The organism is Bacillus infantis, assembly GCF_008180445.1.
GTDB classification, from domain to species: domain Bacteria; phylum Bacillota; class Bacilli; order Bacillales; family Cytobacillaceae; genus Bacillus_AB; species Bacillus_AB infantis_B.
In genome coordinates, this window is record NZ_VTER01000008.1 from 1 (window position 1) to 57671 (window position 57671).

Below are 57671 nucleotides of genomic sequence, written 5' to 3' on the forward strand. Positions count from 1 at the left end.
AAGCATCGCCTGCATAGACAATTTTTTTAATCCCCTTAGGGTTGTCCATCGCATACCATGCTTTTCTTTTCCATCGGCGAATACTCTCTCGATGGTTTCTTTTCGTCTTTCGTAAATTTCCTTGATATCATCTTGGTGACGAAGATGGTCAGCTTCTTCCAAAGCATCTTGCCAGACATGTCGTTGAATCACCTTCTGGTGATTCTTGCTCAATGTACATTGTGAAAGTAATGGACAATTTTTACAGATTTCTGGTTTAGACTTATACTGACGATATCCKTCCTTCGTCGTGGTGACATACTCCAGCAACTGCCCTTCTGGGCAGATATAACAATCATAGTACTCGTCATAGACAWAATCTTGCTTTTTCAGGAATCCATCTTTTGTGTGGGGACGAGTGTACGGTAATGCTGGTTTAATCTCGTTTCCTAACAAATACTGTGCAATCGCAGGGGTCTTATAAGCAGCGTCCGCGGCTACAGCTTCAGGCTTTCCAACTTTCTCAATTACTCTCTCCACCAAAGGCTCRAGGATATGACTGTCATGCATATTTCCAGGAGTGACAATAGCACCAAGTACAAACCCGTTACGGTCAGCTGCAGCGTGGTAGGAATAGGCGAATTGTTTCGTCCGTTCATCCTTTACATAGTAACCGCTGTCCGGGTCGGTTGTGCTCTCTTTGATTTCCTTGTACTCTTCTTTTTCAAACTTGTCCGGAGGAAAAGGTTTTTTCCCATGAGCCTCACGGTCCTGGTTGATCTCTTCATTCAGTCTTTCCTGATAAGCACGAGTCTCTTTCTGTACAACCTTCTTGGCAAACTTCCTCTTGTTTGCACTTGCTTTTACATGAGTGGAATCAACAAATACGTGCTCAGGTTTGATCANGGTAGGAATAGGCGAATTGTTTCGTCCGTTCATCCTTTACATAGTAACCGCTGTCCGGGTCGGTTGTGCTCTCTTTGATTTCCTTGTACTCTTCTTTTTCAAACTTGTCCGGAGGAAAAGGTTTTTTCCCATGAGCCTCACGGTCCTGGTTGATCTCTTCATTCAGTCTTTCCTGATAAGCACGAGTCTCTTTCTGTACAACCTTCTTGGCAAACTTCCTCTTGTTTGCACTTGCTTTTACATGAGTGGAATCAACAAATACGTGCTCAGGTTTGATCAGTCCTTTGGTGGTAGCTTCATCTAGAATCCTGTAAAAGATCAGTTCAAAAAGGTCACTATCTTTGAAACGTCTCTCATAATTCTTGCCGAATGTTGAGAAATGAGGGACCTTATCATAGAAACCAAAGCCAAGGAACCAGCGATAAGCCATATTTGTTTCTATTTCTTCAATGGTTTTGCGCATGGAACGGATGCCGAATAGGTATTGGATGAACGTCATTTTTATCAATACGACCGGGTCAATACTTGGGCGGCCGACTTCTGAGTACATATCTTTCACAAGTGGATAGATAAATGAAAAATCAATCGCNAACGTCTCTCATAATTCTTGCCGAATGTTGAGAAATGAGGGACCTTATCATAGAAACCAAAGCCAAGGAACCAGCGATAAGCCATATTTGTTTCTATTTCTTCAATGGTTTTGCGCATGGAACGGATGCCGAATAGGTATTGGATGAACGTCATTTTTATCAATACGACCGGGTCAATACTTGGGCGGCCGACTTCTGAGTACATATCTTTCACAAGTGGATAGATAAATGAAAAATCAATCGCAGCCTCAACCTTGCGAACCAGATGGTTCGAGGGTACAAGTTGGTCAAGAGCAATCATTTCAATTTGATCCCGTTGGATTGAATTATTCTTAGTCAGCATTTTTTTCACCTCAAGCATTGGTATATCTTATATTTTATAAAAAAATAGACTGTAGGCAAACCCGAATTTCTTCGAGTTTGTCTACAGTCTGAAGCAAGCGCCGGGCGCTTGCTTTTTTATGTTCTGGGGAAGTCATCCTTAAAGAGCCCTGGCTGCTTAGAGATGATCAGTTTTTTTCGAGTACTGATGCTTCCCGGCTTTTCTGTTTTTCTCGCGCATCATATTTTTCTCATGCCTCAAGGCATTATTGTCCTGTGCTTTTTTATCATTATCTGAAGTGTGCGGCATAGAAAAAACCTCCTTTATTACGGCTTGATCGCCGTCGGTTTAGTGTCTGCCGCAATCAGAAGGAGTATGTAGATTTATGATGCTATTTCATTCAAAAAGAAAAGTGCGATGGTGCCGGCACCGGTGTGGGATCCTATGGCTGCCCCAATGTCAGAGATCAATACCTCTTTGGCTCCGAGCTCCTCGATCAGCATCGCTTTGACTTCTTCAGCGGTTTCAAGATTGTCTGCATGGCTGATGGCAATCGTCTGTCCTGAGAAGCCTTTGCCCCGCTCTTTGGCAACCTCGATCATGCGGCGAAGCAGCTTCTTTTTCCCGCGGATCTTTTCAATAGGAACAAGCTTCCCGTCTTCTACATGAAGGAGAGGCTTGATATTCAGCAGGCCTCCTAGAAAAGCGGAAGCCTTGGAAACACGCCCGCCTCTTGCGAGATAATCAAGATCTTCGACAGTGAAAAGATGTTCCATATGCCGGCTCCGGAAAAGGATATCCTTTTCGATCTCTTCCAGGGATGCCCCTTCGGCAGAAAGCCTTGCCGCCTCTTTTACGATCAATCCGGCTCCAAGAGATGCGCATTTTGTGTCTATTATGGACAAGCTAAGGTCAGGATAATCCTCTTTTACCTGATCCCGCACCATGGCAGCTGTCTGGTATGTACCGGAAAGCTGGGAAGAAAATGCGATGTAGATGCCTTCCCGGCCGCTCCTGGCAAGCTCCCTGAATTCCTTTTCGAAATCCACTGGGGAAACCTGGGGGGTTTTCGGGGTTTGGCCGCTTCTGATGCTATCATAAACTTTTTTTGGTTCAATTGTGATCAAGTCTTTGTATTCCTGCCCATCCAGAAGAACCTGAAGAGGAAAGAGCAGGACATCATTGTCCTTGAAAAAATGCAATGGTAAATCACTTGCACTGTCAGCCATGATTTTTACTGACATATAGGTCACCTGCTTTCAGCACGTTAATATGCTTTTAGTTTATAGAATCAAGGGAAAAAATACAATGAAATGTGTTGAAAAAACACAATATAGGGTAAAGAAACACCAAGTGTTTTAAGGGGGTTCGGTATGATTTTATTAGAAACCAAGAAATTTGTTGTGGTGCTCATAGGCGCCATCCTCAATGCGATTGCGATGAATTTTTTTCTGATTCCGGCCAATGTTTATGCGAGTGGATTCACCGGTGTCGCGCAGCTGCTTTCCAGCATTCTGGGAGGCTTTGCTTCAACAGGTATTTTATTGTTCGTCCTGAATATACCTGTAACAATCCTTGCGTGGAAAAAGGTGGGCAGGTCTTTCACGGTGTACAGCTTTTTAAGCGTTTTCCTTATGTCCCTATTCCTGGAGCTCATTCCTGTGATCCATGTATCAGAGGATATTCTTCTGAATGCAGTATTTGGAGGCGTCATTGCGGCTGTTGGCGTAGGAATGACACTTAAATGGGGGGCATCCACTGGAGGAATGGACATTGTCGCGATGCTCCTGTCAAGAATGAAAGACCGCCCTGTTGGTACATATTTCTTTACTTTAAATGCCATCATCATCATTACTGCAGGTTTTCTTTATGGCTGGGAAAAAGCTTTATATACGCTTGTGACGCTTTATGCTTCTACAAGGGTGATCGATGCCATCCATACAAGGCATGAGAAGCTGACTGCCATGATCGTCACGAAAAAATCGGCCGAGCTGAAGCAGGCCATACACGATAAGATGGTACGCGGCATTACGACCCTTCCGGCCAAAGGCGCTTTTACAAATGAAAATAAAGAAATGATGATCATCGTCATCACCCGCTATGAGCTCTTTGACCTTGAAAGGATCATAAAGGACGTCGATCCTTATGCATTCACCAATATCGTAGAAACAGCAGGGATATTCGGCTTTTTCAGGAAAGAATAATCAAAAAAGGAGGTATTGTCATGTTAAGAATTGCAGCAGTCTTGTTCATGATCTTTGCTTCAATCCCGATGAATGGATCAGGCGCCAATGCTGAAGGCGGTCCTGAGGTTTCCTTGAGCCTGAATCCCGGCCCGGAATCGGCTGAAATTAAGGTGAGGCTTATCAACAGCTCTGATCAGGCACAGATTTTTGAGTTCCCAACCTCACAAAGATATGATCTGATCATTCGCGATAAGAGCGGTGAAATCGTGTATGATGCTTCTGCAGGAAAATCTTTTCTGCAGGCCATACAGTACTTGAAGCTGGATCCCGGGGAAATGGTTGCCTGGACCGACTCCTGGGACTATGAAACTGCGTCTGGAAGGGCAGTGGAAGGATCTTATTCAGTCGAGTTGTCCATCCCGCTCAAACAGAAAGGCGAAACCCAAGCAGCAGTGGTGCTGAGGGAAAAAGCAGTGCTTGATGTCCCAGAGGAGAACCCTGCTTTCAGAAAGATAGAGATAAGTGGGGAGAATGGTGTTTACGAGGTGAAAGGAGAAGCAAGGGCCGAAACAGGCAAGTTTTTCTTTACAGCCGAAGACGGCCATCAGGTGCTTGCCGGGGAGGCAGCCGGCCCTTCTGTTTCAAAATATCCTGAGTGGTCGCCTTTCCATCTGAAAATTAACATCCCGGAAGAATCCTTGCCCGAAAATGGCACAGTTATCCTCAGCCTGTATGAAAAGGATAAGAAAGGCAGGATCATCCATACCTACGCTGCAGCACTGGAAAATTTCCGCTAATAAAAAGAGCATGCCCGTACTGCGGGCATGCTCTTATCTGTCAGCGGCCGGCAAGCTGGTCCAGCTGGCCCTGCAGCTCGCGAAGCTGCTCCTGTTCAGCTCTTGTGGAGTTGGCATAAGCTGAGTGGAGTGCGTTCTTAGCCTTCGCAATTGTCTGCTGCTGTTCAGATGGTCCTGCTTGTGAGGCCATCTCGACAAATCTCTGCGCTTCCTGATAAAGCCTGTTTCCCATCGCTAAATTCCTCCAAGAGAAGATTCCTGTACATTCGCCATCTTCCTCGCTTCAGCTTCAGCATATGTGGTGTGATATGGTATGCGGGAATCATGCTTGCTTACAGTATCTGCACCTTGCTGTACAAAGCGTTTCGATTTGTTGCGTTTGCCCATTCGGATCCCCTCCTAAAGAAATATGAAACAGCTCTGCTGCCTCCCTGTTATTATGCGCCAGGACAAGTTTAATTAAAGGAGGGAACAAGAGGAAAAGCCCTGCCGTTCAGCGGCAGGGCTAAGTTTACGTTATTCAAAAGCGTTCAGGCCCAGCAGATCATTCAGATAAACGCCGATTCCGTCCTGCTCATTTGTCAGTGTCATTTCATTGGCAACATTTTTCACCACATCGATGGCATTTCCCATGGCAATTCCGCGTCCGGCATATTCAAGCATCTCCAGGTCATTATCTTCGTCCCCGAATGCAATGATTCTTTCAGGCGGGATCTGGAAGTAGTCAGAAGCTTTCTTCAGTCCGACCGCTTTGTTCAAACCGGATTTTACAATCTCGATGACATGCCATGGAGCTGCCCACCGCCTGTGATCAATAACCTCGGCATGGACCTCGGATAAATGGCTCCGGATGGTTTTGACTTGTTCCTCGTCGGTATGGATCAGCATACTGGTCGGTGAATCAGTGAGGAATCTCCTTAAATCTCCAGTGGTTATATCAGGGTCTCCCATGCCAAAAATGTCGAGCAGTTTCTCATCATGGTAGTGGAAGTATACCTCATCAATCACTTCTGCAATGATATTGTGAAATGAAAAGCCGCTGCAGGCTTCCACAATTTCCTTTGCCACTTTTATATCCATCGGCGTATGGTATACGCCCCAGTTCCTGTCCTTAGGATGGTGGATAAAGGCGCCGTTAAAGTTAACAATAGGAGTATCCAGCCCCATTTCATGATAATACATCTGGCTTGATCTGAAAGGCCTCCCGGTAGCAATCATGACAACATGCCCTGCCTCCCGGGCTTTTTGGATCACATGCTTTGTTTTTGCGGAAATGGTTTTATCGTCTTTTAATAAAGTTCCATCTAAGTCCAATGCAATTAAATGTTTTTCTGCCATAAAGTCTCCTTCTCATTTCTGTATTAGGATAATCTCAGTGTAAAGCTTTAGGCAAATAAATGTCAGCATGCTACACTAAAGATATAGAAAGAATTTACATAAGGAAATTCCAGGGAAGCTGTTTTTTCCGGAGAGTCCGGGAGTCTGCCATGCCCAGCCGTTTCCTGTATGTGTATTTACCACTATCGTACCAATTTAATATTTATTTTGTAAAAAAAATCGCATTTTTAAAGAAAAAATGATTTTTTTATGTGAACGCGGGGGGAACACCATGATTATTATTGAAAATAGAAAAGTGGAAGGAATTCCTGTGCTGCATCTCGCAGACAAAGAGAAGTTCAGCGAAAAGCTGCCATTCATTGTATTTGTACATGGTTTTACAAGTGCGAAAGAGCATAATCTCCATTATGCTTATCTGCTTGCCGAGAAAGGCTTTCGGGTTGTCCTTCCGGAGGCTCTCTACCATGGAGAAAGAAGCACAGGCCTGTCCGGAAATGATCTGAACGTGAAATTCTGGGAAATTGTTCTCACTGAGATAGAAGAGCTGAATGTAATCAAAAATGCGTTTGTATCAGAGGACCTGATTGATGAAGAAAAAATAGGGCTTGCCGGAACCTCGATGGGCGGCATTGTCACAATGGGTGCCCTGACACGCTATGACTGGATTAAAACGGCAGTAAGTCTGATGGGCATGCCTTATTATGAGAAGTTTGCCCTTTGGCAGATCGACGAGCTGAAGAAGCACGGAATTGAACTTCCTTTTAAAGAAGAAGAACTGGCCGGGCTGCTTCAAAAACTGAAAGAGCTGGATATCAGCCAGCAGCCTGAAAAACTTGCGGGGAGGCCGATATTGTTCTGGCACGGAAAGAAAGACCAGGTTGTCCCTTATCACTATACTTATCATTTTTATGAATCGATTAGAACAAACTATGAAGAGATGCCCGAAAAGCTTGTCTTTCTGACAGACGAAAACGCCGGGCATAAAGTATCAAGAGAAGGGCTGCTTAAAACGGTTGAGTGGTTTGAAACGTATTTAGGGGATGGACCGTCCGGCCTGGAGTCATAAGTTTTTTCAAGAGCGCGGCTTTTTGTTATCATAGAATCAGCTTAATAATAACTGCTAAGGAGTGATTAGCATGGATCAGGAATTAAAAGACAGCATCATGGGGGCCCTTGAGCTAGTAGTAGACCCTGAACTTGGTGTAGATATAGTCAATCTTGGACTGGTATATGATGTGAAAATGGAAGAAGAGGGAACGGCTGTAGTCGATATGACGCTCACTTCCATGGGCTGCCCGCTTGCCGGAACGATTGTTGACCAGGTAAAGGCTGCTCTTTCAGATATACCTGAAGTGAAAAATACAGAAGTGAACATTGTCTGGAGCCCGCCATGGACAAAGGATAAAATGTCCCGCTACGCTAAGATAGCCCTGGGCGTACAATAAGATGCAAAACAAGGTTATACTGGTCAGCTCCGATCAATTGGGCAAAGGAGATGCAGAGCTTGGCTCAGGTGTGCTTGAAACCTTTTTTACCGTATTGAAGCAGCAGAAGGAGCTTCCTGCCGCAGTCTTTTTCATGAATAGCGGCGTATATGCCCTGACAGGGGAATCATTTGTTTCGGTTCATGCAAAAGAGCTGGAGGAAAAAGGGGTCGGCATCTTTGCATGCAAGACATGCGTGGATCACTATGGTGTCGGGGACAAGCTGTATGCCGGGAAAATCAGAGGCATGGCCCATTTTGTCGAGCTTGCCGCCAGTTATGAAGTTCTGACAATTTCTTGAATAGGCAGCGGAGAAAACAGCAGGATATCCTGCTGTTTTTTAGCACTTTCAAAAATGAATACATAAGGAGTGGAAAAGGCATGGTCGAAAGGAGAAAGCCTATCCCGGTGAGGGAAGCTATTGATAAGATCCTGCAGATGGATTTTACCGGGGAAACTGAATGGGTCCCAATCAATCAAAGCTATGGCCGTTATCTTGCGGAAGATTTAAAGGCAGCGAATGATGTGCCTCATTTTGACCGTTCCCCGTATGATGGATTTGCCGTCAGAGCAGCTGATACAGCAGGTGCCTCAGCTGACAGCCCCGTGGAATTCGAGGTTGTGGACCATATTGGGGCTGGCTATGTGGCAAAGGCGCAAGTGGGAGCATACCAGGCTGCGAGAATCATGACAGGTGCTCAAATGCCCGCAGAATGTGATGCAGTCGTTATGCTGGAGCTTGCCAGGACTGAGGAGCGGGACGGAAAGGATTTTATGAGCATAAAAAGGTCCTTTAAATCAGGAGATAATGTTTCTTTTCAGGGGGAGGATGCGAAAGAAGGGGATATCCTGCTCAGAAAAGGAAAAAAAATCAATCCGGGTGTGATTGCTATGCTGGCCACCTTTGGCTTCAGCACAGTGCCTGTCGCCAAAAAGCCTGCTATCGGGCTGTTTGCAACGGGCACTGAGCTGCTTGATGTGGATGAGGCGCTTGAACCGGGCCGCATCAGAAACAGCAATTCCCATATGGTGATGGCGCAGATTGAGCGCTCGGGCGCCGCCTGCGAATATCACGGGAAGCTTCCGGACGATTTTGACACCTGCTTTACAGCCATAGAGGCAGCGCTTGAAAAGACCGATATCCTGGTCACTACAGGCGGTGTGTCGGTAGGGGATTATGATTATCTGCCGGCTATATACAAAAAACTTGGCGCTGAAGTGCTTTTTAACAAGGTGGCCATGCGCCCTGGAAGTGTCACAACTGTAGCCCGCCTTGGCGGAAAGCTGTTATTTGGGCTTTCAGGCAATCCATCTGCCTGCTATGTGGGCTTCGAGCTGTTCGTAAGGCCGGTGATCCGGGGAATGCTGTATACGGATAAAATTCATTTGCGGATGGTGCAGGCTGCTCTCGGGGAAGACTTCCCAAAACCGAATCCATTTACACGGTTTGTGCGGAGCAGGCTTGAATACGAGAATGGCCGGCTCATCTCAGTGCCAAGCGGAGTGGATAAATCGAATATTGTCATGAGCCTGGCGGGGGCAGATGCTCTTATGGTGCTTCCCGGCGGTACAAGGGGATACCAAAGGGGCGATGATGTAGAGGTGCTGCTGCTCGAGGATGACCAGGGAAGCAGCCAGCCATGGTAAAGCCCGTTGTTTTTCAGATTGCGGGCTTCAAGAACAGCGGGAAGACAACGCTTGTCCAGGCAGTAATAAGAGAGCTGCAAAAGAGAGGGTTTGCAGCCGTGACGATCAAGCATCATGGGCACGGGGGGAAACCGGATGTTCTTGAAGATAAAGATACCTCTTTGCATATGAAAGCCGGTGCGCTGGCCAGCCTCGCAGAAGGGGAGGGCAGCATCCTGATCCAGGCTGACAGGCTGGACTGGCCTCTGGAGCGGCTTATTCAGCTGATGTCTGCTTTCGGGCCTGACATCATCCTTATCGAAGGATATAAAAAGGAGTGCTATCCGAAAGCTGTAATCGTCCGGAACCTGGAAGAGGCGGAAGAGTTGTCCCGTCTTGACAATATCCATGCCGCCATAACTCCCCTTTTGCCTGAAGATATGCATCCCTATTTCGGTAAGAATCCTGTTTGGACATCTTCGGAAGCAGCAGATAAATTGGCTGCTTATATGATCAGTCTTTCTCAATAGATTTATTGAAAAGCCACCCTGCGGGGCGGCTTTTTTTATTAGAATCAGGTGCGGTATGCATTTTCATTCATGATTTTGAATAATTAATTAAAAATTAACATATTTATGGTTGATTTTGTTTTGCTAAGTTTCTATAATAAGAGAAACATTATACATATTTATAAATATATTTGATTAAATATGCAATGAAAGGGGGAGCCCATGAAGGCATCCATTATCGGTACAACAGGATACGGCGGGGCAGAGCTTCTCCGCATTTTACAGCACCATCCTTATTTCCGGATTCAATCCATACACTCTACCAGGGGGGAAGCACCTGTTTCCAATGAATATCCGCATCTGCTTGAGATAAACAGGCTAACATTAGAGGGAATCGATATAGAGAAGATTTCAGAGCAATCTGACGTGGTCTTCCTGGCCGCTCCTTCAGGTGCATCTGGCCAGCTTGCCTGCCAGTTTGCAGGAAGGGATATTAAAGTCATCGATCTGTCCGGGGATTTAAGGCTGCCGGGGGATCAGTATAAAACCTGGTACAAGAAAGATCCAGCGGACGTTTCGGTGATTGAAGAATCTGTGTACGGTCTGAGCGAGTGGAATAGAGAGAAAATCGAGGGGGCTGATATCATAGCCAATCCCGGATGCTATCCGACAGCAGCTTTGCTGGGCCTTGCTCCGGCGCTCATAGGGGGGCTTATAAAGCCGCAGGGAATTATCATCGATGCAAAATCAGGGATATCGGGTGCCGGCCGTTCGCCTTCACAAGGGACCATGTTTGCGGAAATGAGCGAAAACTTTAAGATTTATAAAGTGAACGAGCATCAGCATACACCTGAGATTGAACAGCAGCTCAAGCTGTGGAATAAAGATATTTCCCCAATCACCTTCAGCACACACCTGATTCCGGCCGTACGGGGAATCATGGCAACCATGTATGGTGAACTGGAGGAAGGCATTACAGCAGAAGAAGCCACAAGCGCATACCGGGAAGCTTATGAAGCTGCTCCATTTGTAAGGGTAAGGCAGCAGGGAAATTACCCTGCCACTAAGGAGGTCACAGGCAGCAATTATTGTGATATCGGACTTAGCGCAGATAAGCGGACAGGAAGGCTTACCATAGTAGCAGTCATTGATAACCTGATGAAAGGGGCTGCCGGCCAGGCTGTCCAGAATGCCAATCTGATGTTCGGGTTTCCGGAAAATGCGGGGCTTGAATTCATACCAGTATTTCCATGATGGCAGATGTCCGTTAAGAACTGGTCGATTATTGCATTATGGACTGTTCAGATACTGGTGCCAATAGCATAGTATTTTTCAATAGAAAATTCTTAGGAGGCAAATCATGCAGGCATTGTCACAAGAAAGTGCTGTGAGGGAGATTCCGGATGGCAGCATTATCAGCCCAAAGGGGTATAAATCTGCAGGTATACACGCAGGGCTCAGGTACAGTAAAAAGGATGTTGGTGCCATTATCAGCACAGTCCCGGCAAACAGCGCGGCTGTTTATACAACAAGCCTTTTCCAGGCAGCCCCTTTGAAGGTAACCCAGGAAAGCCTGGATGCCGGAGGAGTGCTGCAGGCGTTGATTGTGAACAGCGCCTGTGCAAATGCCTGTACCGGGCAGCAGGGATATAAGGATGCGCTTGAGATGAGGAAGCTGGCAGCCGGGAAATTCGGCCTTGAGGAATGTTCGGTAGCGGTTGCTTCCACTGGTGTGATAGGCGAGTATTTGCAAATGGAGAAAATCCAGGCGGGAATAGCGGCGCTTGAGCCGGAAAATCGAGCAGAAAGTGCAGAAGATTTCCAGACTGCCATATTAACGACCGATACAGTCATGAAAAGCTGTGCCTATGAAGCAGACATTGACGGTGTTCCGATCCGGATGGGCGGAGCAGCCAAAGGCTCAGGCATGATCCATCCTAATATGGCCACAATGCTTGGTTTTGTCACAACCGATGCCTGCATCTCATCATCAGTCCTGCAGAAAGCATTGAAGGAAGTCACGGACAGTACTTTCAACCAGATCACGGTTGACGGTGATACCTCTACAAATGATATGGTCCTGGTTATGGCCAACGGACTTGCCGGGAATCAGCCTCTGACCCCGGAGCATCCTGAATGGGATGTGTTCCTCGGCCTCCTTGGTTCCTGCTGTGAGAGTCTGGCAAAGCAGATCGCAAAGGACGGCGAAGGGGCGACCAAGCTGATCGAGGCAGAAGTTGCCGGTGCTGTTTCCAATCAGGAGGGGGCCGCAGCAGCAAAGCAGATCGTAGGGTCTAATCTTGTTAAGACTGCTGTATATGGAGCTGATGCAAACTGGGGCAGAATCATCGGCGCCCTCGGACAGAGCAATATCAGCCTGGATCCTGAAAATGTGGATATCTGGATTGGTCCGATATGCATGCTGAAGAACAGTGAACCGCAAGCATTTTCGGAAGAAGAGGCAAATGCCTATCTCCAGAAGGAAAATATAAAAATCTCGGTCGACCTGCATAATGGAAAAGGCCGGGGAAAAGCATGGGGCTGTGATCTATCCTATGATTATGTCAAAATCAATGCGAGCTATCGCACTTAAGGGGGCAAGGATGAGTCTAATTGTCATTAAATGCGGAGGCAGTATCTTAGAAAAGCTGACAAGCGATTTTTTTGACAGCCTTAAGAATCTGAATGTCCAGGGTTATCAGATGATCTTTGTTCATGGAGGCGGTCCTGAGATCAATGACATGCTGAAGCTTAAAGGAATAGAGTCCCAATTTGTCCAGGGGCTGAGAAAAACGGATGAAAGAACGCTAGAAACAGCTGAAATGGTCCTTGCCGGCCAATCCAACAGGAAATTGGCGGATCTGCTTCAGCAGAATGGGTTCAATGCTCTTGGAATGAATGGTCCGGACGGTATCCTCCAAGCAGAATATGTTGATAAGGAAAAGCTGGGCTTTGTCGGCAGGGTTGATTATGTTTCGGCTGAAGTGCTGCAGCTTCTCCTGCAAAACGGGTATCTTCCAGTTCTCACCCCATTAGCTAAAACAAAGGAAGGCCAGAAGCTCAATGTCAATGCAGATTACGCAGCAGCGGCCGTGGCCCTGGCCCTGAATGCAGAACAATGCCTGTTTGTGACTGATGTAGAGGGCATAAAGGCAGAAGGGGCTTTAATAGATAGGCTGGATGATGAAAAGGCTTCAGCATATATACAGGATGGAACCATCTCAGGCGGAATGATTCCGAAGGTGGAATCGGCCCTGGCTGCTATCCGGCAGGGAGTGAAAAGCGTCAGGATCATTTCAGGTGTAAAGCCGTTTTATACAGGCGGTGCATGGGGCGGAACACAAATTAATTGCAAAGAGAGGACAATGGCATGAGCAATCTTTTTCCTGTATACCAGCGCTGGGATATCGAACCGGCAGAAGCAAGCGGATGCACCATCATCGACAAGGCCGGAAAAGAATATCTCGATTTCACATCAGGTATCGGCGTCTGCAATCTTGGACATCGTCCAGGGGCGGTAGAAGCAGCTGTCAAGGAACAGCTGGGAAACTTCTGGCATGTATCCAATCTTTTCGAACAATCAGGCCAGGAAAAAGCAGCCTCTCTTTTATGTGAATATGCCGGGATGGACAGAGCGTATTTTGCCAACAGCGGGGCCGAGGCAAATGAAGCAGCCATCAAACTGGCGCGGAAGGCAACCGGGAAAACGAAGGTCATTACCTTTCTCAACTCCTTCCATGGCAGGACATTTGCGGCCATGTCAGCTACAGGCCAGGAGAAGATCAAACAAGGCTATGGGCCGATGCTTGAAACATTTGTGTATGTCCCGTTCAATGATATAGATGCAGTGAAAAAGTCTGCAGATGAAGAAACAGCGGCAGTCATGCTCGAAATGGTGCAGGGAGAGGGCGGCATCCATATAGCAGATAAAGCGTTTGTAAGTGAGCTTGCTGCATTTTGCAAAGAAAAGGGCATCCTCCTGATCATCGATGAGATCCAGACAGGGATTGGCAGGACGGCGAAGCCATTTGCGTATATGCACTTTGATATTCAGCCTGATATGATAACATCGGCAAAAGGACTGGGCAGCGGATTGCCGATAGGTGCCATGCTTGGAAAAGAACATCTTGCAGAGGAATTTGGCCCGGGGAGCCACGGATCTACTTTCGGCGGGAATCCTATAGCCATTGCTGCCGCTTCAGCGACTTTAGCGGAAGTCATGAATGACGGATTCGTCACTGAGCTTGAACAGCTGAGCGAAAGCTTCAAATCTGTCCTGCTGGATAGGCTGGCCGATATTCCCGGAGTGAAAGATATCCGCATTTTCGGAATGATGGCAGGAGTGGAACTGGCGGCTGAAGCAAATCCTGTCCTTCAGGAACTGAGGGAAAAAGGTCTGATCGCCCTCCCAGCTGGAACGCATGTTATCAGGCTTCTTCCTCCTTTAACATGCACATTGGCTCAGATAGAAAAAGCTGCAGGGATGATTGCAGATACATTGCGGGCTTCCGCATCAGTCCATTCATAAGAGAAGCAAGAAATATATCATACAGCTGAGAAAGCTGTTTTATTAGGAAAGTTATGTATAAAAATTAATAAAAAATAATATATATGCGTTAGCAGAGGTGTTTGCACAATGAAAGGCTACCTACATTTAAACAGCGGAGAAACCTATGAAGGCGAGTGGATTTCTGAGTCCCCGCCGGAGCATACAGAGGGGGAAATCGTCTTTTTTACCGGTATGACCGGTTATCAGGAGGTTTTGACAGACCCGTCCTACAAAGACCAGATTATTGTGTTCACTTATCCGCAAATAGGAAACTACGGAGTAAATGAAGCAGATTTTGAGAGCAGAAAGCCGCATGCTGCAGGGGTCATTATTTACGGAACCCCGGAATGTGCGCATCATTACCAGTCTAAATACAGCCTTAAAGCGTATTTGGAGAAATGGGGAATACCGCTTCTTGGACATATCGATACAAGAGCTGTCGTAAAAAAAATCAGAAATGCAGGCACAATGCCGGCTGTTATGTCACTTCAAAAAGAAAAAACCTGCTGTTTACATGAAAAATCCGCCTTAAAAGTAAGAGCTGTTTCGCAAACCGGTCATCATCCTGCTGGTGCCGGAAGCATCCATATCGTCCTGATTGATTACGGGAATAAAAAATCGATTGCTGAATCACTGCTTAAACGCGGATGCCGCATCACCACCGTGCCTTTTAACACCAGCTTTGAGGAAATCAAAGGCCTCCAGCCGGATGCAATCCTGCTTTCAAATGGACCTGGTGATCCAAAGCAGCTGAAAGATATGCTGCCTGAAATCAAGAAGCTGATATTCAGCTTTCCAGTCCTGGGAATCTGCCTGGGCCATCAGCTTGCAGCTTTGGCCCTTGGTGCAGACACTAAGAAGCTGGCATTTGGCCATAGGGGGGCCAACCATCCGATAGCGGATGCCCGCACAGGAAGAGTCATGATGTCATCCCAGAACCATAGTTATGTTGTAGATGAGAAAAGCCTGAAGGGAACCGGCTTGAAGACAAGATTTCATAATCTCCATGACCGGTCAGTTGAAGGCCTTGTTCATCAATCACTTCCGCTCAGTACAGTCCAATTCCATCCGGAAGCCCATCCCGGGCCGCAGGATGCAGAATATATATTTGATGAGTTTATTGAAATAATCAATGCAGCACATGGGAGAGTTACAGCTTATGCCTAAAGACCAGACGATCACTTCAATACTAGTAATAGGATCCGGCCCGATTGTCATCGGCCAGGCCGCAGAGTTTGATTATGCAGGGACACAGGCCTGCATGGCACTGAAAGAGGAAGGCTATAAAGTCATACTCGTCAATAATAACCCTGCGACAATCATGACAGACCACAGTTATGCGGACACGATTTATTTTGAGCCGCTCACCGTTGATTCACTTGAAAAAATTATCATGAAAGAACGGCCGGATGGCCTGCTGGCTTCGCTGGGGGGCCAGACAGGCCTGAATTTGGCAATGGCACTGAGCGAAACAGGAGTGCTGGAAAAATATAAAGTCAAAATTCTCGGCAGTCCGATTGCCAGCATAAAAAAGGGCGAGGACAGGGAGGAATTCCGCCAGCTGATGAAAGAGCTGGATGAACCTGTACCGGACAGCGAAATTGTCAGGGAAGCAAAGGAAGCAAAGCGGTTTGCAGAAGCTTCAGGCTTCCCGATTATCGTCCGCCCTGCCTATACGCTCGGCGGATCAGGCGGCGGGATCGCACATTCGATGGAAGAATTCATGCTTCTGGTCGAGGGAGGGCTCCTCGAAAGCCCGATTTCCCAATGCCTTGTGGAAAAAAGCATTGCAGGCTATAAAGAGATTGAGTATGAAGTGATGCGCGACAAAGATAATACATGCATCACCATCTGCAATATGGAAAACATCGACCCTGTCGGCGTCCATACCGGGGATTCGATCGTCATCGCACCTTCGCAGACGCTGACTGATGAAGAATATCAGATGCTCCGCTCTGCGTCTATCAAGATCATTTCTGCACTCGGAATCATCGGAGGATGCAATATTCAATTTGCCCTGGATCCTGAAAGCAAGAAATATTATTTGATAGAAGTGAACCCGAGGGTCAGCAGGTCGTCTGCGCTTGCTTCAAAAGCAACAGGATACCCAATTGCAAGGATGGCTGCCAAACTGGCTGCCGGGTACAGCCTGTCCGAGCTGCTCAACCCGGTTACTGGCGATACGTATGCAAGCTTTGAACCAGCCCTTGATTATGTGGTCGTAAAATTCCCGAGATGGCCATTCGATAAGTTCGCAGAAGCGGACCGCAGGCTTGGCACTCAAATGAAGGCAACAGGGGAAGTGATGGGGATTGACCGCAATATCGAAAGGGCGCTGCTGAAAGCAGTACAGTCGCTTGAAGCCGGCAATCTGGATTTGAAAAGCCCCGGGCTGGGCGGCTTGACCGATGATAGCCTCATCACCAGGATGAAGGGCCAGACAGATGAAAGGTTCTTTATCATAATGGAGCTCCTGCGCAGAGGGCATCATATCCAGTCCATCCATGAGCTTACAAAAATCGATCTTTTTTATCTTCAATGCTTTGCCGGCCTTGCCAGCCTTGAAAAGGAAATTGCATCCTGTTCTCTTGAAACAGTTTGTAAAGAACAGATGCAGGTGTTCAAGGAAAAAGGATTCAGCGATGAGTATCTTGCATCCGTATGGAAGGAAGATGCTCTGTCAGTCAGGAAGAAGAGAAAGCAATTGGGAATACTGCCTTCATACAAAATGGTGGATACCTGTGCAGCTGAATTTGAAGCACAGTCCAATTACTATTATTCAAGCTATTATGGGGAAAACGAGCAGCTGCCAAGCGAAAACAAGAAGGTGCTGATCATCGGAAGCGGACCTATCCGCATCGGGCAGGGAATCGAGTTTGATTATTGCTCTGTACACGGTGTATTTGCCCTGAAGGCAGAAGGCATTGAAACAGTGATGATCAATAATAACCCTGAAACCGTCAGTACAGACTTTGCAACAGCCGACCGCCTGTATTTTGAACCGCTGACACCGGAGGCAGTCCTTAATGTTGCCGATTCAGAAGGCATTAAAGATGTCATCGTCCAGCTTGGGGGACAGACTGCGCTTAACCTGGCTGATAAGCTGGAAAAGGCAGGGCTCAACCTGCTTGGGACCCGTTCGGCGGTCATTGATGACCTCGAAGACCGCGACCTGTTCTACCGCCTCCTCGATAGGCTGGAGATTCCAAGGATCAAGGGAGAGACTGCTTCAGCCGACACAGAGCTGAGAGAAGCAGCAGAAAGAATCGGCTACCCAGTCCTGATCAGGCCTTCTTTTGTCATCGGCGGAAAAGGAATGCACATAATCAGGAGCAGCAGCGAGCTGTCGAGCTTCCTGGAAAAGCAGGAAATCACCTACCCTGTGCTTTGTGATCAATTCTTGCATGCTGCTGAAGCAGAGCTGGATCTTGCAGCTGATGGAGACAACATCCTTGTCCCGGTCATCATGGAACATATCGAAAAAACAGGGGTCCATTCAGGGGACAGCCTCTCCGTACTGCCGGCACAATCCGTTTCCGGGACAGCAAAGGAAAAAATGTTCGAGTATGGGAAGAAAATCGTTAAGGATCTTGCCTATAAAGGTTTGATGAACATCCAGTATATCGTTGACGGAGAGGAAGTATACCTGCTTGAAGTAAACCCGAGGGCCAGCAGGACTGTACCGGTCGTCAGCAAGGTGGCAAATGTCCCGCTTGTACAAATTGCGACAAAAATATTGCTTGGGAAATATAAACTGCCCGATTCAGAAGGGCCGGTGTACGATAATCTGCCGTTTGTCTGTGTGAAATATCCGGTATTTTCAAATTATGCCCTTAAAGGGCTTGATCCAAAAACATCACCGGAAATGAGGTCGACAGGAGAAGGAATTGCTTTGGCCTCTTCATTGAATGAAGCTGTGAAAAAAGCCTTTCATAAAGAAATAAAGCCTGCTGCAGCAGCTGTCATCATGACGGGAAGTGGTGAAACAGATCGTATGGAAGGCCTTGATGAGATATTGGACCATTTAGGAATAACTGTTCAGACGGCAGGTGGAGACCGGGATATGGATGCAAACATCCTTGCTGTCTTCAGCAGGGGGGAAGCACAGGAAGATTTTGTGCTGAGAGAATTTGCTGTCAAGAACCGCCTCCCAGTCTTTACACAGCCGGAAACACTCTATGCCTTCCTGGAATCCCTCCAGGTTAAAGAATGGGGAGTATGCCCGCTGCAGGAATGGCATAATCAAATCATTAAGGATGTGACACTTGTATGATAACCGCACAAGCAGCAGATAAAAGCCTCGATATCCAAGGGAAGGATTTCTTGACGCTGGCTGATTTCTCTAAAAATACAATTCTGGGCCTTGTCCAGAAGGCCAGGAAGATGAAGAATGCCTCCCTGCTGGGGAAGGATTCCAAGTCTTTGAATGGAAAGATATTGGGAATGATTTTTGAAAAGCCATCAACAAGAACGAGGGTGTCTTTTGAGGCTGGCATGATCCAGCTCGGAGGGAGCGCCCTTTATCTGAACAGCAATGATCTGCAGATTGGGAGAGGGGAAACCGTTGCAGATACAGCAAAAGTTCTTTCCCAGTATGTTGATGCAATTATGATCAGGACCTTTTCCCATGGGATGGTTGAGGAGCTTGCACTCTATGCTGATATTCCGGTTATCAACGGGCTGACGGATCTCTACCATCCCTGCCAGGCGCTGGCCGACTTGCTGACCATCTATGAAGTGAAAGGAAGGCTTGAAGGACTAAAGCTTGTTTATGCAGGTGATGGGAATAATGTAGCCCACTCCCTGATGATTGCAGCAGCCAAGGTAGGCATGAATCTGACAATTGCAGCACCACCTGGATATGAACCCCAGGAAAAGGTGATTGAGCTGGCAAAGCAGTTTGGCAAAGAAACCGGCGCGGAAATTGAAGTAGTGAATAATGCCATTGAAGCAGCTGCAGGTGCTGACATCCTTTATACAGATGTTTGGACCAGCATGGGCCAGGAACAGGAAAATGCCGAGCGTCTTGAGATATTCAAGTCTTACCAGGTAAATGGCCAGCTTGCAGCAGCTGCAAAACAAGATTATACCTTCCTCCATTGTCTCCCGGCGCACAGAGGTGAGGAAGTTGCTGCCGATATAATCGATGGCAGCCATTCTGCTGTATTCCAGCAGGCGGGGAACCGTCTCCATGCCCAGAAGGCGCTGCTCTCAGAGCTCTTATAAATACTTAAAACCCAGAGTCCGCGGACTCTGGGTTTTTGTAGCAAAGGTATCATTTTTTAGGGCAGTCCGTTTGACTTATGATAGGAAATAGACGATTGGCCCAACAATGAAGCAGTAGATGGCAAAATAGATAAGGTTCCCTTTAGCCATGATATTCATGAACCACTTCAGTGAAAAATAGGATGCGACCAAAGAAGCGATGAAGGCAATGGCGTAGGGGAGGGCCAGTGATCCTAAGTTTGGGTCGCCGAGCAGGTCCTTAAGGCCAAGGATCATTCCTCCGGCACTGACTGGAATATACAGCAAGAATGAAAATCTAAGCGCGGTTTCCTGCTTCATGCCAAGGCCCATGGAAGCTACGATGGTCGCTCCGGACCGGCTGATGCCGGGAATGAGTGCAACTGCCTGAGCAAGGCCGACAATGACGGCATCCTTGACTGTGAGCCCTGCATCATTCTTTCTTCCTTTCATATTGCGGATCAGCCACAAAGCAAGGCCGGTTACTACCAGGGTGATCCCCACGGTTTTGATATTGGCGAGATGCTCATCGATATAGTCCTCAAACAGGATGCCGATGACGCCGGCAGGAATGGTGCCGATGATCAGATAAATGATAAAGCGAAAATCAGCTTCTGCTCTTTTATCCTTGGTTGTTATGTACACAAGGCCGTTTTTGGCAAGCCTGATGATATCTTCCCTGTATATAATGAGAACGGCAATCAAAGAAGCGGCGTTCACAAGCAGGGCAAAGCTCATGCCTTCTATTTTTAAATCCATAAAGTGCTCGGCAATTTCCAAATGTCCGCTGGAGGAGATGGGAATAGGCTCAGTGAATCCCTGGAATAATCCTAAAAGCAGATACTTGACTAAAGTGAAAAAATCCAATTGTTTATCCTCCAATTTTCTTTTATATCCTTATTCATTTAACTATAACCAGCCGGACGTGTAAAGCGATATCAGGGCGTGGGAATTGTTTCTTCCTTTAACACGGTTGTGAATGGATATAATAATAATGATTTTGACTATAAGGAGGAGTTGCACGATGGGGCAGAACCGCCAATTCCGTCCGGGCCAGAAGGCTCCCAATAACGGGATCTATATCGAAATCGGTGAAACCGGGAGCAATGTCAATAACCCGAAGCAGCTGAAAATGAAAGCGGGAGACACATTTCCGGAAGCTTCCAATCATAACCGGATCTGGACATACCAGCGAAAGCCTTAAGAAGCGGGGGGATCATTCCCCTCGTTTTTTCATATGATCCCATAGCTGCCCAGCCGTATGCTTTGCTGGTGCATAACCTGTAAAAGTTTGTTTCTAACGGAAGTGAAAAGGCAATAGATAAGAGGGCATCTAATTTCTTTACATACATGTGGAAAAGTCTATAATATAAATAAAGGTCAATAAAGGTCAAAGGAGGGTTATTGATGGATCTTAACAGAATGACGGAAAGGATGCAGCAGGGGTTCTTGAATGCCCAGTCAAAGGCAGCGATCATGCAGCATCAGGAAGTCGATGAAGCCCATCTGTTCCTGAGCCTTATGGAACAGGAAGACAGCCTTGTCAGCACGATCCTAGAGAGAGCCGGGGCTTCTGCAAAAAGCTTCAGCAGCGGACTTGAGGATACCCTGGCAAGAAAGCCCCAAGTATCAGGCGGAGGAGCAGAACAAGGTAAATTGTATATAACTGCCGCCCTGCAGAGGCTTCTCGCCGAGGCGGAGAAGATGATGCAGGAGCTTGAAGATCATTATCTTTCAGCAGAGCATCTGATGCTTGCCGCTGCGCGCGGAAAAACTCAGGCAGGCAAGCTCCTGGCCGGTATTGGTGCTGGCTTTGAAGAATTAAATACGGCCATTATGGCTATCAGGGGGAATCAAAAAGTGATCTCGCAAAACCCGGAAGCTTCTTATGAAGCGTTGAAGAAATATGGCAGAGATCTTGTTGCCGATGTAAAGGCAGGAAAAGTGGATCCTGTAATCGGCAGAGACAGTGAAATCAGGAATGTTATCCGCATCCTTTCCAGGAAGACGAAAAATAATCCCGTGCTGATCGGAGAGCCGGGCGTAGGCAAAACAGCCATTGTAGAAGGGCTGGCCCAGCGGATAGTGCGCAGGGATGTGCCGGAGGGGCTGAAGGATAAAACGATATTCTCACTCGATATGAGTTCCCTTGTTGCAGGTGCCAAATTCAGGGGCGAGTTTGAAGAAAGGCTGAAAGCGGTATTGAATGAAGTGAAAAAAAGTGAGGGCAGGATTCTCCTCTTCATAGATGAACTCCATACGATTGTAGGGGCGGGGAAGACCGAAGGGGCAATGGATGCAGGGAATATGCTGAAGCCGATGCTCGCACGCGGAGAGCTGCACTGCATTGGTGCCACTACACTTAATGAGCATAGAAAATATATTGAAAAAGATCCGGCGCTTGAGCGCAGGTTCCAGCAGGTGCTGGTAAGCGAACCGGATGTAGAGGATTCCATCTCCATCCTGAGGGGGCTTAAGGAGAGATTTGAAATCCACCATGGCGTCAACATCCATGACCGTGCCCTGGTCGCTGCGGCAGCCCTTTCTGACAGATATATCACAGACCGCTTCCTGCCGGACAAAGCGATCGATCTTGTTGATGAGGCATGCGCCATGATCCGGACAGAAATCGATTCTATGCCTGCTGAGCTTGACGAAGTGTCACGCCGCGTCATGCAGCTTGAAATAGAAGAAGCGGCTCTCGAAAAAGAAAGTGATGACAGCAGCCGCGAACGCCTTGAAGCCCTCCAGAAAGAGCTGGCAGGACTGAAAGAAAAGGCATACAGCATGAAAACGAAATGGGAGCTTGAAAAAGAAGCTATCCAAAAGGTTCAGGAAAAAAGAGAGCAATTGGAAAAATACCGCCTGGATCTTCAGGAGGCTGAGAATAATTATGATCTCAACAAAGCGGCGGAACTGCGGCACGGATCCATCCCTGCTCTTGAGAAGGAGCTGAAGAAGCTGGAATCCGAGGAAGGGGAAAGGCAGGGAGAGCGTCTCCTCCGCGAAGAGGTAACAGAAGACGAAATCGCCGGCATTGTGGCGAGATGGACCGGCATCCCTGTCACAAAGCTTGTAGAGGGTGAAAGGGAAAAACTCCTCAAGCTTGAGGATACTCTCCATCAGCGCGTCATCGGCCAGGAAGAAGCGGTCAGCCTTGTAGCCGATGCCGTTCTCCGGGCAAGAGCCGGCATCCAGGACCCGAACCGGCCGATCGGCTCTTTTATCTTTCTGGGGCCAACCGGAGTAGGAAAGACTGAGCTGGCTAAGGCACTCGCTCACTCCCTTTTTGACAATGAAGAACAGCTGATCCGGATCGATATGTCCGAATATATGGAAAAACATGCGGTTTCAAGACTAATCGGCGCACCTCCCGGGTATGTAGGATATGAGGAAGGCGGACAGCTTACAGAAGCAGTAAGGAGAAAGCCGTACTCAGTCATTCTTCTTGATGAAATTGAAAAGGCCCACCCTGAAGTTTTCAATGTTCTCCTGCAGATGCTGGATGATGGACGTGTAACGGATTCCCAGGGCCGGACGGTTGATTTCAAGAATACAGTCATTATTATGACTTCGAATATCGGCTCTGCTTATCTGCTCGAACAGGCAGGCGATGAAATCCCGGAGGAGACGAGGGACAGGGTCATGACCGAATTGCGAAGCCGGTTCCGCCCTGAATTTCTTAACAGAGTCGATGAAATGATCCTGTTCAAGCCCCTGTCGCTGGGAGACATTAAAGGGATTGTCGGCAAGCTGATGCTGGACCTTCAGAGGAGGCTTGAGGACCAGCATATTAAAATAAGTATAAAGGATGAAGCAAAAGAATATATTGCACAAAATGGATTTGATCCGGTGTATGGGGCGCGCCCGCTTAAACGATTCATCCAAAGGAATATCGAAACCAGGCTGGCAAAGGAAATCATTTCCGGAAGGGTCCGGGATAACAGCTCTGTCGAGATAGGAATTGAAGATGGGGGCATCAGACTTAAGGCTATAAGGAAGTCCTGAAGGGCCGCCGCCAAAAAAAGTCATCCTGCTTCATGCAGGATGACCTGGTTTTGGCGGCTGATTAATGCAAGCCTTGTTTGCCTGCAGATTCCTCAGGGATAATGGCGGACAGAACAAGAATAAGGATCGTGGCACCTGCAGCGAGGATGGCACCGGTTACAAAATCAAATGTTGAGCCAATCATGGAACTGACTACATATGTCAGCATTTCTACAAGCAGGAAGGTCCAGAAAAGAGTCCAAAAGTATTTCACTGTTTTCACCTCATTATGTAATCTTATATCATATTACCACAACCTGAAAAAATAATAAACGCCTTTTAGCCATGGCTATCCGCGGGCCGGGGGCTGTTTCCTCTTTTTCACTGATGGTAGGCATATTCCCTTGCATTTATCCATGCTTTTCATACATTAATTATGATCACATATGTAAAAGGAGTTTTTATAATGGAACACCGAAACTTCAAACTTGATACCGAATGGAATATGATCCACTATCCTGAGCGGCCAAAAGGTTTCGGTATCATGATCATTGGGGATGAGAGGCATTTTGTTGACGAAAAGAGCAGCTTCTGGACGCAGAATGAAGGAAAGGCAGCGATTCTCCGCCTGCTGAGGAGAGCAGGATATACCGTATTCTATTCCAATCTGTACGGGAGGAATTGGGGCAGCGATAAAGCGGTAGAAATGGCGAGGAATTTATATGAGCATGTCCTGAGGACAGAAATCATCAATGAAAAAATCCACATCATCGCAGAAGGAATGGGAGCGCTGGCTGCCTTGAAGCTCATGAAGGAAATGGAAGGGAAGATCCGCTCTGTCATCCTCCTGAACCCTGTCCTTTCGCTCAAGGACCATCTGGAGCAGGAAAAGGAACATAAATTCTTTTATAAAAAGCTTCTTAAGGAGCTTGCCATATCACATGAGTCTGACTCGCCCCGGGCTCTGGCAGAACGAAGCATGCCGGCAGAGGAAATAATGGACCGCACACCGATTCCGGTGAAAATCATCCATGTACTGTCAGGAGGCAGGGCATATAAACAGTCTAGCCTGCTGAATGAACTTTCTGTTAAGTGGAAGGATGAGAAAGCGCCCATATCAATCTGCTATATGCTCCCAGATAAAAAGCAGCAGCTTGGCAGCCAGATGGCCAAATTTTTAAAATCATATGAGAAGATTTTATAGGGGCCTATTGTCCAATAGGCTTCTTTTTTATTTGATGGCTGTGTTCGTGTACCTTGTTGATTTTGAGCTCGTTTCAGCACAGCTAAAATGAGCTCAGATCAACAACAATGTTTAACAAAGCCTTCATGATAAGAAAGCAATTTTTTACTTCAATTACAGTCTGGCAGCAGTTCCCATCCACTTTGAGGTTACAAGCCAATCCGAGAAATATTTCCAGTTTTCCGGCATAGGATACTAAAAGTAAGTGTATCAGGGAGGAAGTGCAATGAATCGGGCAATTGTTGTAGGCGCATACGAATTTTTAGGATTCCATTTGACAATGAAGCTGCTTGACCGCGGGCTTGAAGTGACAGGGATTGTTCCAGGATCCATGGGGGATGACAGGTATACTGCAGATAAAGAATTGCTGGTCGGACGCAATGCCAATTTTACTGTGTACAGCGAAGCAGACTGGAAGGCAAAGGGCTCCATTGAGGAACCCCATCTCATTTTCCTTTCGCTTTATGACTATTATTTCAGGGAAGAACCGGAGCTTGCCTCATGGGAAGGAATGTTTGGACATTTAGAGGCATCAATAGAAGAGACAGGCTCCAAGCCTGTTATCCTGATGCCCGTTCAATATTATGGGGACAGGGAAGAGGGAAGCTGCCACGCTGGAGCCCTGAAAATATATCTTCCCACCCTGTTTGGGCGCTGGCAGCCTTCTGCTTTTGCTTTTCAGAGGACAATCGAGGGGCTGGGAAAAAAGGATAACGCCATGCTTGAGCATAAAGGGGATGCAATCCATGCAGCGGAAGCCGCTGAAGGAATCATTGAAGCAGCCGAAACGAAAGGATCCGGGACTCTTTTGTTATGGAGCGGGGAAAAAGGCCGCTGGGGAAAATGTGCCCAGCATCTTGGCATGAAAGAGCCCGCCGACTGCAGTCCCCCAATTGCTCCTGAAGCAGACAGGAAAATCATCAGAGAAGAAACACCTTACCACATTGTGCTGGATAAGCAGCAGGAATATGTGAAAAGAGGCGCGGATTCTTCGAGCCGGCTAAGCGGGCCGGGCAGCCCCAAAGTTTTCTAATGGAGGAAAAATATTTTCATTCCGCTGAATTAAGGGTAAAATGAAAAAAGACGAGGAAATTATGGGTCTTATGACTCTTTCATCAGGTGCCGGAACAGCCGGTGCCGTCCTTAAATACTGAAGCTGCACTACTGCCTTTTTGCTGGCCTGCTCTACCGGCCAGCGGCATCATTTAGAGAGCCTTTATCAGTGCACTTGGAAAGGCGGTCAGATATACATGCTCCGTTTTGTGAAGTTCATAAGCCCGATTCTGCTGCTCCTTCTGGTGCTGTCATCATGCGGACAGGCTTCTCCCCGCGGAGAGCTGAAGAAAGCAGGGCTGCTGGTGCCCGATACGATCAATGACCAGGTCTGGGGCACGAAAGGCTATAAAGGGATGCTGAAGATCCAGTCCAAATTCGATGTGGATGTATTCTATAAAGAAGGAATGAACTCTCTTCCCGTTGTTGAGCGTGCTGTAAGGGAGTACGCCCAGAAGGGGGTAAACCTTATTTTTGGCCACGGAAACGAGTACGCCTTATATTTCAATGAAATTTCGGATGAATATCCTGACATTCATTTTGTCAGCTTTAATGGCGATGCCAATAATGAGAACACCACCAGCTTGAATTTTGAAGGGTATGCTATGGGTTATTTTGCAGGGATGCTTGCGGCAGAAATGTCAGAAACCAATAAAGTCGGAGTGATGGCAGCCTTTGAATGGCAGCCTGAGGTCGAGGGTTTTTATGAGGGAGCCATCTACCAGAATGAAGATGCAGAGGTGGAGATACGCTATGTCGGAGAATGGGATAATGAACAGAGGGCCCTGGAGCTTCTGGATGTCATGGCCAGGAATCATTCTGATGTGATTTACCCCGCCGGCGACGGCTTTAATGTGCCTGTGATTGAAAAAGTGAAAGAAATGGGCCTGTATGCGATCGGCTATATATCCGACCAGTCAGACCTCGGGGAATCGACCGTCCTTACGAGTACGATCCAGCATGTAGATGCACTTTATGAGCTGGTGGCTGAAAGGATGAATAATGGGGAGCTTAAATCTGGGAATCTGTCATTTGATTTTGATGATGGTGTGATTTCGCTTGGAAAATACAGCCCGGATGTTGACCCAAATTATCGGGATGAGCTAAACTCATCTATTGAAAGGTATAAAGAGACAGGCAAATTGCCTGGCCAAAGTTGAGGAAAAGGAGGGAATGCCCTTATGCAATCCAATGATAAAACGATGGAGTTTATGCAAATAGCGATGAAATATATGCCTGAAGCCCAGCAGGAGCTGGAAAAGGCAGGGGTTGAGCTGTCGCTCGAGATGATCCAGCCATTTATGACACTTTTCACAAAAGTCATGAATGAGGCATACGAGCTTGGCAGGCAGGATGCCAAAAGCGGGGAATAAGAACGGATATCAATACATAAAACAAGCTGCCCATAATCAGGCAGCTTGTTTTTTATTCCAATAACCGGAAAGCTTATTATCCTTTTTTTAGGAGCTGCTGGAATAGAGGTGTCACCTTTTTAAAAAGCGGCTTCAGCTGTCCGGCTGAAGTCATCAGAGTATCAATATTGTCCATCAGCTGTCCAAGGTCTACACCATCGAGAATCTTTTCAATCTGCCCTGGCTCCCGCGCATCTTCCCGGCCGTTTGCCGGCTTGCGCTCCGGTCCGCCTAATATCCAGTCCCCCGTTGGTCTCACTGATGCGCCTTTGCTCTCTGAAGCCTCATTTGCCATAGAATCATCCTGTATCCTTTGCCTCGGGCCGAACATGAATCTGGAGAATCCGTCCAGCTCCGAATGCTGCTTTTCTTCCCTGCTGTCCGTGTCCATCGTGCATTCCCCTTCCCCTGAATATCTTTATAATAACGTATGCCGCGGGATTTCCTGTGAGAGGGCTGAAGCCGTGGCGCAAGAGAAATTTTCGAGTAAAAAGGTTGCTTCTTCTTTATTATTTTTGCTAAAATTAGTACCAAGTCATAATAATTGATAATAAAATGAGTATAAATACGGCTGATTCGCCGGCTGGCTTTTAAATTGTGAGAAGGAGTGGGTTTCCATGAATGCAGGCATACTTGGAATCGGAAAGTTCGTTCCGGAAAAGATACTGACAAATTTTGATTTGGAAAAAATGGTTGATACAAACGATGAGTGGATCAGAACACGGACAGGGATAGAACAGAGGCGGATCGCGGGTGACGATATGGACACTTCCGACCTGGCCTATAATGCCGCGGTTGCCGCCCTTAAAAATTCAGGGGTCTCTGCAGAAAGCCTTGATATGATTCTGGTGGCAACAGTCACTCCGGACCAGCCGTTCCCGACTGTTGCATGTATGCTGCAGGAGAGGCTTGGCGCTGTCAAGGCTGCTGCTATGGATATCAGTGCTGCGTGTGCAGGTTTTATGTATGGTATGATAACTGCAAAGCAGTTCATTGAAACCGGTGCATATAAACATATCCTTGTCATAGGCGTGGAAAAGCTGTCAAAGATAACCAACTGGGAAGACCGGAACACAGCGGTTCTTTTCGGAGACGGGGCAGGCGCTGCCGTGCTGGGACCGGTATCGGATGATAAAGGAATCCTGTCCTTTGAGCTTGGGGCGGACGGCACTGGCGGAAAGCACTTGTATCAGAATGAGAATGACCACATTTACATGAACGGCCGTGAAGTCTTTAAATTCGCCGTCAGGCAAATGGGGGAAAGCAGCCTGAATGTCCTGGAAAAAGCGGGGCTTTCCAAGGAAGATGTTGATTTCCTTATCCCTCACCAGGCGAATATAAGAATCATGGAAGCTGCACGCCAGCGCCTTGAGCTGCCGGAAGAGAAAATGTCCAAAACTGTCCATAAGTATGGAAATACATCGGCAGCCTCCATTCCGATCTCGATAGTCGATGAACTGGAAGCCGGAAAAATCAAGGACGGAGATCTCCTTGTCATGGTCGGCTTCGGGGGCGGACTTACATGGGGCGCCATCGCGATGCGCTGGGGCAGATAACAGAATGCCAGCCTGAAAGCCGGGCCGGCCGGAAGTGCATGAAGAAAAAGTATCCTTGGCAAAGAAGGAGATGTGTAAATAATGGAAAATAGAAGAGTTGTCGTGACAGGAATCGGAGCAGTAACTCCAGTCGGTAATGATGCAGAAACTGCATGGAAAAATATAATTGAAGGAAATTCAGGTGTAGGGCCTCTGACAAGGCTCAACAGCGATGAGTATCCTGCAAAGGTTGCAGCTGAAATCAAAGGGTTTGACCCTCATGAGTTCATTGATAAAAGAGAAGCAAGGAAAATGGACCGCTTTACACATTATGCAGTGGCTTCGGCGCTGATGGCGGTAAAGGATGCAGATTTAACGATCAATGATGAGAATGCGCCAAGGATTGGCGTCTGGATCGGTTCGGGGATCGGCGGTATGGAAACATTCGAAAACCAGTTTGAAACCTTCCTGAACAGAGGATACAGAAGGGTAAGCCCGTTCTTTGTCCCTATGATGATCCCGGATATGGCGACAGGGCAGGTATCCATCACCCTTGGGGCGAAAGGCTTTAATTCCTGTACGGTCACAGCCTGTGCGACTGGGACCAATTCCATTGGCGATGCCTTCAAGGTCATCCAGAGGGGGGACGCGGACGCCATGGTAACAGGGGGGGCTGAAGCGCCGATCACACGTATGTCTGTTGCCGGCTTCTGTGCCAATACCGCATTGTCGACTAATCCGGATCCTAAAACCGCGAGCCGCCCTTTTGATAAAAACAGAGATGGCTTTGTCATCGGCGAGGGCGCTGGGATTGTTGTGCTGGAAGAGCTTGAGCACGCAAAGGCAAGAGGCGCCAAAATTTATGCAGAAATCGTCGGTTATGGCTCTACAGGCGATGCCTATCATATTACGGCTCCAGCGCCTGCCGGAGAGGGCGGGGCACGGGCGATGAAAATGGCGATTGATGATGCCGGTCTCTCACCGCAGGATATTGACTATATCAATGCACATGGCACAAGCACAGATTATAACGACAAATTTGAAACGCTTGCCATCAAGGAAGTTTTCGGTGACCATGCCTACAAACTGGCCGTCAGCTCAACCAAGTCAATGACAGGCCACCTTCTCGGGGCAGCAGGCGGGGTAGAGGCAATCTTCACGCTTCTAGCTATGAAGGATGCTATTCTCCCTCCAACCATCAATTATGAAACGCCTGACCCGGAATGCGACCTGGATTATGTGCCAAACGAATCCAGGAAGAAAGATATCAGGGCTGCAATGAGCAACTCGCTGGGCTTCGGCGGCCATAATGCCACCATTGTTTTCAAGCAGTATACCGAATAAATCACAGAAACAAAAAAGGCAGCACACGCCGGTTCCGGCCTGTGCTGCCTTTTTGCATTTCTATAAGTCTTCAGGGAAACATTCCTGCCGTCAGCCAATACAATATAAAGATCATCTTACAGGGAGGCGCAGGGCTTTGGGGATCATGGGAACAGATAAATGGCTTGAACAGGATTTCTGGGAGCCCGAGAAAATTTGCAGCCGGCTTCTGGATGAGTTCGGGGAAAAGGAGCCGGAGCCTATTTATGGTTATCTTACGCGGTTTGGGATGTACAGGCCGGACCGGGTGAATTTCAGGGTGTATGAGGAATTGGCAGGCCAAGGCACTTGGAGATCAGCAGGCGGGTTTTTTAAGAAATACCGGAAAAAGTGGAACGGGCCGGATATACCTGTTTATATCTTTCCGGTGAACAGGAGCGGGAGCAGGGCAAGGCGTTCAGGAACGGTAAAATCAGGGGTCTCATTTCCCGATAAGATGTTTCTTTTCTTTGAACATGCCCAGGATGATAAGGAGCTGGAATCCCTTTTTATCCATGAGTATCATCACGTATGCCGGATCAGGGAGCAAAAGAAAAAACTCCAGGACTATACCCTTTTGGACTCCATGGTGCTGGAAGGCATGGCGGAATATGCGGTTGAACAGAATTGCGGCAAAGAATATGTGGCAGCATGGTGCACCCGCTATACGGAACAAGAGCTTGGAAACTGGTGGGAGAAATATATTAAAGACAACTTGAAAAAAACCAAAAAGGATCATGTTCATGATCAGATCCTTTTCGGAAAAGGCAGATACCCGGACCTGCTTGGATATGCTGCAGGATACTGGATTGTGAAACAATATTTCGAAAAGAATAACTTTTCTACAAAAGTTTCTTTTAATTTAAAACCCGAAACTTTAGGAGACCAAATTATAATTTTTTAGTAGATTAAAGTGCTTTAAAGCCCTAAACTAAGGGCTTTCTGTTTTTTCTGAAATAATGAAAGTTAATAAATTTTAAAAAAATCTTGCAATTGTAATAAATCTGTAATAGTATTTTAATCAAATACAATGAATTAACAGACAATTCAAAAAGGTAAGAGGTGTCCCATGAGCTTTAAATCACACTCCAATTCAGATGCACCTTTGCTAGAGGTGAATAATTTAGAGACTGCTTTTTCTATCGATGGAAAATACTACAATGCAGTCGATAATGTGTCTTTCAAAGTCAAGCCCCGCCAGGTAGTAGGCATCGTAGGGGAATCCGGCTGCGGTAAATCGGTCATGAGCCTTTCCGTCATGAAGCTGCTTCCGAAGGGAATCGGCAAAATTAAATCAGGAGAGGTCGTCTTCGATGGGGTTCATCTCGAAGACATGGGCGAACGCCAGATCAATAAAATACGGGGCAAGGATATCGCAATGATCTTCCAAGAGCCGATGACCTCGCTCAACCCGGTGTTTTCAATAGGGTTCCAGCTGCAGGAAGTGCTCTTCAACCATATGAAATTATCAAAAAAAGAAGCCAGGCAGAAAAGTGTCGCACTCCTGAAGAGCGTTGGCATCTCCCGTCCGGAAAAAATAGTTGATGAGTACCCTCACCAGCTGTCCGGAGGAATGAGGCAGAGGGTCATGATCGCGATGGCGATCGCCTGCCAGCCGAAGCTTCTGATTGCAGATGAGCCGACGACTGCCCTGGATGTAACCGTACAAGCCCAGATCCTTGAGCTCCTGAAAGAAATACAGGAAGTAAATGATATGTCCATCATCCTGATCACGCATGATCTCGGGGTAGTGGCAGAAATGTGCGATGACGTCTTTGTCATGTACGCAGGAAGAATTGTAGAGCGCACAGATGTCGACACACTCTTCCATAACCCGAAGCATCCATATACAGAGCTTCTGATGGGCGCCATCCCGAAAATGGATGAAGAAGTCGAATCGCTAAGCACAATAAAGGGGATTGTCCCATCACTGAAAAACATGCCTAAAACGGGATGCAAGTTTGCAGCCAGGTGCCCTAAGGCAATGCCGGAATGCACTGCCGTCACCCCGCTGCTGGCTGAAAATGAAGATGGGCATGAGGTAGCATGCCTGCTCTATGAAACTAGCAGGCCGAAAGAAGGAGTGACACTATAATGACGACAGCAACAACATCCCCGGCACTGAAAAAAGACAAAAGCGCCAACGAAACGCTGCTTGAAGTCAAGAATCTGAAAACCTACTATCCTATCAAGGGCGGAATCCTGAGAAGGACAGTAGCTGCCGTTAAAGCAGTAGACGATGTATCTTTCGAAATCAAAAAAGGCGAGACTCTCGGCCTTGTCGGCGAGTCAGGCTGCGGGAAGTCCACTACAGGCAGGACAATCCTGAGGCTTCTGGAGCCTACTGAAGGGGAAATCATTTTCGATGGCCAGGATATTACAAATCTCCGGGGAACATCTCTAAGGAAGATTCGCAAGGATTTCCAGATGGTCTTCCAGGATCCGTATGCCTCTTTGAACCCGATGATGATGGTAGGAAATCTAATATCAGAGCCAATCCGCAACTATACAAGAAGCTCAGAGAAAAATCTGAAGCCGGAAGTGATGGAGCTCCTGGCAAAGGTAGGTCTTCCGGAAGATGCCTATTATAAATATCCGCACGAATTCTCCGGCGGGCAGAGGCAGAGGATCGGGATAGCCCGGGCACTGGCACTGAAGCCTAAGCTCATCATCGCCGATGAACCGGTTTCTGCCCTGGATGTATCAGTCCAGTCCCAGGTGCTGAACCTTTTGAAAGAGCTTCAGGAAGAGTTTGACCTTACTTTCCTTTTCATTGCCCACGACCTGAGCGTCGTGAAGCATATGAGCGACCGGATTGGCGTCATGTACCTTGGCGGCCTTGTTGAAGTCGCTGATAAGTCCAGTTTATATGCAGAGCCGCTGCACCCGTATACACAGGCGCTGATCTCAGCTATACCTGAGGCTGATCCCCGCAAAAAGAAAGACCGGATCATCCTTGAAGGCGATGTCCCAAGCCCGATCGACCCGCCTTCCGGCTGCACATTCCATCCGCGCTGTGCACATGCAATGCCGGAGTGCTCGAAGATCAAGCCTCAATTAAAGGAGGTGAAGCCTGGACATAGGGTTGCATGTCACTTATATAACTAAAGCTTGGCCATTTTTAAAAAAAAAGAACTGATAATTATGGGGGGAAAACGATGAAGAAATCAGCATTTTGGCTATTTTCAGTCCTGCTGGTAATGTCCATGTTCCTTGCTGCCTGCTCTGGAAATGAAAAGACATCAGGCGATGACGATGGGAAGAAAGACGACGGCAAAGAAGCAGAAACAACTGAAGTAGAAGGCGGAAAAGTAACATTTGGTTATACTCAGGCGTTTAAAGGCGTTTTATCTTATGCCTATTATGAGGGGCAAGATGATGCAAATGCCCTTCAATTCATGCACGAAGGAATGGTTGCCTACAATGATGAGCTGCAGCCGATCCCTAACCTTGCTGAATGGACTTTCAACGATGACAACACTGTTGTAACTTTCAAGTTGAAAGACGGCGTAAAGTGGCATGACGGCGAACCATTGACTGCTGAAGATATGGAATATGCCTGGTACCTGATCGCAGATCCTACATATGAAGGAGCGCGTTTCGCTAACGTGGCGATGATCAAGGGTGCACAGGAATACAAAGATGGCAAAGCTGACACGATTGAAGGAATCAAGGTTATTGATGACCTTACAGTTGAAGTCACAGTTACAGAACCTTCTGTCAACCTGATTGACAACATCTGGTCTATTCCAGAACCAAAGCATTATTATGGAGATATTTCTTCTAAAGAACTTCCTGACTCTGACCAAGTCCGTAAAAACCCGATCGGTGTCGGACCGTTTAAAGTAACGAACATCGTTCCTGGCGAAATGATTGAATTTGAGCGTTATGATGAGTACTGGAGAGGCCCTGCCAAGCTTGACGGCGTTGTCTACAAAATCATTGATCCATCCCTTGCTGCCGGCCTGATCGAAAACGGCGAAGTGGATGTTATCCAGGCACCTTCTGACCAGTGGGGACAAATTAAAGAGCTTGGCAATATCAATCCTGTAACTATCGATGCAATGTCTTACAGCTACATCGGTATTGACCAGGGACGCTATGATGCAAAAGCTGGAAAAGTTGTAATGGATAATCCTAAATTCTCTGATAAGCGCGTGCGCCAGGCATTGGTTTATGCACTTGACCGCCAGGCTTATATCGATGCTTTCACAAACGGTTTAGGTAAACCGCTTAACGTTCCATTCCCGTCCGTTTCATGGGCTAAGATCGACGATTCAGAAATCAACACTTATGACTATGATCCAGAAAAGGCAAAGAGCCTGTTGGATGAAGCCGGCTATAAAGATGTGGACGGCGACGGATTCCGTGAAGATCCAGACGGAAAGCCTTTCTCTATCAATTTCGATGCAATGGCAAGTGCAGAAACATCTGAAGCACGTGCTCAGTTCATTCTTCAATCTTGGGGTGAAGTTGGAGTCAAGGCTCAGCTTAACGGCGGTTCCCTGAAAGACTTCAACCTGTTCTATGACACTATCGAAGCAGATGATCCATCTGTTGAAACTTTCCATGGTGCATGGGGACTTTCATATGATCCAGATCCATCCGGCATCTGGCTGTCAACTGACAAGTGGAATATGTGGCGCTGGCTGAATGAAGAATCCGATGCGCTCATCAAGAAGGGTGTTCAATTCCCAGAAGATGAAAACCAGGATATTATTGAATACCGTAAAGAAGTATACAACGAGTGGCAGAAACTTGTTAACGAAGAGCTTCCTGTAATCTTCTTCGACCAAAGGGAAGATGCATGGGCAATCAACAAACGTGTTGGCGGAGTCAAAGTAACTCCAGGCGGCACAGATGAGTTCTACAACTGGCACATTGTTGAGTAATAAGAAATAAGGTTTAGATAAGGGGAATGGAGTATGCTACAATACACAATCCGAAGACTTATAGGTATGATCCCAATAATTTTCCTTATCTCCATTGTGGTGTTTACCCTGGCAAAGCTTATGCCAGGGGACGCCCTCTCTGGAAAAATCGACCCGCTTAATTCCGATCCGGAATATATCGAGGAAATGCGTGAAAAGATGGGCTTGAATGACCCAATCCATACACAGTATTTCCGCTGGATAGGCGGAGTGGTTCAAGGGGATTTTGGGGATTCATTCATCCATAAGCGCGATGTAATGGAATTGATCGGCGACAGGCTGCCGAACACGGTTTTCTTAGGTTTTACTTCACTTATGATTACGTATATTCTAGCTTTTATGATGGGCAGGTTCTCAGGCAGATTTGCCTACAGTCCAGGAGATTATCTAATATCAGGAATAAACTATTTGGCCTTGGCCATTCCAAGCTTTGTTGCAGCCCTAGTGGCGATCTATGTTTTCTCTTTCCAGCTGGGCTGGGTCCCGGCGACTGGAAGTATCGGTTCGGGTATTGAACCAGGATCTTTTGAATATTATTTGAGTAAAATCAAGCATACTATTCTTCCTGCGCTTGTATTGGGCACAATGGCTACGGCTGGATATACCCAGTTCCTGCGCAATGATATGATCGAAAGCTCTCGCAAAGATTATGTTCGTACAGCCAGAGCAAAGGGTACGAAAGAATCCGCGATTTATAATAAGCATATCCTCAGAAATTCGGTCATTCCGATTATTACACTGCTGGGCTTTGATATTGCAGGCCTTTTCGGGGGAGCTATTATTACCGAAACTATTTTTACATATCCGGGAATCGGATACCTGTTTGTAGAATCAGTGAACTCACGTGATTATTCCGTTATGATGGCCATCACCATGATGCTGACCATCCTGACGCTTATTGGAAATTTAGTGGCAGATATACTATATGGAATAGTAGATCCGCGCATACGTTTAAGTTAGGTAGGTGAGAGTTATGGAACCAACAATTTCGCAGCAAAGTACAACGGCTATTGAGGAGCCTGTGAAGCCTCCCAAGAGCCAGTCGCCATGGGCTCTCGCCCGCAGGAAATTTTTAAAGAATAAACTCGCCATGATCAGTCTCTGCTATCTTGTGCTGATTGTCTTAGTATCAATATTTGCCGAGCCGCTGTCCATGCCGATTGAGGAAACGGCTAAGCTGAATTTGACTGAGATCAGCAAAGAGCCTTCAGCAGAACATTATTTTGGCACAGATAAATCTGGGAGAGATGTATTTGCCAGAACCCTCCATGGCGGAAAAACGTCATTGACTCTTGCTTTTTCCATCACCATTTCAGTAGTTGTGATTGGAACGATCGTAGGAGCCACAGCCGGATTCTTCGGAGGCTGGGTTGACAATGTGCTTATGCGATTCACCGACTTTATGATGAACTTTCCGTTCCTGCTTTTCGTCATCGTGCTAAAGTCTATTTTCATAGAATCAAGTACAGCTACACTCATCTTTGTCATTAGTGTGCTGAGCTGGACCGGAATAGCCCGTCTGGTGCGAAGCAAGGTAATGGTAGAGAAAGAAAACGAGTATATCATGAGTTCCATCTCTATCGGCTGTTCGTCCGTTACAACGATCTTCAAGCATCTATTGCCGAATGTAATGTCTACCATTATTGTACAGGCTACATTGACACTTGCTGCCATGATCGTGGCAGAAACTGGCTTAAGCTTCCTCGGCTTTGGTGTACCGATGAACATTCCGAGCTGGGGCAATATGCTTCAGGATGCAAGAAGTCCGGATGTATTGACCAGCAAGTGGTGGATATGGATACCGCCCGCAACGGTTCTGACACTGACAATACTATCAATCAACTTCGTTGGCGAGGGTCTGAAGGACGCATTTAACCCTAAGTCAAATAGATAATGCGGCTGGCTTCAGCCGGAACCATAAAGGGCGAGACACTTCAGGTGCTCACCCTTTTTTAATGAAATCCGCCATTAAAGATCCTATTGGGGTCTTTTTTCTTTTTGACGTATGATTTATCGCTTTCCATCATATATATGTAAAAAAACAAGGGAGCAGGATTATATATGGGACAAGCCAGAAGGCTTCCAGCTGTCCAATGATCTTCAGGCTGTTTATTTTTATTACAGGTTTTGGACTGGCTGTAGCAGGCGGGATCAGCACGGTGGCTTATTTAAATCTCTTGATTGCCGGGCATGAATTGAGTGACTATTTCTCATACATTTTCAAAAGGCCTGAATGCGGCCTGCTCCCGGCCGGGATTGTCATTATTACAGTGGCCATATACTTTCCGCAAGGAACTGAGGAGTAAACTGTTGCACGTGGAGGAATAAATTAACTATTTCCTGTTCATACTGAGTGACAAATAGTTACTTGAAGTGAGGGGTTATAAGATGTTGTATCTTCATGATGTATGGGTGAACTGGTTTGAAGGGGAAGAAAACGGATATAATGTATGCCATTTTCATGAATGGAGAAAAGATGACAGTGTGGAGCTGCTTGACCAGGTCCCGCTGATAAAGGTAGAGCCGCTTCTTTTCAACTACATAGAAAACGACTTATCAGAACTGCCTCAACAGCTGCTGAACGACATCTACCAAAAAGCATATTTGCGAAAAAACCACGAACGGACGCAGCTAGATTACTGTTTTGTCGTCTCCGACGGTTCAGGCATATTGGCAGTCGATACGATCAGCTATAATATACCCATCCGCAAAAGCCGGCTGATTCCAAGGCAGGAGCAGCTTGCTTACGAGATGCTTGATAATCAGGAAACCATCCAATATGCATTCAACGACCAATCCTGTTTGAAGGATTTTCATATTCTTTCGCCAGCCCCGGAAATGATGAACGGCCTCACCAGGAAAGAAAGGCAGCTGAAGCAGCTTCTCTTTATGGCTCTTGATCAGCTTCATTCATCTGGGAATACAGCTGAAATCCGCTATTGGTATACAGAGTGGAATCCAGAGAAATATACTGTAATCCAGCAGCTGGAATTCGAACAGGCCTGGAAGTCGCTGTATGAGGAAACGAAGCTGGGATGGTCAGGAAAACATGAAGCTTTTTGCGAAAATATCATTAAAGGGCAGCCATTTTTTGAAAAACTGTGGGAAATGGAGCATGGCTCGAAAGTGAATTAATATGCAATAATAAAAAGGAGCTGAGTGTAGCTCCTTTTTATTTTGCTTCCTGAATATGGGCTGTTGATTTCCGTTCCAGGCACTTCGCTTTCCGCGGGGCGGCGCTGAGCCTCCTCGTGCTTACGCACTGCGGGGTCTCAGCTTTGCCGCTATTTCCCGCAGGAGTCTGCGTGCCTAGCACTCCAATCAACAGGGTTTGATACTTTGGTTGGCAATCATGAAACCTAAGGAGCAGAGACTTCTCCTCCTGCCAGTTTAGAAATAAAAAAAGGAGCTGATCACAGCTCCTTTTTTCATTAACGGCGTTTTCTGCCGAGCCCCATGGCGTTTTCCATTTTGGCCAGCATTTTATTGGCAGTGTATTGAGCCTTTTCGGCCCCTTTATCCAGGATTTCATCCAGCTCGCTTGATTCCATGAGCTGAGTGTATTTTTCCTGGATTGGCACGATTGTGTCGACAACGACTTTTGCGAGATCGCCTTTGAAGTCTCCGTAGCCTTTTCCTTCGTACTGTGCCTCGATATCTTCTATAGTCCTGCCGGAAAGGATGGAGTATATAGATAAGAGATTGGAAACTCCAGGTTTATTTTCTTTATCGAACTTAACAATCCCTTCAGAATCCGTAACTGCGCTTTTGATTTTTTTCTCAATCTGCTTTGGATCATCAAGCAAAGAGATGAAAGACTTCTTATTAGAGTCAGATTTACTCATCTTTTTAGCCGGATCCTGAAGGGACATAACCCTTGCTCCTACTTTTGCGATCCGCACTTCCGGGATTGTGAAGATGTCATTATATTTCTTGTTGAATCTTTCTGCCAAATCCCTTGTAAGCTCCAAATGCTGCTTCTGATCTTCCCCTACAGGAACCAGGTCTGTCTTATATAGAAGAATGTCGGCAGCCATGAGCGGCGGATAGGTCAGAAGGCCGGAAGATACTGCTTCTTTTCCGTGTGACTTATCTTTAAACTGGGTCATCCTCTCAAGCTCCCCGATATAGGAAACGCATTGCATCATCCATCCAGCCTGTGCATGGGCAGGGACTTCAGACTGGATGAAAAGTGTTGCTTTCTCAGGGTCGATCCCGACAGCAAGATAGAGGGCTGCAAGGCTCCTTATATTTTTGCGGAGCTCCATCCGGTCCTGCTGGACAGTGATGGCATGCTGATCGACAATGCAGAAATAGCAGTTGTATTCGTTTTGCAATTCAACGAATTGCTTCATGGCACCGATATAATTCCCCAGTGTAAGGGTGCCGCTCGGCTGGATGCCGGAAAAAATGGTTTTCATATATATTCCTCCTTGGATGTATCAGCAGACAAAGAAGTGAGCCGCAAAAATGGCGGTAACTCCGCAAGAACGTAAAAAAGACCATTCGTCCCCCTGTAAAAATAGGGACGAATGGTCCGCGGTGCCACCCTAAGTGCCTCGGCTGAGGCCTCTTATCCCCGGCTTGCCTGCAGAGGCCGGGTTTCCCATAACGCGGGATACGCCGGGAGCTAACAGGCAGCATGAAGCAGCCTCTCGCAGCCGGAGCTCTAAAGTCCATTCGATTTGCCGGGATGTTTGTTTCCACCAGCCACAAACTCTCTTTAATCCCTGAACAAATGTACTACTCTTCGTCATTGCTTTATCATCAACAGTATTGGTTTTATACTTTAAAATATACCAAAAGTGCAGAAAAAATCAAGGAAATTCGAAATCTCCCGGCTGGTAATGATCTTGGAAAAAAAGAAAAAAGTGGGAAAAGTCAAGGTTCAAATGACCCTCATTCAAGAGGAATTAAGAAAAATTTCAAAAAAATTAAAACTAGCAAACTCTTGATTTAAAAGTATTTATTCGACAATTTTCTCACTATACCCTATATTGATAAATAAAAGCCCCTTGCAAACAAGTTTTAAAATACATATAATAAACGTAACAAATGATTCTTTACGAATTTGTAACATTCTTGCATATAGTTCTGAACACCTATGGATAAAAAGATTAGTAGTAAGTTTATAGCTTACAGAATTTTGGCTTATCCTTTTGATTTTTCTCTCGAATTGTCAGAATAGAGGATAATCTTTGTCTTTTGAGTTATAAGCTTACTTTTTTTGCTGCGCGGATAATCAGTTTATTTTTACAGTTAATTTACTGACTATTTGAGCAATATATCCAAGGCGGACAGATGTTTATGGAAGCGTGGACAGATTCCTGCAAAAGGCATTTGTGGAAATTATATAGGGGGGTAACACCGTGAACAAAAGATTATCGATCTTTTTTAGTATGTTGCTTGTTCTTAGCATGTTCCTTGCAGCGTGCAGCGGCGGCGACAAAGACAGTGGCAGCAGCAGCGACGGCGACGGAGGAAAAGACGTACCTCAGGATTTAGCGGTTAACATTAACTCTGAACCGCCTTCACTTCACCCGGGCCTTGCTAAGGATGCGACATCCGGTACTGTTCTTCGCCAGACTTTCGAAGGGCTGACACGCATCAATCCAGATGGAAAGCCTGAACCGGCAGCAGCAGAGAACATTGAAGTTTCTGAAGATCAGAAAGTTTATACTTACACATTAAGGGATGCTGAATGGACTAATGGCGATCCTGTAACTGCAGAAGACTTTGCTTATGCATGGAAATGGGCTATCGACCCTGCCAACCAGTCTGAGTATGCTTACCAGCTTTACTACATCGCAGGTGCTGAAGCTGCCAACACTGGCGGCGGTTCACTTGACGACGTAGGAATTGAAGTTGTAGACGAAAAAACGCTTAAAGTAACACTGGCAAATCCTACTCCATTCTTTGATGAATTGACTGCATTCTATACGTACCTGCCAATCAACAGCAAGGTTGCACAAGCAAACCCTGACTGGGCAAACGATGCAGGCGAAGATTACACTTCAAACGGTCCTTTCAAAATGACTGAATGGTCACACAGTGACAAGATTGTTCTTGAAAAGAACGATACTTACTGGGATAAAGATACTGTAAAGCTTAACTCTATCGAAATGATCATGGTAAATGATCCAAACACTGAATTGTCAATGCTTGACAACGGCGAGCTTGACTGGGCAGGAGCACCGACTGGAGCACTTCCGACTGATGCTATGCAGGCCCTTAAAGACGAAGACCGCCTTGTAACACAGCCTATCGCTGGTGTTTACAACTACAAATTCAACACAACTGCAGAACCTTTCAACAATGTGAATATCCGTAAGGCATTCACATATGCAATCAACCGTCAGGAGCTTATCGACAACATCCTCCAGGGTGAACAGCTTCCAGCGATGGCTATCGTTCCGCCGTCAATGTTCGCTGAAAATGAAGAAGGCTATTTTGCTGACAATGATGTAGAAAAAGCTAAAGAATTCTTAAAAACCGGTTTGGAAGAGCTTGGCTACAGCGATGCTTCTGAGCTTCCTGCAGTAACTCTTTCTTACAACACTTCTGAAGCGCACCAGAAGATTGCTCAGGCAATCCAGGATATGTGGAAGCAGAACCTTGGCGTAGAAGTGACACTTGATAACTCTGAGTGGGCTGTATACCTTGATAAGGTTCACGCTCTTGACTACCAGGTAGCTCGTATGGGCTGGCTTGGAGACTTCAACGATGCGATCAACTTCCTTGAGCTTTACCGTGATGCTGATGGAGGCAACAACGATACTGGATGGGAAAGCAAAGAATTCCAGGATCTGTTAGCGCAATCTGCAACAGAAGCTGATGCAGAAGCACGCCAGCAGCTGCTTAAAGATGCTGAAGCAATCTTCATGGAAGATATGCCTGTAGCTCCTATCTATTTCTACACAAACAACTGGGTTCAGGATGAAAGCCTTAAAGGCGTAGCTGTTTCCGGACTTGGCGACGTTCAATACAAATGGGCGTACTTTGAATAAGAATAGCTAATACTAATAGCTGTCTAAACGAGAGGTATATGGGGTTTTTCCCCCATATACCTTCGTTTCTGAATGAAGCAGAAATAAAATTGGAGGTGTTTGACAATGGCGAAATATATTGGAAAACGCTTAATCTATATGATTGTCTCGCTGTGGCTTATCATCACAGCAACGTTTTTCTTTATGCGCATTGCACCAGGGAATCCATTTACATCAGAAAAACAACTGCCTCCCGAAATTGAAGCAAACCTGAATGCCCACTACGGGCTGGATCAGCCATGGTATGTTCAATATGGGGAGTACTTATTAAGGATTCTGAAATGGGATTTTGGCCCGTCTTTCAAGTATAAAAGCCAGACTGTCAATGATTTGATAAGCGATGGCTTCCCTGTATCACTGCTGCTTGGAATTGAGGCTATACTTATCGCAGTATCAATCGGTGTTGTGTTAGGGGTTATTGCTGCACTTAAGCACAACAAGTGGCAGGACTACACGGCAATGATCGTGGCGGTTATGGGAATTTCGGTTCCGTCCTTCATCATGGCAACATTCCTGCAATATTTCCTTGCCATTAAGCTTGGCGTTTTCCCTGTAGCGAGATGGGAATCATTTATGCACACCATATTGCCTGCGTTAGCACTGGCAGCTTCGCCGATGGCGTTTATTGCCCGCCTGACCCGTTCTTCCATGCTGGAAGTGCTGGCAAATGATTATATCAAGACGGCTAAATCAAAAGGTTTAAGCCAGGGTGTTATCACCATAAAGCATACCATTAGAAATGCAATGCTTCCTGTTGTTTCATATATGGGACCTTTATCAGCGGGAATCATTACAGGAAGTTTCGTAATTGAGAAAATCTTTGGTATTCCGGGACTCGGCTCCCACTTTGTATTGAGCATTGCAAACCGAGATTATACCGTTATTATGGGAGTTACCGTATTCTACAGTGTTATTCTGTTAGTGTCTATTCTCCTTGTCGACATTGCGTACGGACTCATTGACCCGCGCATCAAACTTGCAGGCGGGAAGAAAGGAGAGTAAATTATGGGACAGATATCAAAAGATAAATTCAGAGTTGTTGGCACACAAGAAAATGATGCTGAAAAAATCAGTAAACCAAGCCTATCGTTCTGGAAAGATGTTACACTTAGATTCCGAAAAAACAAGCTTGCCATGTTTGGGATTGTGCTTTTAGCCATCCTTGTATTTATGGCGATCTTTGGACCATATATGACACCATATGATTATGCCTCAAATGATCTTGGCAATAAAAATCAGTCACCATCTTCCGAGCACTGGTTCGGTACAGATGATCTGGGACGCGATGTATTTGCCCGTACATGGGAAGGTGCACGAATCTCCCTGTTCATCGGTTTGGCAGCTGCCTTGATTGATCTCTTCATTGGTGTGTTATGGGGCGGCATCGCTGGATATAAAGGCGGACGCACCGATGAGTATATGATGCGTGCAGCGGATGTCCTTTACGGAATTCCTTACTTGCTGCTTGTTATCCTTCTTATGGTTGTATTAGGCCAGAGTGTCGGCACGATGATCCTTGCCATGACCATTACCGGATGGATCAATATGTCCCGTATTGTCCGTGGACAAGTCCTTTCTCTTAAGAATCAGGAATATGTCCTTGCTTCAAGAACTTTGGGAGCAAATGTTTCTCGTATCATGTTCAAACACCTGATCCCGAATACAATGGGCCCTATCCTTGTCACCATGACCCTTACAGTGCCATCAGCCATTTTTACTGAAGCTTTCCTTAGCTATTTGGGACTTGGTTTGACACCGCCTGTAGCGAGCTGGGGAACCATGGCAAATGACGGCCTTCCGGCACTTAGATATTATCCTTGGCGCTTGTTCTTCCCGGCGACGTTTATCTGCTTGACCATCTTTGCATTTAACGTAATCGGAGACGGACTTCGTGATGCGCTAGATCCGCGACTACGCAAATAAGGAGTGAGATAAATGGAAAAATTACTCGAAGTAAAAGATTTAAGAGTCTCATTCCAAACTTATGGAGGAGAAGTCCAGGCTGTCCGCGGCGTGTCCTTTGACCTTCATAAAGGTGAGACCCTCGCGATTGTAGGCGAGTCCGGTTCAGGTAAAAGTGTTACCTCCCAGACAATCATGAAATTGATCCCAATGCCGCCAGGCAGAATTGCTGGAGGACAAATCCTCCTTAATGGCGACGACATCGTCCCAAAATCAGAAAAGGAAATGGAAAAGATCCGCGGTAAGGAAATCAGCATGATCTTCCAGGATCCTATGACTTCCCTGAATCCGACGATGAAGATCGGGCGCCAGATCATGGAGGTGCTGATCAAGCACCAGAATATGTCTTCTTCCGCTGCCAAGGAGAGGGCAACAGAACTTCTGCGCCTTGTTGGCATCCCTATGCCGGAGAGGCGTGTAAACCAATATCCTCATGAATTCTCAGGCGGTATGAGACAGCGTGCTATGATTGCCATCGCACTTGCGGCAAGTCCAAAGCTTTTGATCGCGGATGAGCCTACAACAGCGCTTGATGTAACAATTCAGGCCCAGATTCTGGATCTAATGAAGGATCTTCAGAGCAAAATGGATACTTCCATTATCTTCATTACCCATGACCTTGGCGTAGTTGCCAATGTAGCTGACCGTGTGGCTGTCATGTATGCCGGCCAGATTGTTGAGATGGGCACTGTCGATGAAATCTTTTATGACCCGCGCCATCCATATACATGGGGATTGCTGGCATCCATGCCTAGCCTTGAGAACAGCAATCAGACTGAACTAACAGCAATACCTGGAACTCCTCCGGATTTGACAAACCCTCCAGCAGGAGATGCTTTTGCAGCGAGGAACCAGTTTGCATTGGCCATTGATTTTGAAGAAGAACCGCCAATGTACCAGATCTCTGAAACGCACTTTGCAAAAACATGGCTGCTTCACCCGGATGCACCGGAAGTAGAACCGCCTGAAGCTGTCAAGCGCAGGATCCGCAAGCTCTCTTCTACATTCGATAAGCCCGTTTTAGTGAAGGAGGGCAAATAAGATGGCTGAAAAATTAATTGAAATCAAAAACCTAAAGCAGCACTTCAATGTCGGCCGCCCCAATATGGTCAGAGCAGTAGACGGCATTTCATTTGATATCTACAAAGGCGAAACTCTTGGCCTGGTAGGGGAATCCGGCTGCGGTAAATCAACAACAGGAAGATCGATTATCAGGCTGTATGATGCTACTGATGGACAGGTCCTTTTTGAAGGCGAGGATGTCCATGGGAAGAAATCGACTAAAGAGCTGAAGAAATTCAACCGCAAAATGCAGATGATCTTCCAGGATCCTTATGCTTCCCTGAATCCAAGGATGACTGTAGCTGATATCATTGCTGAAGGCATTGACATCCATGGCCTTGCCAATAGCAAGAAAGAGCGTATGGAAAGAGTGTATGAGCTTCTTGAAACGGTCGGCTTGAACAAAGAGCACGCTAACCGTTATCCGCATGAGTTCTCAGGCGGTCAGAGACAGCGTATCGGAATTGCCCGAGCTCTTGCTGTACAGCCTGAATTCATCATTGCTGATGAGCCGATTTCAGCTCTCGATGTTTCCATCCAGGCACAGGTTGTAAACCTGATGAAGCAATTGCAGCGTGATAAAGGGCTGACATATCTGTTTATTGCCCATGACCTTTCCATGGTTAAATATATCAGTGACAGGATCGGGGTTATGTACTTCGGCAAGCTGGTTGAAATTGCTCCCGCCGATGATCTTTACAATAACCCGCTCCATCCTTATACACAGTCCCTTCTTTCTGCCATTCCGCTTCCGGATCCAGAAACTGAGAGGACCAGGAAGCGTACAAGCTATGATCCTGCTGTCCACAATTATACGGACAGTGACCAAGTGGAAATGCGGGAAATTTCACCAGGACATTATGTTTACTGCTCTGAAAAGGAAGCAGCACAATATAAGGCCCAATACAAAAAATAACAAAAGACGATCTCATTCTGAGATCGTCTTTTGGCTTTTCATTACATCAAATAAAAAGAACAGCAAAAATTCAAGAATTATCGTTGCAGATGATGTAAATAGCTAAGCTGTAAAAACGATCTATTTCGGAATGTGAAGTATCACTTTAACCCTTTTTCTCATTAACGTATTTTTCTTGTTATAATAATACAACATTTTGACAACAATTACTATTATAAATTTTCTATATATTCATTAATCGTATTAAATTTATAAAAAAACCTATATTTCAAGTGTAATAGGAAAGAAGAAAGGGAATGAGTACTATGTTGTTGCTTTTTACATATGTAAATGGAAGCAGGCTGCCTTTATAATGAAAATATAAGGATAGAAGGGAGAGGGAATATGAAGGCTCTGAAAATGACTGCGGCTGCAGCTGCTTTGTCTTCACTCATCACAGTACATGCCAGTGCGGAAGAGAGTGAGAAGCTGACAAACAGCTCCATGCCTGTTAGAGAATACATAGAAATGAAAAAAGAACTGCCAGCAGCCATGGCCCGATTTAAATATGACTCAGGCTATACTTTTGAATACCCTGACGCTGTAAGGGGAGTCTATGTTACCGGGCATTCTGCCGGCGGAGAAAAATTTAATAAGTTAGTAGATTTGATGGACAAAACGGACTTAAATGCCATGGTTATCGATATAAAAGATGACTGGGGCAATCTTACTTATATCCCTGAAGGGGAATCGCCTTACAGTTCCATCGGCAAACCCTACATAAAAGACCCTGCGAAGGTTCTCAAAACGATGGAGGAGAAGAAAATTTATCCTATTGCCCGTGTGGTTGTCTTTAAAGACAGCGTATTGGCCAATAGCAAGCCGGAATGGTCCTATAAGGATGGGAATAAGGTCTGGTCAAATGGCAGAGGTGAATCTTTCGTAAACCCATTCCTGAAAGAGGTATGGGATTATAATGTCGGAATTGCCATTGAAGCCGCTAAGATGGGCTTCCAGGAAATCCAGTTTGATTATGTCCGTTTTCCTGAAGGGTTTGAAAAACGTGAAGACACATTAACTTATTCTACCGGTGAGTATAATGGCGCTGAAGATAATGTGCAAAAAAGGGTTCAGGCTGTCACTGACTTTGTAGCTTACGCCAGGGAAAAGCTTAAGCCTTATGATGTACAAGTTTCTGTTGATATCTTTGGCTACAGCGCAACACTGCCGGAAGCACCCGGGATCGGCCAGAATTTCTCTAAGATATCCTCCAATGTTGATGTGATTTCATCAATGATTTATCCGAGTCATTGGACGTCCTATTTCGGCATCAGCAAGCCTGATCTGGAGCCATATAATCTTGTGGCTGAATATTCCAAGCTTGAGAAGAAGAAGCTTGCAGAGCTGGAAGAGGCGCCTGTATCAAGGCCATGGCTCCAGGACTTTACGGCATCGTGGCTCGGGGCCGGGAATTACAAGGCATACGGAAAGCAAGAGGTAGAAGCTCAGATCAAGGCCCTTAAAGACCAGGGCATCAATGAATATCTCCTTTGGAATGCAGGCAATTCCTACACAGAAGGCGTTGACTATACACCAGGGGATTAAAAAAAGGGAAGCCGGGCAATTGGCCCGGCTTCATCTATGTTCAATTGACCGGCCATTTTCAGGACAAGACCGCATGCTAATGGCTGTTATATTCTAAAAAACGTTAACAGCAGGATGTTATTTGACACAGAAGCTGTATGCGGTATCATAGTATATGGCAGGATCAGTTTTACTTTCTGCCGCCTACATTTTTCCACCCAGTCTGCACCTTTGCGGATTGATCCACAAATTCGGATTTTCGTTTACCGCCGAACAGCTTCTCGCCGATTCCATTCGCTGCAACTCCAATTATGGCAGTAATCCCAATCACGAGCAGGGCAACAATCGATAAATCCGCAGCAAATTCAATCATATAAACCTCCATCTTTCTTTTCACAGCAGCGCTGCGAATAATTTTGTGATGCCAAATGCCAGTGTCCCTTTCTATTTATTGTAAAAGAACGGCACTTATTAGAAAAGGTCTATTGTATAAATATTTTACATTTTGGCAAATTATTAGTGTATTTTACATGTGCGATTCAGAGCGGGGGAATGAAGCTCTGCAGCAGCCGGGAAAGTGTAGAGAAAGATGGATGCTTATCGGACTGGACTATTAAATAAAAGGAGCCAAAATATGCATTGGTATGAAAAATTGAATCAATATTTCCCTATCGAAGAAATGAAATCCCGCGAGCATATGGAGACACTGCTCAAGGAACGCTCTGAAATCTACCATAAGGACGAAGGGGAGAACCATGTTCTGATGTATGTTGAACTGGAAAACTTCGTGTTCATCGACTACCTGTTTGTTTCAAAGGCAGCCAGGGGACAAGGTCTTGGCCACAAACTCCTTGATAAGCTTAAGAAAAAGGGAAAGCCGATCATCCTTGAAGTAGAGCCGGTCGATTATGAAGACACCGACACAGAAAAAAGGCTCAAGTTTTACAAGCGGGAAGGCTTTGAGCATGCCCAATCGATCGGATACAGAAGGCGTTCGCTGGCAACAAAGGAAATCAACAGTATGGAAATCCTTTATTGGGCCCCCGGAAGCGAATCGGAAGAACTGATCTACGAGAGCATGAAGAAGACATATGAGCTGATTCATACGTATAAAGATGCGCATTTCTATGGAGAATCCTACCAGCCGGTAGAGGAAGTACTGACATTTGAAGAAGACAAAAGTTCTGGAGATGTACTCAAAGGGCTCTAGGAAAAATGCTGCTATTTTTGATAGCAGCATTTTCATTTTCATAAATTAATTGAGAATTTAAAATAAGGTTTACCGGCTGGACAGTATGGGTAATAAACATATAAAGGTCAAATGCGGCACAGGCCATAATAAGTATTACATAAATATGGCCATCAAACGGGGAAAGATAGAATCTATTAAAATTTTTGAAACTTTTATCTTTCTCATACGTCTTATATAGTAGAATGCTTAAGAAAAATGAACTGTAGAACCTTTGCATAAGTCTTTTAGCATATTTCTAAAAAGGGATACCAAATGCATCTTTAATGGTGTATAATAATTAATATAAATTACTAATTTAAAGTAATTTTAATTAAGGGTTCATATTTTCTGAGTATAATTCTTGTAAAAGATCTTTATATATGTCTAATTTAAGGAGTGTGAATTTGTAAAATGGTCACATTATACACTTCACCAAGTTGCACATCTTGCAGGAAAGCGAAATCATGGCTTGAAGAGCATGAAATAGGCTATAAAGAGCGGAATATTTTTTCCGAACCCCTTTCAATTGATGAAATCAAGGAAATCCTCCGTATGACGGAAGATGGTACGGATGAAATTATCTCTACGAGATCAAAGACGTTCCAAAAACTTGATGTGAACCTGGAAACCATGCCGCTTCAAGAGCTGTTTGAGTTAATTAAGGATAACCCCGGCCTGCTGCGCCGTCCAATCATTATTGACGAAAAGCGCCTTCAGGTTGGCTATAACGAAGATGAAATCAGACGATTCCTTCCGCGCAAAGTACGCACGTATCAGCTGCGGGAAGCACAGCGTATGGTTAACTGATGAACCAGCTCTTTATCTCTTTGAGATAAGGGGCTTTTTATTTTGTTCCTTTCCTTGATTGATAATTATATGGGCCATATTGGCTTTCCGGCAAGCCAGTTGTTTGTACACAATCGAATTTTTTGGTAAGATTAAATGTACTAAAATGAAGCATATAGGCATACAATGGTTTTTTGAAACCTGCTTTATTTTAATTCCCTTTATCCCCTTTTTGACATAAAATAGGAGTATAAGGCAACAATACTGTTACCTTCCTAGAAAGATTAGAGCCAACTATATTGGGTAAAGGATATAAACAACATCTTATGGGGGTATTTAGTCCCTTCAACAATCGCCGGAAGGGAGAGTTCTGAATGGAAATTGAACGGATTAATGATAATACTGTCAAGTTTTACATTTCTTATATTGATATAGAAGAGAGAGGCTTTGACCGGGATGAAATCTGGTACAACCGGGAGCGGAGCGAGGAACTCTTTTGGGAAATGATGGACGAAGTGCATCAGGAAGAAGAGTTCATGGTGGAAGGGCCTTTATGGATTCAGGTACAAGCTTTGGATAAAGGGCTCGAGGTGCTGGTCACCAAGGCGCAGCTTTCCAAAGACGGCCAGAAATTCGAACTTCCCGTTCCTGAGGATAAGCTGAAAGACCTGCCTGTTGAAGAGAGGATCGAGGATTTGCTGGATCAGCATTTCACAAAGCATGAAGATGAAGAAGACTCTTCTTATGAAGATAATCTTGAGTTCCTTCTGAAATTTGATGATTTTGAAGATATCATTTCCCTTTCCAAAACCTCCAGCCTTGATTCCTTGGCAACAAAGCTTTATTCTTTTGAAAATAAATACTATCTGTTTGTTGAATTTCCTGACGAGGAAGATCTTGATGAAGAGCAGATTGATAATGCTTTGAGCATCCTGCTTGAATTCGGGCATGAAACCCAGACGACGATCCACCGGATTGAAGAATACGGTAAGCTTATAATAGATGAAGATGTCTTCGGGGAACTTAGGAAATATTTTGATTAAAAAATGCCGATTTCTGAATGAAATCGGTGTTTTCTTTGTATATAGAAGGCAGCATGATTTTGCCGGTTGGGACAGGTGACAGCCATAATGAAAAACGCCGTAAGGATTACCATATTCAGCGGATTCCTGATCTTACTCCTTTTTGCCATAAATAAATTTTTTCCGGTCAATGGCGGCTTTCTGGGCTACTTCAGCCTGTTGATAACTTTATCCGTCATATTTATCGGGTTCATCATTTTCCTGGAAAACCGCCATCCCTCACAGACGTTGACCTGGCTGGTGGTTTTAGGCGGTTTCCCCTTGCTCGGATTTATTTTCTACCTTCTTTTTGGGCGGAACTACCGGAAGGAAAAGATGTTCCGGAAAAAATATTTCTTGGACAAAGAAGCTTTCAGGAAAGTCCAGGAAAACCACGGGAGAAATTATGCTGAAAAAGTACGGCAGATGGGGGAGCATCAAAGAAAGCTTTTCCGATTGGCCCATGAAATCGGAAACAGCCCCATTTCCTTTGCAACCAGTACAAGAATCCTTACAAATGGAGAAGAAACCTTCAATCAGATCCTTGAATCTCTCCGGAATGCCACCCATCATATCCATATGGAATATTATATTGTCCGCCATGATGAAATCGGGATGGAGATTAAAGAGATACTTATGCAAAAGGCGAGGGAAGGGGTCAGGGTTAAATTTTTGTACGATGCGGTGGGCTCCTGGAAAATGTCCAAGAAGTATATTCGCGACCTCAGGTCATCCGGAGTGGAGACAGTTGCATTCGGTCCGGTAAAAATGCCGCTCCTGAACAGCAAATTCAACTTCCGCAATCACCGTAAAATCATTGTCATTGACGGCAATACAGGTTTTATGGGCGGCCTTAACATCGGTGATGAGTATCTGGGGCGCAATCCGCATTTCGGTTTCTGGCGTGATACCCACCTGATGCTCCAGGGGGAAGCGGTGCGTACATTGCAGCTCATATTTCTGCAGGACTGGTATTATATGACCAATGACAGCTTTTTGACAGCTGAATATCTGACCCCGGTCCCCGAAGAGAACAATCATGGGGGTGTACAGCTGATTGCCGGCGGCCCGGATAATGAATGGAGTGTCATTAAGAATATTTTCTTCTCGATGATTACTTCTGCGAAAGAGTCCGTCTGGATTGCTTCTCCTTACTTCATCCCTGATGAAGACATATTCACCGCCATCAAAGTGGCTGCCCTGAGCGGGGTGGATGTCCGCCTGCTGGTGCCGCATCGACCGGATAAGCGTATAGTTTTCCATGCATCAAGGTCTTATTTTCCTGAATTGCTTGATGCAGGCGTCAAGATCTATGAGTATCAAAAGGGCTTTATGCACAGCAAGATTGTGATTGTCGACAATGAGCTTGCTTCTATCGGAACATCGAATATGGATATGAGAAGCTTTCACCTGAATTTTGAAGTCAATGCTTTTCTTTTTAAAACTCACAGTACACAAAAGCTTGCTTCTGAATATCTGCTTGATCTTAATGATTCTCAGGAAATTACAGGTGCTCTGTTCGGAAAGCGGCATATTGGGTACAGGCTGCTTGAATCAACTGCACGCCTGCTGTCACCACTGCTTTAGGACCTATGACCGTAACATATGAGGAGAATGCTGCAGCAGCTGCTGCGGCATTTTTCTATGAAGGGGCAATATGAGCAGGATATCCATTTCAAACAGCGAATTAATATTAATGTAAAAAGAAAGGAGGAGAATTATGCTGACAGCAATCCGTCAATCAGGCAAGTTCATCAACTGTGCTGACTTCACGGATAGGGAAACGCTGCGGAAGCTTAAGGTAAAGGAGGGCAGCTTCCTCTGTCCGGTATGCAGGGAAAAGGTGATGCTTAAGGTTGGAATCAGGAAGATACCCCACTTTGCCCATTTTAAGGAACATTCCTGTGAAGCATCCTTTGAAAGTGAGTCAGAGTACCATATGAAAGGAAAGCTGGATATTTACCGTTGGCTGATGGCCAATCATGTTCATGCCAGGCTGGAAACTTATATAAAGAGCATCAAACAGCGCCCTGATATCTGCTTTGTATACGCCGGGAAGAAATTTGCCGTTGAATTCCAGTGCTCCCCTATTCCGGAATCGCTGTTCGCCAGCAGGACGAGGGCTTACAGAGAGGCAGGCTTCACGCCCATCTGGATACTGGGAGGAAAAGAGATCAGACGGACCTCAGCCCAAAAAGCAAGCTTCTCTGAGTTCCACTATTCTTTTGTCAATCGTTCATCAGATGCTCCATATCACTTGCTTTCTTACTGCCCCGGTGCACAGAGCTTTATTTTCCTCTCCAATATCTGCCCGCTCACCACCCGCAATGTCCTGACAGACTTCTCTGTCTTACCACTTCATAAAATGAAACTTCCAAGTCTATTAACTGCCCCATGGATTGTCCGTTTCCCGCCGGCAGGCTGGCATAAGGAAATCTGCAAGCTGCTGCAAACTTATACGCTGACTCCCAACACATTCAAACATCCCTTCTACATGGCCATATATCAGGCAGGCTTACATCTCTCCCTGCTCCCGCCGCATATCGGCATTCCTGTCCGCCATTCTCCATGGTTTTCAACACCTCCGCTATTCTGGCAAGGATATATTCATACTGACTGTTTCACAGGCCTGGAACCTGGAGATAAGGTGACTGAGAATGAAATCCTGCAGTCGCTCAAGCGCCGGATACGGGCTGGTGATGTGAAAGTCAGGGAGCTTCCTCTCGCAGAAGGGGATTACAGCCTCGCTGTTGCAGAATATTTAAGCCAGTTGTCAGCCTCCGGAATCTTTCAGTTTGAAGGAGGGGGGAGATACAGGCTCGCTCAGGATTGGACCATCCCCAAGACTATGAATGATGCCGAGCTTTTGAGAATTCGCTGCTATGAAAGAATAGAGGGAGCAAGAGACATTTGCGTTTCATCCGGAACGGACAATAATGAAAACAGCATCACTGACATACAATAAGGAGAGATTTATAATAAAGAAGGAATTTCCCTTTAAAGGTAGAAATAACTAGTGAACCGATTTTTTTATTCGGACCACGAATAAAATGAAATGGAGGATATAGACATGGCAAATGAAACTGCAGTAAAAAAATTGCCTTCAAGAAGTGAAATAAAGCCGGAAGATACATGGAGGCTTGAAGATATTTTTTCAACTGACGATGACTGGGAAAAAGAATTCCAGGAAGTGAAGCAGCTTCTTCCGGATGCGGGCGGATTCCAGGGCAAGTTGGGGGATAACGCAGACAAGCTGTATGAAGCACTTCAATACCAGGACCATCTTCTTGAAAGGCTGGGCAGGCTCTATTCATATGCACATATGAGATATGACCAGGATACGACCAATTCCTTTTACCAGGGACTGGATGACCGCATTAAAAATCTGTATTCCCAGGCAGCGAGCAGCCTTGCCTATATTGTGCCAGAGATTCTGGCAATCGATGAAGAGAAGATCAGCAGCTTCCTTGATGAAAAAGAAGAGCTAAGACTCTATAAGCATTCTTTGGAGGAAATCAACCTTCAAAGGCCGCACGTATTATCTGCAGAAGCAGAAGCGCTGCTGGCACAGGCTTCAGAAGTCCTTGATGCACCAGGGAACACATTTGGCATGCTGAATAATGCCGATCTTGAGTTTCCATCCATTAAAGATGAAAACGGAGAAGAAGTCGAGGTTACCCATGGCCGCTATATCCGTTTCCTGGAGAGTGACGATCAGCGGGTCCGCAGGGATGCCTTTAAAGCGGTGTATGATACTTATGGTAAATTCAAGAATACTTTTTCAAGCACCTTAAGCAGCAATGTCAAAAAAGACAATTTCTATGCGCGTGTCAGGAATTATGATTCTGCGCGCCACGCTGCACTTTCGGACAATAATATCCCTGAAAGCGTCTATGAAAATCTGGTCAATACGGTCAACGACAACCTCCATCTTCTCCACCGCTACATTAAGCTGAGAAAAGAGGTCCTGGGCCTTGAAAAGCTTCATATGTATGATCTTTTCACACCGCTTGTCAAAGATGTGAAGATGGAAATTCCCTATGATGAAGCAAAGGAATATGTTTTAAAAGGACTGGAGCCGCTGGGAGAAGAATATCTCTCCGTATTGAAGGAAGGATTTGAAAACCGCTGGGTCGATGTCCATGAGAATAAAGGCAAAAGAAGCGGGGCTTACTCTTCAGGTGCATATGGCACAAATCCATACATCCTGATGAACTGGCAGGACAATGTGAACAATCTGTTCACCCTTGCCCATGAATTCGGGCATTCTGTCCACAGCTACTATACAAGAAAAACGCAGCCATATCCTTACGGCAATTATTCCATCTTTGTGGCAGAGGTGGCTTCCACATGCAATGAAGCCCTGCTTAACGACTATCTGCTGAAAACGATCGATGATGACCAAAAAAGGCTGTATCTGCTGAATCATTATTTAGAAGGATTCAGGGGCACGGTGTTCCGCCAGACCATGTTCGCAGAATTCGAACATCAGATCCACCAGAAAGCCCAAAATAATGAGGCATTAACAGCAGAGGCATTGACACAGGATTATTATGAGCTGAATAAAAAGTATTTCGGCGAAGAAGATATCATCATCGACGAGGAAATTGGGCTGGAATGGTCCCGGATCCCTCATTTCTATTACAATTACTATGTTTATCAATATGCTACAGGCTTCAGCGCCGCAACTGCACTAAGCAAGCAGATCCTTGAAGAAGGTGAGCCGGCTGTTGAAAGGTATATTAACTTCCTGAAGGCAGGAAGCTCAGATTATCCGATCGAAGTGCTGAAAAAAGCGGGTGTTGACATGACAAGCCCTGCTCCGATTGCAGATGCCTGCAAAGTATTCGAGGAGAAGCTGAACGAGATGGAAGAACTTTTGAACAGGGTTAAGCAGTAAAACAGAGAAGGGGATAGACTTATTCCCTTAGTGAAATGCACAACGTGAAAAATGCTCAAAAAGCATGTTAAATCGTATATGATTTAGCGTGCTTTTTTTATTGGCAGGAAGAAATGCTGCCGGTGAAGCATTTTGATGTCTTTATGCATGCAGGAATCGGCAAAAGTGAAGGTTTGAGTGGGAGTGGTGTGCTGAATCTGAGAATTTGGCGCTTTTTTGTTTGGCTGGTGGGACGGGATGGGGGTTCGGTGGGGGGTTATTTGCGAGTTTTGGAATATATTTGCGGGATTTTTAATATTTTTGCGAGTTTTGGAATATATTTGCGACTTTGCTGAGTTTATTTGCGAGTTTTCGCTTTTATTTGCGACTAGAGGCTGGAGGAACTGGCGAAGTTGAGCGGGGGTCTGGGAGGAAGGGAGCTGCTGCAGGACGGATATTAGCAACTTTTCCGGTTTATTAGCAACTTTCCTGGTATATTAGCAACTTTATCCATATATTAGCAACTTTTCGATTATATTAGCAATTTCCGCCATATATTAGCAACTCTGTCACACCCACCCCCCTGCACCAGGCGCACTCCCCCGAAAAAACTGTACATCCTCTGGTTTCGTATTTAGCTAAAACCCCTTAAACCGCCTTCTTTCATTCATGTACAGCACCAGGATCAAAAGGGCCAGGAATAAGAGGGGGGAGGTGATGATGAGGGGCAGCATCTTCATGAGACCAAGTATATTCAGAATGAAAGCAGCAGTGGCTGCCAGTATTATCAGAAATAAGATGGCTTTACTTTTAAGCATGCTTAACCTCCTGGTTATGGATTCAGGGCTTGTGTATGTATATGTAAATGTATATGCAAAAATCGGGGGATTATTTCGTGACAATTCTGTGAAGAGATGAACAATCTCTTGTTTAACCTTCAGCCAGTATGATAAGATTTACTTGTGACATAGTTCACAAACAAACAAAAAATCAAACCCCCTTTCTATTATTGAAACATACACTCCCATCCTGAAATATAAGAAAAGCCCTGCATCTGCAGGGCTTTTCTTATATCCTGTGTTATTCTCCGCAATATCTCCAAAAGGTCCCGTATTTTGCAGGAAGCTGTTCGACCAGCTGCTTCAATTGGAGTTTTTTCATTTCTTTTTCTACCTGGGATGCCGTCATATTGTAGACAACTGCGATTTCCTTGGTTGCTACCAGCTTGAAGTATCTAAGGAATGCTTCAAGGGATGGCGGTTCAGAAGGTTCAGGCTTCATCTGCAGCATTTCTTCAATGATCTGCACATACACCTCATAAGGGTAATAGCCTGTGACTTTAATTCCTTCTTCTTCAATATTTTCATTAAAAAATACAAGAGTAGGTATTTCCTGTACATCCATTTCTGAAGTGATCTTCAGGTCGCACTGAAAAGCTTTAGCAGCGCTGTCTGAGTGGATATCGGCAACAAATTCGACAACGTCAAGCCCGACATTCTGTGCACAGGACTTGAGGACATCGAAGTTTGAAACGTTCTGTTTTTCAAGGAAAAGCACTTCCTGCAGCTTCCGCAGAAAGCGGATTCCTGCTTTTCTTCCCTGCAGCTCGGCTGCCTTTATGGCAATGGAGGCCAGGTGCGGGGACGAGACAGGGTTTTCAAACCAGACATTGCCATCACATGACATCCCTGAACGGCTTGCAGTCTTTTCCCAATAATCCGCGAGGCTTTCCAGCTTCTGCTTCCTTCCCATGTTGAGGGAGGCAAGCCTGCCGCTAAGGACATGCTTAAAGGAAAAGTAGCTTCCGTACTCTATCATCAGTTTCTTAATAATCGGTTCCAGCGCCCAGCACTCGGGACAGAGAGGATCGACGAACATGTAAATCTCAATCCGCTTTTTCTCGATGCCCTGGCAATGAGGAGATGCATGGATGAATTGAGAAGTTTCTTTTTCCCTCACTTGCTATCACCTTTCATCATATCTTTTTCTGGTGTATTGATCATATGCTGTGTCGTTAATGCGAGCCGGGAGAAGAAATGCTGCCTGAAGTCGCCTTCCAATCCTGTTGCATCCATAGCCTGTTCCATGCATGACAGCCATGCCTTTGCCCTT

56 protein-coding genes, 3 pseudogenes and 1 other annotated feature (1 of these 60 running past the window's edge) are annotated in these 57671 nt (G+C 45.9%); of the genes and pseudogenes, 43 read left to right on the forward strand and 16 right to left on the reverse strand.

The annotated features are described in order from the left end of the window. From FZD51_RS16550 to FZD51_RS16570, 5 genes and pseudogenes are all read right to left on the reverse strand, one after another. A pseudogene (locus tag FZD51_RS16550) lies at positions 1-882 on the reverse strand (IS1182 family transposase); the annotation flags it as partial. Positions 883-886: 4 nt separating this feature from the next. Beyond that, a pseudogene (locus FZD51_RS16555) lies at positions 887-1474 on the reverse strand (transposase); the annotation flags it as partial. Further along, a pseudogene (locus FZD51_RS16560) lies at positions 1471-1818 on the reverse strand (transposase); the annotation flags it as partial. The pseudogenes FZD51_RS16560 and FZD51_RS16555, both read right to left, overlap by 4 nt. 156 nt (positions 1819-1974) lie before the next feature. Beyond that, positions 1975-2106 (reverse strand): DUF3941 domain-containing protein, encoded by a 132-nt coding sequence (locus FZD51_RS16565; RefSeq protein ID WP_009794054.1) that lies wholly within the window; start codon positions 2104-2106, stop codon positions 1975-1977. Between the two features lie 74 nt (positions 2107-2180). Beyond that, entirely contained in the window at positions 2181-3041 is an 861-nt protein-coding gene (locus FZD51_RS16570) for a DegV family protein (RefSeq protein WP_148975783.1), read from the reverse strand. 129 nt (positions 3042-3170) lie between these two features. Here FZD51_RS16570 and FZD51_RS16575 point away from each other — a divergent pair, with 129 nt between their 5' ends. Next, positions 3171-4001, forward strand: coding sequence for a YitT family protein (locus tag FZD51_RS16575; RefSeq protein WP_148975784.1), 831 nt, complete (start codon positions 3171-3173; stop codon positions 3999-4001). Between the two features lie 20 nt (positions 4002-4021). Continuing rightward, positions 4022-4780: a BsuPI-related putative proteinase inhibitor gene (locus FZD51_RS16580; protein ID WP_148975785.1), complete on the forward strand. Its 759-nt coding sequence runs from the start codon at positions 4022-4024 to the stop codon at positions 4778-4780. Between the two features lie 40 nt (positions 4781-4820). On the opposite strand, the gene FZD51_RS16585 is transcribed toward FZD51_RS16580, so the two are convergent. The 3 genes from FZD51_RS16585 to FZD51_RS16590 form a co-directional block, all read right to left on the reverse strand. Further along, positions 4821-5012 carry a DUF3813 domain-containing protein gene (locus FZD51_RS16585; protein WP_148975786.1) on the reverse strand — a complete coding sequence of 64 codons (192 nt, stop codon included), beginning with the start codon at positions 5010-5012 and terminating at the stop codon, positions 4821-4823. Positions 5013-5014: 2 nt separating this feature from the next. Further along, positions 5015-5167, reverse strand: a complete 153-nt coding sequence (locus tag FZD51_RS26240; RefSeq protein WP_009794059.1) for a hypothetical protein — start codon at positions 5165-5167, stop codon at positions 5015-5017. Positions 5168-5296: 129 nt separating this feature from the next. After that, a complete protein-coding gene (locus FZD51_RS16590; RefSeq protein WP_148975787.1) occupies positions 5297-6118 on the reverse strand; it encodes a Cof-type HAD-IIB family hydrolase in 822 nt (273 codons plus the stop codon). A gap of 271 nt (positions 6119-6389) precedes the next feature. Here FZD51_RS16590 and FZD51_RS16595 point away from each other — a divergent pair, with 271 nt between their 5' ends. From FZD51_RS16595 to argF, 12 genes are all read left to right on the forward strand, one after another. Further along, entirely contained in the window at positions 6390-7184 is a 795-nt protein-coding gene (locus FZD51_RS16595; protein WP_148975788.1) for a prolyl oligopeptidase family serine peptidase, read from the forward strand. 70 nt (positions 7185-7254) lie between these two features. Beyond that, positions 7255-7563 (forward strand): metal-sulfur cluster assembly factor, encoded by a 309-nt coding sequence (locus FZD51_RS16600; protein WP_148975789.1) that lies wholly within the window; start codon positions 7255-7257, stop codon positions 7561-7563. 1 nt (position 7564) lies between these two features. Beyond that, entirely contained in the window at positions 7565-7903 is a 339-nt protein-coding gene (locus tag FZD51_RS16605; RefSeq protein ID WP_148975790.1) for a DsrE family protein, read from the forward strand. Between the two features lie 80 nt (positions 7904-7983). Next, entirely contained in the window at positions 7984-9249 is a 1266-nt protein-coding gene (locus FZD51_RS16610) for a molybdopterin molybdotransferase MoeA (RefSeq protein ID WP_148975791.1), read from the forward strand. After that, a complete protein-coding gene (gene mobB / locus FZD51_RS16615; protein WP_148975792.1) occupies positions 9243-9758 on the forward strand; it encodes a molybdopterin-guanine dinucleotide biosynthesis protein B in 516 nt (171 codons plus the stop codon). The genes FZD51_RS16610 and mobB overlap by 7 nt, the downstream gene beginning before the upstream one ends. Before the next feature lie 201 nt (positions 9759-9959). Next, positions 9960-10991: an N-acetyl-gamma-glutamyl-phosphate reductase gene (gene argC / locus FZD51_RS16620; RefSeq protein WP_148975793.1), complete on the forward strand. Its 1032-nt coding sequence runs from the start codon at positions 9960-9962 to the stop codon at positions 10989-10991. Between the two features lie 106 nt (positions 10992-11097). Next, positions 11098-12330, forward strand: coding sequence for a bifunctional ornithine acetyltransferase/N-acetylglutamate synthase (argJ, locus tag FZD51_RS16625; protein ID WP_148975794.1), 1233 nt, complete (start codon positions 11098-11100; stop codon positions 12328-12330). 10 nt (positions 12331-12340) lie between these two features. Beyond that, positions 12341-13111, forward strand: coding sequence for an acetylglutamate kinase (gene argB, locus FZD51_RS16630; protein WP_148975795.1), 771 nt, complete (start codon positions 12341-12343; stop codon positions 13109-13111). Next, the gene (locus tag FZD51_RS16635; protein ID WP_148975796.1) at positions 13108-14265 is read left to right on the forward strand and encodes an acetylornithine transaminase; all 1158 of its coding nucleotides are present in this window, start codon (positions 13108-13110) and stop codon (positions 14263-14265) included. The genes argB and FZD51_RS16635 overlap by 4 nt, the downstream gene beginning before the upstream one ends. A gap of 108 nt (positions 14266-14373) precedes the next feature. After that, positions 14374-15453: a carbamoyl phosphate synthase small subunit gene (locus FZD51_RS16640; RefSeq protein WP_148975797.1), complete on the forward strand. Its 1080-nt coding sequence runs from the start codon at positions 14374-14376 to the stop codon at positions 15451-15453. Next, a complete protein-coding gene (locus FZD51_RS16645) occupies positions 15446-18559 on the forward strand; it encodes a carbamoyl phosphate synthase large subunit (RefSeq protein WP_148975798.1) in 3114 nt (1037 codons plus the stop codon). Before FZD51_RS16640 ends, FZD51_RS16645 begins: the two co-directional genes overlap by 8 nt. Beyond that, a complete protein-coding gene (argF, locus tag FZD51_RS16650) occupies positions 18556-19512 on the forward strand; it encodes an ornithine carbamoyltransferase (protein ID WP_148975799.1) in 957 nt (318 codons plus the stop codon). The genes FZD51_RS16645 and argF overlap by 4 nt, the downstream gene beginning before the upstream one ends. Positions 19513-19587: 75 nt before the next feature. Here the strand turns inward: argF and FZD51_RS16655 are convergent, their stop codons facing one another. Continuing rightward, a complete protein-coding gene (locus tag FZD51_RS16655; protein ID WP_022543603.1) occupies positions 19588-20397 on the reverse strand; it encodes an undecaprenyl-diphosphate phosphatase in 810 nt (269 codons plus the stop codon). 157 nt (positions 20398-20554) lie between these two features. On the opposite strand from FZD51_RS16655, the gene FZD51_RS16660 reads away from it, so the two are divergent. Then, on the forward strand, positions 20555-20734 hold the full coding sequence (locus FZD51_RS16660) for a YjzC family protein (protein WP_009794074.1): 180 nt from the start codon (positions 20555-20557) through the stop codon (positions 20732-20734). A 203-nt stretch (positions 20735-20937) separates the two neighbouring features. After that, on the forward strand, positions 20938-23538 hold the full coding sequence (clpB, locus tag FZD51_RS16665; protein WP_148975800.1) for an ATP-dependent chaperone ClpB: 2601 nt from the start codon (positions 20938-20940) through the stop codon (positions 23536-23538). A gap of 61 nt (positions 23539-23599) precedes the next feature. Here clpB and FZD51_RS16670 read toward each other — a convergent pair whose 3' ends face one another. After that, entirely contained in the window at positions 23600-23791 is a 192-nt protein-coding gene (locus tag FZD51_RS16670; protein WP_022543604.1) for a YjzD family protein, read from the reverse strand. A 192-nt stretch (positions 23792-23983) separates the two neighbouring features. On the opposite strand from FZD51_RS16670, the gene FZD51_RS16675 reads away from it, so the two are divergent. The 4 genes from FZD51_RS16675 (at position 23984) to FZD51_RS16690 (ending at position 27186) form a co-directional block, all read left to right on the forward strand. Continuing rightward, positions 23984-24721 carry a lipase family protein gene (locus FZD51_RS16675; RefSeq protein ID WP_022543605.1) on the forward strand — a complete coding sequence of 246 codons (738 nt, stop codon included), beginning with the start codon at positions 23984-23986 and terminating at the stop codon, positions 24719-24721. A gap of 265 nt (positions 24722-24986) precedes the next feature. Further along, complete coding sequence (locus FZD51_RS16680) at positions 24987-25793, forward strand: NAD(P)-dependent oxidoreductase (RefSeq protein WP_148975801.1); 807 nt, start codon at positions 24987-24989, stop codon at positions 25791-25793. Between the two features lie 217 nt (positions 25794-26010). After that, entirely contained in the window at positions 26011-26973 is a 963-nt protein-coding gene (locus FZD51_RS16685; RefSeq protein WP_148975802.1) for a BMP family ABC transporter substrate-binding protein, read from the forward strand. Between the two features lie 21 nt (positions 26974-26994). Next, positions 26995-27186: a ComZ family protein gene (locus tag FZD51_RS16690; protein ID WP_148975803.1), complete on the forward strand. Its 192-nt coding sequence runs from the start codon at positions 26995-26997 to the stop codon at positions 27184-27186. Between the two features lie 76 nt (positions 27187-27262). On the opposite strand, the gene FZD51_RS16695 is transcribed toward FZD51_RS16690, so the two are convergent. Further along, positions 27263-27616: a hypothetical protein gene (locus FZD51_RS16695; RefSeq protein ID WP_148975804.1), complete on the reverse strand. Its 354-nt coding sequence runs from the start codon at positions 27614-27616 to the stop codon at positions 27263-27265. A gap of 226 nt (positions 27617-27842) precedes the next feature. On the opposite strand from FZD51_RS16695, the gene FZD51_RS16700 reads away from it, so the two are divergent. The 10 genes from FZD51_RS16700 to FZD51_RS16745 all read left to right on the forward strand — a co-directional run bounded on the left by FZD51_RS16700 (position 27843) and on the right by FZD51_RS16745 (position 38188). Next, complete coding sequence (locus tag FZD51_RS16700) at positions 27843-28781, forward strand: beta-ketoacyl-ACP synthase III (protein ID WP_148975805.1); 939 nt, start codon at positions 27843-27845, stop codon at positions 28779-28781. Between the two features lie 81 nt (positions 28782-28862). Then, on the forward strand, positions 28863-30104 hold the full coding sequence (gene fabF, locus FZD51_RS16705) for a beta-ketoacyl-ACP synthase II (protein ID WP_009794085.1): 1242 nt from the start codon (positions 28863-28865) through the stop codon (positions 30102-30104). A 145-nt stretch (positions 30105-30249) separates the two neighbouring features. After that, the gene (locus FZD51_RS16710; protein WP_148975944.1) at positions 30250-31026 is read left to right on the forward strand and encodes a DUF2268 domain-containing putative Zn-dependent protease; all 777 of its coding nucleotides are present in this window, start codon (positions 30250-30252) and stop codon (positions 31024-31026) included. 165 nt (positions 31027-31191) lie between these two features. Next, positions 31192-32217 (forward strand): ABC transporter ATP-binding protein, encoded by a 1026-nt coding sequence (locus FZD51_RS16715; protein ID WP_148975806.1) that lies wholly within the window; start codon positions 31192-31194, stop codon positions 32215-32217. After that, complete coding sequence (locus FZD51_RS16720; RefSeq protein ID WP_148975807.1) at positions 32217-33230, forward strand: ABC transporter ATP-binding protein; 1014 nt, start codon at positions 32217-32219, stop codon at positions 33228-33230. Before FZD51_RS16715 ends, FZD51_RS16720 begins: the two co-directional genes overlap by 1 nt. Positions 33231-33280: 50 nt before the next feature. After that, the gene (opp4A, locus tag FZD51_RS16725) at positions 33281-35014 is read left to right on the forward strand and encodes an oligopeptide ABC transporter substrate-binding protein (RefSeq protein WP_148975808.1); all 1734 of its coding nucleotides are present in this window, start codon (positions 33281-33283) and stop codon (positions 35012-35014) included. Positions 35015-35047: 33 nt separating this feature from the next. After that, entirely contained in the window at positions 35048-36013 is a 966-nt protein-coding gene (gene opp4B / locus FZD51_RS16730; protein ID WP_148975809.1) for an oligopeptide ABC transporter permease, read from the forward strand. Positions 36014-36026: 13 nt separating this feature from the next. Further along, positions 36027-36947: an oligopeptide ABC transporter permease gene (gene opp4C, locus FZD51_RS16735; protein WP_009794091.1), complete on the forward strand. Its 921-nt coding sequence runs from the start codon at positions 36027-36029 to the stop codon at positions 36945-36947. Between the two features lie 199 nt (positions 36948-37146). Further along, positions 37147-37359 (forward strand): YuzI family membrane protein, encoded by a 213-nt coding sequence (locus tag FZD51_RS16740; RefSeq protein ID WP_148975810.1) that lies wholly within the window; start codon positions 37147-37149, stop codon positions 37357-37359. Positions 37360-37441: 82 nt separating this feature from the next. After that, positions 37442-38188: a YjbA family protein gene (locus FZD51_RS16745; protein WP_148975811.1), complete on the forward strand. Its 747-nt coding sequence runs from the start codon at positions 37442-37444 to the stop codon at positions 38186-38188. A gap of 296 nt (positions 38189-38484) precedes the next feature. On the opposite strand, the gene trpS is transcribed toward FZD51_RS16745, so the two are convergent. Further along, entirely contained in the window at positions 38485-39474 is a 990-nt protein-coding gene (gene trpS, locus FZD51_RS16750) for a tryptophan--tRNA ligase (protein ID WP_148975812.1), read from the reverse strand. 100 nt (positions 39475-39574) lie between these two features. Further along, positions 39575-39819: a binding site (T-box leader), on the reverse strand. A 603-nt stretch (positions 39820-40422) separates the two neighbouring features. Between trpS and FZD51_RS16755 the strand changes: the two genes are divergently transcribed. The 6 genes from FZD51_RS16755 to FZD51_RS16780 all read left to right on the forward strand — a co-directional run bounded on the left by FZD51_RS16755 (position 40423) and on the right by FZD51_RS16780 (position 47623). Beyond that, complete coding sequence (locus FZD51_RS16755; RefSeq protein WP_148975813.1) at positions 40423-42060, forward strand: peptide ABC transporter substrate-binding protein; 1638 nt, start codon at positions 40423-40425, stop codon at positions 42058-42060. 105 nt (positions 42061-42165) lie between these two features. Then, positions 42166-43101, forward strand: coding sequence for an ABC transporter permease (locus FZD51_RS16760; protein WP_148975814.1), 936 nt, complete (start codon positions 42166-42168; stop codon positions 43099-43101). Positions 43102-43104: 3 nt separating this feature from the next. Continuing rightward, a complete protein-coding gene (locus tag FZD51_RS16765) occupies positions 43105-44022 on the forward strand; it encodes an ABC transporter permease (RefSeq protein ID WP_148975815.1) in 918 nt (305 codons plus the stop codon). Between the two features lie 12 nt (positions 44023-44034). Further along, on the forward strand, positions 44035-45102 hold the full coding sequence (locus FZD51_RS16770) for an ABC transporter ATP-binding protein (protein WP_148975816.1): 1068 nt from the start codon (positions 44035-44037) through the stop codon (positions 45100-45102). A gap of 1 nt (position 45103) precedes the next feature. Next, the gene (locus tag FZD51_RS16775; RefSeq protein WP_148975818.1) at positions 45104-46039 is read left to right on the forward strand and encodes an ABC transporter ATP-binding protein; all 936 of its coding nucleotides are present in this window, start codon (positions 45104-45106) and stop codon (positions 46037-46039) included. Between the two features lie 384 nt (positions 46040-46423). Continuing rightward, positions 46424-47623, forward strand: coding sequence for a putative glycoside hydrolase (locus FZD51_RS16780; protein ID WP_262380953.1), 1200 nt, complete (start codon positions 46424-46426; stop codon positions 47621-47623). Positions 47624-47792: 169 nt separating this feature from the next. Here FZD51_RS16780 and FZD51_RS16785 read toward each other — a convergent pair whose 3' ends face one another. Further along, entirely contained in the window at positions 47793-47975 is a 183-nt protein-coding gene (locus FZD51_RS16785) for a hypothetical protein (RefSeq protein WP_022543609.1), read from the reverse strand. A gap of 261 nt (positions 47976-48236) precedes the next feature. On the opposite strand from FZD51_RS16785, the gene FZD51_RS16790 reads away from it, so the two are divergent. The 7 genes from FZD51_RS16790 to FZD51_RS16820 all read left to right on the forward strand — a co-directional run bounded on the left by FZD51_RS16790 (position 48237) and on the right by FZD51_RS16820 (position 55915). Then, positions 48237-48812 carry a GNAT family N-acetyltransferase gene (locus FZD51_RS16790; protein ID WP_148975820.1) on the forward strand — a complete coding sequence of 192 codons (576 nt, stop codon included), beginning with the start codon at positions 48237-48239 and terminating at the stop codon, positions 48810-48812. Between the two features lie 432 nt (positions 48813-49244). Continuing rightward, entirely contained in the window at positions 49245-49640 is a 396-nt protein-coding gene (gene spxA, locus FZD51_RS16795) for a transcriptional regulator SpxA (protein ID WP_009794105.1), read from the forward strand. Positions 49641-49993: 353 nt separating this feature from the next. Further along, a complete protein-coding gene (gene mecA / locus FZD51_RS16800; RefSeq protein ID WP_148975822.1) occupies positions 49994-50662 on the forward strand; it encodes an adaptor protein MecA in 669 nt (222 codons plus the stop codon). Positions 50663-50749: 87 nt separating this feature from the next. Next, the gene (gene cls / locus FZD51_RS16805; RefSeq protein WP_148975823.1) at positions 50750-52267 is read left to right on the forward strand and encodes a cardiolipin synthase; all 1518 of its coding nucleotides are present in this window, start codon (positions 50750-50752) and stop codon (positions 52265-52267) included. A gap of 133 nt (positions 52268-52400) precedes the next feature. Next, on the forward strand, positions 52401-53645 hold the full coding sequence (locus FZD51_RS16810) for a competence protein CoiA (RefSeq protein WP_148975825.1): 1245 nt from the start codon (positions 52401-52403) through the stop codon (positions 53643-53645). 105 nt (positions 53646-53750) lie between these two features. Beyond that, on the forward strand, positions 53751-55580 hold the full coding sequence (gene pepF / locus FZD51_RS16815) for an oligoendopeptidase F (RefSeq protein WP_148975826.1): 1830 nt from the start codon (positions 53751-53753) through the stop codon (positions 55578-55580). 113 nt (positions 55581-55693) lie between these two features. Next, positions 55694-55915, forward strand: coding sequence for a hypothetical protein (locus FZD51_RS16820; RefSeq protein ID WP_148975827.1), 222 nt, complete (start codon positions 55694-55696; stop codon positions 55913-55915). 282 nt (positions 55916-56197) lie between these two features. Here the strand turns inward: FZD51_RS16820 and FZD51_RS16825 are convergent, their stop codons facing one another. From FZD51_RS16825 to FZD51_RS16835, 3 genes are all read right to left on the reverse strand, one after another. Continuing rightward, positions 56198-56377: a hypothetical protein gene (locus FZD51_RS16825; RefSeq protein WP_148975828.1), complete on the reverse strand. Its 180-nt coding sequence runs from the start codon at positions 56375-56377 to the stop codon at positions 56198-56200. A 262-nt stretch (positions 56378-56639) separates the two neighbouring features. Further along, positions 56640-57518 carry a ClpXP adapter SpxH family protein gene (locus tag FZD51_RS16830; RefSeq protein ID WP_148975829.1) on the reverse strand — a complete coding sequence of 293 codons (879 nt, stop codon included), beginning with the start codon at positions 57516-57518 and terminating at the stop codon, positions 56640-56642. Further along, a protein-coding gene (locus tag FZD51_RS16835; protein ID WP_148975830.1) for a globin domain-containing protein crosses the window boundary here: on the reverse strand, positions 57515-57671 show its 3' end. The gene runs 251 nt beyond the window's last position; 157 of the gene's 408 nt are visible here — the last part of the coding sequence; its start codon lies beyond the right edge, outside the window; its stop codon occupies positions 57515-57517. Before FZD51_RS16835 ends, FZD51_RS16830 begins: the two co-directional genes overlap by 4 nt.

Coding starts and splice junctions, on each gene's coding strand:
- FZD51_RS16600 (WP_148975789.1), top strand. CDS start 7,255: ATGGATCAGGAATTAAAAGACAGCATCATGGGGGCCCTTGAGCTAGTA.
- FZD51_RS16675 (WP_022543605.1), top strand. CDS start 23,984: ATGGAACACCGAAACTTCAAACTTGATACCGAATGGAATATGATCCAC.
- FZD51_RS16790 (WP_148975820.1), top strand. CDS start 48,237: ATGCATTGGTATGAAAAATTGAATCAATATTTCCCTATCGAAGAAATG.
- FZD51_RS26240 (WP_009794059.1), bottom strand. CDS start 5,167: ATGGGCAAACGCAACAAATCGAAACGCTTTGTACAGCAAGGTGCAGAT.
- FZD51_RS16590 (WP_148975787.1), bottom strand. CDS start 6,118: ATGGCAGAAAAACATTTAATTGCATTGGACTTAGATGGAACTTTATTA.
- FZD51_RS16570 (WP_148975783.1), bottom strand. CDS start 3,041: ATGTCAGTAAAAATCATGGCTGACAGTGCAAGTGATTTACCATTGCAT.
- cls (WP_148975823.1), top strand. CDS start 50,750: ATGAAAAACGCCGTAAGGATTACCATATTCAGCGGATTCCTGATCTTA.
- FZD51_RS16605 (WP_148975790.1), top strand. CDS start 7,565: ATGCAAAACAAGGTTATACTGGTCAGCTCCGATCAATTGGGCAAAGGA.
- fabF (WP_009794085.1), top strand. CDS start 28,863: ATGGAAAATAGAAGAGTTGTCGTGACAGGAATCGGAGCAGTAACTCCA.
- FZD51_RS16645 (WP_148975798.1), top strand. CDS start 15,446: ATGCCTAAAGACCAGACGATCACTTCAATACTAGTAATAGGATCCGGC.
- FZD51_RS16690 (WP_148975803.1), top strand. CDS start 26,995: ATGCAATCCAATGATAAAACGATGGAGTTTATGCAAATAGCGATGAAA.
- clpB (WP_148975800.1), top strand. CDS start 20,938: ATGGATCTTAACAGAATGACGGAAAGGATGCAGCAGGGGTTCTTGAAT.
- FZD51_RS16765 (WP_148975815.1), top strand. CDS start 43,105: ATGGGACAGATATCAAAAGATAAATTCAGAGTTGTTGGCACACAAGAA.
- FZD51_RS16770 (WP_148975816.1), top strand. CDS start 44,035: ATGGAAAAATTACTCGAAGTAAAAGATTTAAGAGTCTCATTCCAAACT.
- pepF (WP_148975826.1), top strand. CDS start 53,751: ATGGCAAATGAAACTGCAGTAAAAAAATTGCCTTCAAGAAGTGAAATA.
- argF (WP_148975799.1), top strand. CDS start 18,556: ATGATAACCGCACAAGCAGCAGATAAAAGCCTCGATATCCAAGGGAAG.
- spxA (WP_009794105.1), top strand. CDS start 49,245: ATGGTCACATTATACACTTCACCAAGTTGCACATCTTGCAGGAAAGCG.
- mecA (WP_148975822.1), top strand. CDS start 49,994: ATGGAAATTGAACGGATTAATGATAATACTGTCAAGTTTTACATTTCT.
- FZD51_RS16580 (WP_148975785.1), top strand. CDS start 4,022: ATGTTAAGAATTGCAGCAGTCTTGTTCATGATCTTTGCTTCAATCCCG.
- FZD51_RS16595 (WP_148975788.1), top strand. CDS start 6,390: ATGATTATTATTGAAAATAGAAAAGTGGAAGGAATTCCTGTGCTGCAT.
- argC (WP_148975793.1), top strand. CDS start 9,960: ATGAAGGCATCCATTATCGGTACAACAGGATACGGCGGGGCAGAGCTT.
- opp4A (WP_148975808.1), top strand. CDS start 33,281: ATGAAGAAATCAGCATTTTGGCTATTTTCAGTCCTGCTGGTAATGTCC.
- FZD51_RS16825 (WP_148975828.1), bottom strand. CDS start 56,377: ATGCTTAAAAGTAAAGCCATCTTATTTCTGATAATACTGGCAGCCACT.
- FZD51_RS16760 (WP_148975814.1), top strand. CDS start 42,166: ATGGCGAAATATATTGGAAAACGCTTAATCTATATGATTGTCTCGCTG.
- FZD51_RS16660 (WP_009794074.1), top strand. CDS start 20,555: ATGGGGCAGAACCGCCAATTCCGTCCGGGCCAGAAGGCTCCCAATAAC.
- FZD51_RS16740 (WP_148975810.1), top strand. CDS start 37,147: ATGATCTTCAGGCTGTTTATTTTTATTACAGGTTTTGGACTGGCTGTA.
- FZD51_RS16720 (WP_148975807.1), top strand. CDS start 32,217: ATGACGACAGCAACAACATCCCCGGCACTGAAAAAAGACAAAAGCGCC.
- FZD51_RS16810 (WP_148975825.1), top strand. CDS start 52,401: ATGCTGACAGCAATCCGTCAATCAGGCAAGTTCATCAACTGTGCTGAC.
- FZD51_RS16640 (WP_148975797.1), top strand. CDS start 14,374: ATGAAAGGCTACCTACATTTAAACAGCGGAGAAACCTATGAAGGCGAG.
- FZD51_RS16785 (WP_022543609.1), bottom strand. CDS start 47,975: ATGATTGAATTTGCTGCGGATTTATCGATTGTTGCCCTGCTCGTGATT.
- FZD51_RS16565 (WP_009794054.1), bottom strand. CDS start 2,106: ATGCCGCACACTTCAGATAATGATAAAAAAGCACAGGACAATAATGCC.
- FZD51_RS16710 (WP_148975944.1), top strand. CDS start 30,250: ATGGGAACAGATAAATGGCTTGAACAGGATTTCTGGGAGCCCGAGAAA.
- FZD51_RS16715 (WP_148975806.1), top strand. CDS start 31,192: ATGAGCTTTAAATCACACTCCAATTCAGATGCACCTTTGCTAGAGGTG.
- FZD51_RS16820 (WP_148975827.1), top strand. CDS start 55,694: ATGCTGCCGGTGAAGCATTTTGATGTCTTTATGCATGCAGGAATCGGC.
- FZD51_RS16780 (WP_262380953.1), top strand. CDS start 46,424: ATGAAGGCTCTGAAAATGACTGCGGCTGCAGCTGCTTTGTCTTCACTC.
- FZD51_RS16575 (WP_148975784.1), top strand. CDS start 3,171: ATGATTTTATTAGAAACCAAGAAATTTGTTGTGGTGCTCATAGGCGCC.
- opp4B (WP_148975809.1), top strand. CDS start 35,048: ATGCTACAATACACAATCCGAAGACTTATAGGTATGATCCCAATAATT.
- opp4C (WP_009794091.1), top strand. CDS start 36,027: ATGGAACCAACAATTTCGCAGCAAAGTACAACGGCTATTGAGGAGCCT.
- FZD51_RS16610 (WP_148975791.1), top strand. CDS start 7,984: ATGGTCGAAAGGAGAAAGCCTATCCCGGTGAGGGAAGCTATTGATAAG.
- FZD51_RS16635 (WP_148975796.1), top strand. CDS start 13,108: ATGAGCAATCTTTTTCCTGTATACCAGCGCTGGGATATCGAACCGGCA.
- FZD51_RS16685 (WP_148975802.1), top strand. CDS start 26,011: ATGCTCCGTTTTGTGAAGTTCATAAGCCCGATTCTGCTGCTCCTTCTG.
- trpS (WP_148975812.1), bottom strand. CDS start 39,474: ATGAAAACCATTTTTTCCGGCATCCAGCCGAGCGGCACCCTTACACTG.
- FZD51_RS16700 (WP_148975805.1), top strand. CDS start 27,843: ATGAATGCAGGCATACTTGGAATCGGAAAGTTCGTTCCGGAAAAGATA.
- FZD51_RS16585 (WP_148975786.1), bottom strand. CDS start 5,012: ATGGGAAACAGGCTTTATCAGGAAGCGCAGAGATTTGTCGAGATGGCC.
- argJ (WP_148975794.1), top strand. CDS start 11,098: ATGCAGGCATTGTCACAAGAAAGTGCTGTGAGGGAGATTCCGGATGGC.
- mobB (WP_148975792.1), top strand. CDS start 9,243: ATGGTAAAGCCCGTTGTTTTTCAGATTGCGGGCTTCAAGAACAGCGGG.
- argB (WP_148975795.1), top strand. CDS start 12,341: ATGAGTCTAATTGTCATTAAATGCGGAGGCAGTATCTTAGAAAAGCTG.
- FZD51_RS16745 (WP_148975811.1), top strand. CDS start 37,442: ATGTTGTATCTTCATGATGTATGGGTGAACTGGTTTGAAGGGGAAGAA.
- FZD51_RS16775 (WP_148975818.1), top strand. CDS start 45,104: ATGGCTGAAAAATTAATTGAAATCAAAAACCTAAAGCAGCACTTCAAT.
- FZD51_RS16680 (WP_148975801.1), top strand. CDS start 24,987: ATGAATCGGGCAATTGTTGTAGGCGCATACGAATTTTTAGGATTCCAT.
- FZD51_RS16695 (WP_148975804.1), bottom strand. CDS start 27,616: ATGGACACGGACAGCAGGGAAGAAAAGCAGCATTCGGAGCTGGACGGA.